The organism is Sulfitobacter maritimus (genome assembly GCF_013346665.1).
Taxonomy (GTDB): domain Bacteria; phylum Pseudomonadota; class Alphaproteobacteria; order Rhodobacterales; family Rhodobacteraceae; genus Sulfitobacter; species Sulfitobacter maritimus.
The window spans coordinates 1-54,211 of sequence record NZ_JABVBB010000034.1 but is presented as its reverse complement, the minus strand read 5'-3'; the positions used below and the strand labels follow the sequence as shown (position 1 = coordinate 54,211).

The window sequence follows — 54,211 nt, the reverse complement described above, 5'->3', positions numbered from 1 at the left end:
GACCCCCTTTACCACAGGCCAGCAGGAATTTGTGAGTTTCCTCGCCCGTTGGCTGGGCAACGAGTTGCAGCATCAGGCCGAGCGGCGCGAGCTGGACGAGCAGCGCGGCCTATTGAGCGCGATGGTCGCAGCGGTGCCTGAAGCCATCGTTATGGCTGACACCAATCGGCAAATTCAACTGGTAAACCCGGCTGTAGAAACGCTTTTCGGTTACAAGCCAGATCAGTTGTTGGGCCGTCAAACCGCGGTGCTGTACGAGTCTTTAAGCCGCTATGAACAGGCGGGCGAAGAGCGGTTTAATCCCGAACGAAGCGATAAAAACGACGATTACTCGACCTATTGTCGACGGCTGGATGGAACGACCTTTGAGGGGTTGGTCGCCTCAGCGCCGGTCCAGACAGAGGACGGCGAGCATCTGGGGTTTTTGGGGGTCATCCGCGATGTCACTGAACAGCGTGAATTTGAGCGCGCTAAGGACCAGTTGATTGCCACCGTCAGTCACGAGATGAAAACGCCGCTGACCTCCCTGCAGGGGGCGTTAAAACTGCTTGAGGTCGGCGCAGACGATTTGCCCGCCCCCAAACGCAACCTTTTGCACGTGGCGCTGCGCAATGCGCGCGCGATCGAACAGATGGTGGCTGATATCCTTGATGTGGAACAGCTGCGCACACAGGATCAAAGCGGATTTGCCGAACAACCGCTCGCGCCGCTGCTGACCCATACCGCCGAGACGCTGGCGCCCTATGCCAAGGACCGCAACGTGACGCTGAAAGTCACCGCCAATGCGCACCCCGGCCCAGCGCTGCGGCTCCACGAAGGTCGCGTACAGCGGTTGGTTTCGAACCTTTTGTCGAACGCGATCAAAGCCTCTACCGAAGGCGGAACTGTCGAGCTTGGTACCCTTTCAGGGGGCAATGGATTTTGGATCAAAGATGAGGGCGCGGGCTTGCCGTCTGACCTGCAACCGATCCTTTTCGAGCGATTTTCACGCGGCTCGAACTACCGGGTCGAAGAGGGGCACGGGCTGGGCATGAGCATCGTCAAAGCCATCGTAGATCAGCATCTTGGCGACATCAGATTTGAGACCGCCGAAGGCAAAGGCACGACGTTCTTTGTCACCTTCCCTGAGCCAGAACCCAGTGCAACCCCCGCCGATATGCGCGCGGCTTCTTGAGACATCCCGTTACGCCGCGCTGCGATCAGAGCGCATCGGCCCACGACCATCGTCCCCTGCCCTTTAAGCAGGTTAAGAGCGCTTGCAAAACCGCGCCAGACCTGTAGACAAGCCCTGCTTCGGTTCAGGCGGTTCGCCGTCTGATGAAAAGGGAATGTGGTGCGGCCATTGGCCAACTCCACGACTGCCCCCGCAACTGTAAGCGGTGAGCGAAGCCGGTAAGAACCACTGTCACGCAATTTCGTGATGGGAAGGACCGGCCAAGCCTCGACCCGCGAGTCAGGAGACCTGCCAAAGCATTCACCCTGTCCGGGCGCGAGGGGCGTCGGGGCTGCGGATCTTCCGCTCGTGGTGTTTTCACCGTCTGCGGGGGTTTTGCCCCGAAATGACACGTTACAGTCTCCGGCCCCGCGATGGGCCGATATCGAGGGTATATCATGCTCCGTTTTCACCTGCTGGCCACTGCGGCCGTGCTCCCTTTCCTTCCTACTGCCAGCCTTGCGCAAGAAACCTTTGATCTAGGCGAAGTCGTTCTGTCGGGCAGCCTCAGCCCGGTTGCCGAAGACCGGACGGGGGCGACCGTTGAAGTGCTTGAAGGCGACGACCTTGCGGGAAGCGACACCTCGGTCATCCAGCGGCTTGACCGCCTGCCCGGCGTGAGCTCCACCGCCAATGGCGGCTTGGGGGCGAATGCCACTTTGCAGGTGCGCGGCTTGCCGGGGCGCTATGTCGTCGTGCGGGTCAATGGGATCGACATGAACGACCCTTCGGGCACCCAAAACTCGTTCAACTTCGGCTCGCTTACGCCTGCGGGCATTGATCGGATCGAAGTGCTGAAAGGCTCGCAATCGGCGCTCTATGGCTCCGAGGCGATCGGCGGCGTGATCGACATCACCACCTACCGCCCGACGGAGTTGGGCTTTTCCGGGCGCGCCAGCAGCGAATACGGCAGCGACAATACCCGCGCTGCGACGTTGAGCTTTGGCTATCTAACCGAACGCGCAGAACTGGCCTATACCTATGGTCGCGTTCTGACCGACGGTTTCTCAGCCCGTGCGGACGATAACGAAGACGACGGTTTTCGCCAGACAACGCAGACCTTCACTGGGCGCTACGACTTGACCGAAGAGTTCACCGTCGGCGTCGCAGTATCCAACCGGAGCGGCGATCTGGAGATCGACCGCTCTTCGACCAACAACAGCGGTGCGACGTCATTCGAAGAGCGCGGCGCGCGGGTTTTTGCAGAACTGCAGACCGGGACGATCGCGCATACCTTCGCCTATTCCTACTTTGACATCGACCGCCGCGACCCCACGGGTTTCACCACCCGGTTTGAAGGCGACCGCAAACGGCTGTCCTATCTGGGCAGTGCCGCACTCGCGGGCGATATGACACTGAACTTTGGTCTAGATCGCACCGAAGAGAGCTTTAACTCCGGCGGCTCTACTGGCGATGAACGTACTCTATCCGCGCAAGCCGAACTGCTGATGGCCCCCATAAATAACGTTGATCTGTCCGCAGCCCTGCGCTATGACGACAACAGCGACTTTGGTGGCAAGGCCACAGGCCGTCTGGCAGCAGTCTGGCGCCCGCAGGACGATCTGGCTTTCCGCGCCGTTCTGGGTACGGGCTTCCGCGCCCCGTCCCTTTATGAACGGTTCAGTTTCTATGGCGATCCTGCCCTGCAACCTGAAGAGAGCCGGAGCTTTGAACTTGGCGTCGAAAAGACTTATGGCGACAATGCCTCGGTCAAGGCGACCGTTTTCTACACGGAGATCGACGACCTGATCCAATATGATGGCGCATCGACCGCCTGTGGCAGCGGCTTTGGTTGCTACAACCAAGTCCCCGGCACTACGAAATCACGCGGCGTCGAACTCTCCGCTACCTACGCGATCAACCCACGCACCGAGGTCTTCGGCAACTACACCTACACCCACGCCTCCACCAGCGGCGAGCGCTTGACCCGCACACCCAAGCACGATCTGCTGCTGGGTGTGGAAACCAACGTGACTGATCGTTTGCAGGCGACGCTGGATATCCGCCATGTCGGCGACGTGGTGCCCAGCATCTATGCGCCTGCGGATCACAAGGTTGGCACCTACACGCTGGTCGGCGCGGGCATGTCCTATGATGTGACCGATACCGCCCAAGCCTATGTGCGTATCGAAAACCTGTTTGACGAGGATTACGAGACCGCAGGCGGGTACAATACCCCCGGTCGGTCTGCGTTCTTTGGTGTTCGTGCGGATTTCTGATCCCCTCGCAACGCGTGTGATGCTGGCCCTGAGGGCTGGCATCACCGCTATTGGCCTGCTTGCCGGGACAGCCCTGCCCGGCCTGACCGAGGACGTCCCGCGCCGGGTTGTCTCAATGAACCTCTGCACCGATCAGCTTGCCATGTTGCTGGCGGACGAGGGTCAACTGATCTCGATCTCCGACCTCGCTCTTGATCCGCGCAGTTCGGCGATGGTGGATGAGGCCGCTGCCTATCCGGTGAACAACGGTCTGGCCGAAGAGATTTACCTCATGCAGCCTGACCTCGTGCTCGCCGGACGCTATAGCGCGCTAGCGACAGTCGATATGCTGCGCCGTTTGAGCATTCGGGTTGAGCAACTCGATCCGGCGACCTCCCTTGACCAAGTAACCGAGCGCATGGCCCGTATGGGCAAACTGCTAGCGCGCGAAGACGTTGCCGCCGATCAGATCGCCCGCTTTGACCAACGCCTCGCCAGTTTTCGCGATGGGATTTCGCCACGCCCCCGGGCCGCGCTTTACTTTGCCAATGGCTATACCTCGGGCGATCAGACGCTTGCAGGCGATATCCTCTCCGCAGCCGGGATGATTAACATTGCCGCCGAACTGGGTCTGGTCTCGGGCGGGGTGATTCCGCTTGAGACTTTGGCGATGGCCGCCCCTGACACCGTTGTCACCGGTCAGCCCTACCCCGGTGCTTCACGGTCCGAAGAAATCCTGTCGCATCCGGTTGTCGGGGCGCTTCAGGCCGGGCGACCTTCCACCTCTATGAACGCGCAGGACTGGCTTTGCGGCACGCCCTATGTGCTCCGCGCGATTGACCAGATGGCCGGGCTGCGCCGTGAGGTGCAGGCCGCGCGCGAACGCCAGCAGGCCCGCAATTGAGCCGCCTCGCACTCGGTCTTAGCGCCCTCGTCGCCGCGCTCTTCGTCACCGCGCTGGCCGTTGGGCCGGCGCCCCTTGGCATCTGGCATGGGCTTCAGGCGCTGATCGCGGGTGGTGACGGGCCCGAAGTGCTGGTGATGCGCGAAATCCGCCTGCCGCGTGCCTTGCTAGGGCTTATGATCGGCGGCGCTCTGGGTCTCGCCGGGGCCGCGATGCAGGGCTATCTGCGCAATCCACTGGCGGATCCGGGTCTGATTGGCGTCTCGGGCTCTGCCGCCTTGGGCGCGGTGCTTGCGCTGCAGACCGGACTGGCCGCGACGGTCGCGCTTGGCCTGCCGCTGGCGGCATTGGGGGGGGCGCTCTTGGGCGTGGGGCTGGTCTTGGCGCTGGCTGGACCGCGCGGTTCATCGCTGACGCTGATCCTTGCAGGAATCGCAATTTCGGCGCTGGCGGCGGCGCTCACCTCGCTGGTGCTGAACCTCTCGCCCAACCCCTTTGCCGCGAATGAGATCGTCTTTTGGATGATGGGGTCACTCGCCGACCGCTCTATGACCCATGTCGCCATTGCCGCGCCGCTGATCCTGCTGGGGGGCGTGATGCTCGGCTCCCTCGGTCGCGGATTGGACGCCTTGACCTTGGGCGAGGACGCGGCAGAGGCGATGGGCGTGAACCTCACCCGCCTGCGGCTGGTGCTGATCTTTGGCACCGCCGCCGTCGTCGGAGCGGCAACGGCAGTGGCAGGGGCCATCGGCTTTGTCGGCCTTGTGGTGCCGCATTTGTTGCGGCCCCTCGTTGGCGCGCGGCCCGGTCGCTTGCTTTGGGCTTCGGCCTTTGGCGGGGCGGCAATGCTGCTGGCGGCAGATATCGCTGTACGGGTAATCCTGCCGGCCCGCGATCTGAAGCTCGGCGTGGTCACCGCACTGGTCGGTGCGCCGCTGTTCTTGCACCTGATCTACCGCACGCGGCAGGAGGGGTTATGACCCTGCTGGCCCTGCAAGATTTCGCCGTCACCCGGCGCGGGCGGGACATCCTGCGAAACGTGAGCCTAAGCGTTGGCACAGGGGAACTGGTTGGCATCATCGGCCCCAATGGCGCGGGGAAAACGACGCTGATGCGTGCGGCACTTGGGTTGATTGACAGCGCAGGACATAGTTCACTTGCCGCTCTTTCTGCACGAGAGCGCGGGCGGGAGGTTGCGTGGATGCCGCAACAGCGCGAGATCGCATGGCCGGTGGATGTGCAAACCCTCGTCACGCTGGGCCGCACACCGCATCTCAGCCCCGGACAGCGGCCCAAGCCCGAAGATCAAGCCGCCGTTGACCGTGCGCTTGACCGCATGGACTTGCTGAGTTTCCGCGACCGCACGGCCACGCGGCTTTCCGGCGGGGAGCAGGCGCGGGTTCTGATCGCCCGTGCCTTGGCGCAGGAAACCCCATTGCTCATGGCCGACGAGCCGATCGCCGGGCTGGACCCTGCGCATCAGATTGCCACGATGAAGATTTTCGGGGCGCTGGCGTCGGAAGGGAAATCAGTGATGGTTTCGCTCCATGATCTGGGGCTTGCCGCGCGGCACTGCACCCGGCTGATCGTGCTCGACCAAGGTGGTTTGGTGGCTGATGGCGCGCCGCAAGAGGTGCTGACCGCGGCAAGGGTGCGCGAGACTTTCGCGATCAACGCCTTTGTGCAAGACACGCCGGACGGCCTTATTTTTCAGCCGCTGGACGTTGTGACGTGACTGCGGTCCAGCTTGCCCAACCTTGGCTGAGCTTTGACCTTGGCCAGCAGATGCAGGTGCTTAGTTGGGCCATCAACCGTCCCGGATTTGTAAGCGCCAACCGCATCGTCTGGCGCGAGGTGCGCAACGCCGACCTGCCCAAAGACCTCGACGTGCAGGCATGGTTCGCCCGCGAGTTGCAGACGCAAGGCGAGACCGCAAGCGTCGCCTTCCTGACCTCCCGCAATGTTTCACGTTTCACGCAAGCGCGACGCGAGGTCGGCCCTATTTCAGCCCATTGCGTGGCAACGGTGGGCCTGTCGAATGCCGAACGTGTGGGCCATCGGATCGACCGGAGTGGGCAGGACTGGGGCACGATCAACGTCGCGGTAAAGCTGGATCATGGGCTGTCACAGACCGGGCTGATCGAAGCGCTGAGCATCGCCACACAGGCCCGCACCGCTGCGGTGATGGACGGTGGCTTTCAACTGCCCTCTGGTCTTGCCACCGGCACCGGGACCGATTGCATCGCTGTCGCGGCCCCCAGAGGGGCTACAGATTACGCGGGCTTGCATACACAGGTGGGCGAAGCCTTGGGCGCTGCGGTCTATGCGGCGACCTACGAGGGGGCGCTGGCATGGCGCGCGGAATACGGTGCAGAGCGCGTGGGACCGCTGGCGCGTTAAGGCATCGCGTTTGAGCGCTCTCCACTAAGCAAGGACCGCCTGCGCAGCTCGCTGAAACCCTTGCACTGCCCAGAAACCACCCCATATTTTTCCTCAAGATCAACCAACGGCGGAAGACCACGATGGGCTATGTAAAGACAGCAATGCTGATGGCGGCGATGACCGCTCTTTTCATGGGCGTCGGCTATCTGATCGGCGGATCAAGCGGCGCGTTGATTGCGCTGGTGGTGGCGGCAGGGATGAACGCCTTTACATGGTGGAATTCTGACAAGATGGTGCTGCGGATGCATGGCGCGCGGCCGGTCTCTCCCAACGACAGCGCTGGCCTTTATGCCATGACTGCCGAACTGGCGCGAAACGCAGGCATTCCCGAACCAAAGGTCTATCTGATCGATACCCCTCAGCCAAATGCCTTTGCCACCGGGCGCAACCCGGCAAACGCCGCGGTTGCCGTGACAGCGGGGCTAATGCGCAGTTTAAGCCGCGAGGAATTGGCAGGTGTGATCGCACATGAACTTGCGCATATCCGGAACCATGACACCGCCATTATGACGGTCACAGCAACGTTTGCCGGGGCGATTTCCATGCTGGCGAACTTCGCACTGTTTTTCGGTGGGTCGCGGGAACGTTTGGGCTTGGTCGGCACGCTGATGATGATGTTCTTGGCGCCCATGGCCGCAGCCTTGGTGCAAATGGCGATCAGCCGGACCCGTGAATATGCCGCAGATAAGGCCGGGGCTGAGATTTGCGGACAACCGCTGTGGCTGGCCTCAGCGCTTCAGAAAATCGCGATGGGGGCGGCGCGGATCGACAACCATGCTGCCGAACGCAACCCGGCCACGGCGCATATGTTTATCATTAACCCGCTACATGCTCACAAACACGACAGCCTGTTTGCCACCCACCCCGCAACCGAGAACCGGATTGCTGCACTCCGAGCAATGACAGTGCCGCACAGAGCTGCTTCGACGCGTAAGCCGACCAGCAACAGCCGTATCCCGAAAACCGGCCGCCGCAAGACGACACCTTGGCGGTAAGCCTGCTGGGAAACGCCCCGCCTACGCTTAATAGCGCGTCGTTAGGCGATGGCCGGGGCGATAAGTCAGCCGCACATAGGTCACCGCGTTCTCACGCCACCAAGTCGAGCGCTCAACGGTAAAGACCGGGTCGCCGACCGTACAGTCTAAGTAGTCGGCCAAGGATTTCTCAGCAGACCGCGCAAAGAGGCTGATCTCCACCTCTGAAAAAGGAATGGCCGATAGCAGCCATTCTGTTGGCGCGATTTCCTCAAAGGACGCACTCGCGGCCTTTGGCAGGGCGGTCAGGTTGATCCAGCGATCCTCATGCTCATAAGGCACACCGTCTGCGTAATGCATACAGATCAAGTGCAGCGCCTTAGCCTCAGCCGGAAGGTCAAGCCGCGCCCGCAGCCAGTCTGGCGCAGGCTGAGAGATGCAGCTGAGCAAAGTATATCGGTAAGCAGCACCTTTTTGGATGATTTCATCTCGCACCACAGGGATGTCAAAGCGCGCCTGACGGATCGGCGTCATCCGCACGCGTGTTCCAGCCTTGCGGCGTCGCTCGATGATCCCCTCTTCGGCCAGTTCGCGCATCGCCCGGTTCACAGTCGCCCGCGCGCAACCGTAAGTCATAGCGAGGTCTACCTCATTCGCCACAAGACTGCCGGGCGGCCATTGGCCGTTCGTAATTTTCGAGAGGATGTCAGCTTTGACGTCTTTATAAGTGACTTTCATCGCACGCATCCTCTGGCGTTCCGGCACCCTGCCCTGTCGACCTTGGCCAAGGATGGCACAACGCGCAGAGGCGGTGCCGCTATACTGGCTTAAATCTAGACATAACACAATGCGCGCAGACATGAGCAGCGCGGCGGCTGCTGTCACGAAGGATCACGAAAGCCGCAGAAAAATGCTAAGCGATCTACTGACAATCACAAATTTTTGGGTAGTGGCGGACCGAGGAGGATTCGAACCCCCGACCCCCTGATTCGTAGTCAGGTACTCTATCCAGCTGAGCTATCGGTCCACTGGGGCGGGGTTTAGTCTTGCGGCGCGGGGGTTGCAAGCCCTCATTTTGCAGGAAAGCAAAATTCTTGAAACTTTTTGCACCGGCTCAGATCGTTCCATCGCCTTTGGGTAGATTAATCTCGAAAACGGTCCCTTCCGGGTCACTCCGACGCAGGCTCAGCGTGCCGCCATGACCACGGATCAATTCTGACGCGATAACCAGCCCAAGCCCTGCCCCCCCCTTGCGGGCGCCACCTTGGAAAGCGGTGAACAAGTGCTCGCGGGCTTTTGGCGGCAAGCCGGGGCCGGTATCGGAAACCGTGATCCGCCAGACGTCGCCCTCCTCACTGGCGAGCACATGGACTTCGCCCGGCACGCCTGTTGCGGCGATGGCCTGCCGCGCGTTGCGGATGAGGTTGGCCAGCACGCGGTAGAGCTGTTCTGGGTCCGCCCGTACCGTCAGCCCGACGGGCACATCCGCGGCGAAACTGATGTCAGTCTCGGGGTCAGCAAAACGCTCGGCGTCAATCACCTCATCCACCAGTTCAGCAAGTCGCACACGGGTCAGAGTTGGGCCGGGCTCTTCGGCTTTGCCAAAAGCCAAGGTAGATTCGCACAGATGCACGGCGCGGGTGATCGAACTAACGAGTTTGGGGGCCATGCGCTTTACAGTGGGATCTTCGGACATTTCGATCCGGTCGGTGAACAATTGCGCGGAGGTTAAGATATTGCGCAAATCATGGCTGATTTTACTGACCGCCCCGCCCAACTGCGCCAAACGCTCTTTTTGCTTTAACGCCTGTGTCAGATCCGTCTGGAGGGTCTTTAGCGCCTCTTCGGCCTCGCGCAGTTCGGTCACGCCAGCGGAAGGCTCGATAATGCGCCGCGCATCTTCGGGGGCGGCGGCATAGCGCTGCATATGCCCGGCCACCCGCTTGATCGGTTTGAGCAAAAGCGCCCGCATGGCAAAGAACAGCAATACCGCTGTAATAACCGAAATCACCGCCGACAGCATCAAGATACGCATACCGTAATCAAGCATCGCCACGCGCATCGGCGCGGTTTCCATTGTGATCTCGATCAGCAACCCCGCCTCGCGCACCGGCGCCCCAATGACCCGGACAACCTCATTTCCGGGAAGAAACAGGCGCAGCATAGCATCACGGATCAGCACCCAAGCGGAGGCCTCGCGCAGGTCATAGGTCTGCGACACAGTGCGTGGCAGCGGTGAGGCCAGCACCAGTTCCCGCGCTTCGTCACGGCGCAGCACGACGTTGAACACTTCAGCGTTGCGCAACAATTCCTCCTCCAACGCCGGGTCGAGCATATCATCCGCCAGCAGCGCGAGTGAGGCGATCTGCGCCCGCTCCAGTCGGGTGAGCATGTATTCTTCGCGAAACCGGGCAATTGAGGGGACAAAGATCAACACCTCGGCCAACATCACAAAGATGGTGGTCAAGATCAGCAGCCGGCCAGAAAGCGAATGGAGCATAGACGTCCTCAGGGCAGCAGGCGTTGCACGCTGCGCACCACCCATTTGACCAGCCTGCTGTCAAACAGACGTGGGCTGAAATAGGCGCCCGCAGCACGTTTATTAATCTCAGATATCGTCGGATAGGGTGCGACCATAGCCGCAATCTGGCTCATCTTCATGTTGTTGACCAGCGCCAGCGACCAGAGCGAGATCAACTCGCCCGCTTGATGTCCGACGATACTGGCCCCCACCGGGCGACCCTTGACGACCATTACTTTGATAAAGCCTTTGGTCTGCCGATCCGCGATGGCGCGGTCGTTGTGATTGTAGTGAAAACGCACGACTTCCAGCTTGTCCCCGTGTTCCTCATGCGCCTGCGCTTCGGTCAGCCCGACCTGCGCTAGCTCCGGCGCGGCATAGGTGACCCATGGGATATGCGCCAGTTTGGTCTTGCTCGGCAGGCCAAAGAGGATCGAGCGGATCACCACCCCGGCGTGATAGCCTGCCACATGGGTAAATTGCAGCCCGCCCGCCACATCGCCAATGGCATAGACGCGGCGGTTGCTGCTGCGCAGGCTGTCGTCAACCTTGATGCCCGATTTGGTCGTCTCAATCCCGGCTTTGTCGAGGTCGAGCCGCTCGGTATTGCTCTTGCGCCCGACCGCAATCAACAGATGTGAGCCTTTGATCTTGCGGCCATCTTGGGTCTCGACTTCAATCGCCCCTGCCTGCCCGCTGATCCGAGCGGCATCGCTGCCCTCCTCAAAGACGACCCCCTCATCACGCAGGGTTTGCAGGACAACTTCGGCCAGTTCCGGGTCATCCTTCCCCAAGGCGCGACTGCCTTCAATCACGGTGACTTTGCAGCCCATGCGCACATGAGCTTGAGCCATTTCGATCCCGATGGGACCACCACCGATGATGATCAAATGCTCCGGCTTATCGCGCAGATCGAAAAGTGTCTCATTGGTCTCAAACGGCACATCATCCAGCCCCGGTATCGGCGGCACCAAGGGCGAAGATCCGGTGGCCAATACAATGCGCCGCGCGGAGATAACCGTATCACCCGCCTGCACCTCATGGTCGGAAATGAAACGCCCATACTCGCGGATCACCCGAACGCCCAAACCTTCAAACCGCTCGACAGAATCAACCGGCGCGATCTGCGCGATGACCTCTGCCACGTGATCTTTGGCCGCCGCATAATCAACAGTGCCTTGCGCGTTTTCGACCCCGTATGGCGCGCTATGCTGCTGGTTATACGCCATCTTCCCGCTTTTAATCAGCGCCTTGGACGGCACACAGCCATAATTAAGGCAATCACCGCCCATCTTATGACCCTCAAGCAGCGTCACATCCGCGCCCATCTGCACCGCCCCCGCGGCCACGGACAGCCCCCCGGAGCCTGCGCCGATAATGAGAACGTCAGTCTTTATGCGGGTGGTCATTTCAGCAAATCCTTCTTGCCCGAAAACGTCTTGATCGCCACGGGCAACAGCGACAAAGCACAAAGGCCCAGAATGGGCAGCAGAATATGAGGCTCGAATATAATCCCAAGGTCGGGCGTCTCTCCTCGGGCGAATACCGCACCTAGCCCGGCCCCTACGGAGGTAAAGACCAACGCCCCCGGCATAATGCCCAAAAAGGTCGAAATAACAAAGCGTAGCAGTGGCACGCCGAGAAAGGCCGGCACCAGATTAGCGACGAAAAACGGCACCACCGGGACCAGCCGGATGAAAAAGAGCATCGACCATTGGTTGTCGTCAATTCCGGCGCTGATCTTGCGCACCAGCCCCTCAGAGGCATCCATGCGCTGTTTCAAGCGCTCGCCCAATCCCCATTGCGCGGCAAGAAAAATCACCGCCGCCCCCAATGTCGCAGCGCAGACATTATATAAGACGCCCGGAAAGACGCCGAACAAGAACCCCCCGGTCAGCGTGGCGATGGTCGCGCCCGGAAGTGAAAAGGCCACGATCACAACATAGGCGACGACAAACCCAAGCACAGTTAGCAGATAGTTCTGGTCGCGAAAGGCGATGAGTGCCTCGCGATTCTCACGTAGCGCGTCAAAGCTCAGGTAATCGCGCAGCGTGAAGGCGCCGATGGCAGCCACGATTAAGATCACCCCCAAGGGCAAGAATCGCATCGCGGTGGACTTCGGCGGGTCATTTTGGCTCATTCGGGCACTTCCATTGGGCCCCTATGGACCGGGCGGGTTAGGTGCTAAGATGGCGTGAAAGGCTTGTCACCGATAGCCTCTTCACGCGTGGTTGATAGGACTTGTCCGCAAAGGGTCGGTTTTGGGTAGTAGCGGGGGCAAACTGAAACATTCCCCGCGTCGGATAGGCATTTTGTTGCAAAGCACCATTTTTCACCGCCAGGGGGTTTGACTTGGCGGCGTCATCGCTTTAGAGGACGGGCTTGACTTGACGCTGGCCGCGGTGGAACCCTCAAGTGATTCCGTGCCCAGCCAGCTTTAGATGGAGACGGAGCGATGAAACGCACCTTTCAACCCTCGAACCTCGTGCGCAAGCGGCGCCATGGTTTCCGCGCGCGCATGGCCACCAAAGCCGGCCGTAAGATCATCAATGCGCGCCGCGCACAAGGCCGGAAATCGCTGAGCGCGTAAGCGCCTTCGATATCTGGAATCAGATTATGACACCGCCGGAGGCACCCCAGGATGGCACATATGCCACAACGGGGAATACTGTTCCGGCGGCTTCATTGCGCGTGGACGTTTTAACCAAGCGGGCCGATTTTCAACGGGCCAGCCGCGCCAAACGGGTAGCAACGCCCGGTTTCATCCTGCAAATGCGCCCCCGCCGTGCGGAAGAGTCAAGCAACGCGCCCATTCGCGTGGGCTTCACCTGCTCTAAAAAGGTTGGCAATGCCGTGGCCCGCAACCGGGCCAAGCGCCGCCTGCGCGAGATCGCGCGGAAGACGCTGCCCTATCAGGGCCGCGCGGGGATGGACTATGTCTTTATCGGGCGCCGTGAGGCCACTGCCGCCCTGCCCTTTGATCACCTGCTTGCTGATCTCAAGCGTGCGCTTGATACCCTGCATGGGGTCAAGAAATGACGCCCTTCGCTGCCTTTCTGGCGCTGCCGGTTCGCGGCTATCGGCTGATCTTTAGCCCTTGGGTTGGCCATAACTGCCGCTACCAGCCCACATGCAGCGCCTATGCGCTTGAAGCCTTGCAAAAGCACGGTGGTCTGCGCGGCGGCTGGCTTGCTGCCCGGCGGATCGCACGCTGCCATCCTTGGGGGCGCAGTGGCATCGACAATGTGCCAGATTAACGGCCTGTCTTGCGAGGCTGAGGCAAATTGCCTTAGGTGACACCACCCATGATGACGAAAGGCCGATGATGCTGGACGAACCCAACGAGATCCATCCCCTCTTTGCCGGCGCACCGCAAAGCACTGAGTTCAAGAAGCTGCGCAAGCGCATCGTTCGGATGACCCGAGAGGCGATTGAACAATACGGCATGATCGAACCTACCGCCCAGAGCGCATCCAAACCGCGTTGGCTGGTGTGCCTCTCTGGCGGTAAGGACAGCTACACGCTTCTGGCGGTGCTGCATGAATTGCAATGGCGTGGCCTGCTGCCCGTCGATCTGCTGGCCTGCAACCTTGATCAGGGGCAACCGGGGTTTCCCGCGACAGTATTGCCGGAGTTCTTGGAAAAGATGGGCGTTCCGCACCGGATCGAATACCAAGACACCTATTCCATCGTGATGGACAAGATCCCCGCCGGACGCACCTTCTGCGCCCTATGCAGCCGCCTGCGCCGCGGCAACCTTTACCGGATCGCACGCGAAGAAGGCTGCTCTGCCGTGGTGCTGGGCCACCACCGAGACGACATACTTGAAACCTTTTTTATGAACCTGTTTCATGGCGGGCGACTGGCCACCATGCCACCCAAACTGGTGAACGAAGAAGGCGATTTGTTCCTCTACCGCCCCCTCGCCCATGTGGCAGAAGCCGACTGCGAGCGCTTTGCCACAGCGATGAACTACCCCATCATTCCCTGCGATCTTTGTGGGTCACAGGACGGGCTGCAACGCCAGCAGGTCAAAGCCATCCTTGATGGATGGGAAGCCAACAGTCCGGGCCGCCGCCAAGTGATGTTCCGCGCCTTGATGAATGCCCGGCCGTCGCATCTGCTGGATCCCAAGATCTTCGACTTCGAAGGACTAATGCGGAACGTTGAGAGCACAAACACGGAACAATTTTAAGCAAAATTCTTCCAAGATTTGTCAGCGCGTTAACCCCCACCACACCTCAGACGCGATACCTCTCTGCGCAGCGGCGCATTGCTGCGCGCAGATAAGGGGAAGATCGCAATGGCGTTTCAACAGCGTTCGGGGCTGACTCATATGCGGCGTTCTTTGGCGGCAGCGCTGACTGGCCCTCCGGCGCTGGCCTTTCTCCCCGCCCTAACGCTCGCGGCCTTTTGGTTCGGCGGGGAAACCGCTTTGATCTTTGCCGCTGCACTGCTTCCCGTCTTTTACCTTATGAGCAATCGCTTTGGCCGTGGACTTACGCTGCCGCGCGATGCGGTCAGCGGGTTGTTCCAACGCGGCGCTTTCGAGGAATTGACCGAACAGATTTATCAGCGCGCCAAGCTGAAAGGGCGCCACTCCGCCGCCTTTTTTACAGCGATTGAGGATCTTGAAGACCTCGCCGACCGTCACGGACAGGCCGCGGCGGACATAATCGTGCAGCGTACAGGCGAACGGCTGGTCACCGCATTGCGCGGCGATGATAACGTCGGTCAAATGGGGGATGCCCGCTTTGCCATATGCGTGGCCCCGGTCCGCCAACTGGATCTTGAGCTTTGCATCCAACTTGCCGGACGTCTGCAAGCGGCGATGGAAGAGCCGGTGTCGATCGACGGTGTCACGATCTATCTCACCGCGTCAGTCGGGTTTTGTCTCAACACCCGCGCGCCGGGGGACGATGGTGCCGCCTGGCTGCGCGCCGCCGCCACTGCCCTACGCGCCGCCCAGCGGCGCGGCCCCTCCTCTATCCGCGCCTTTTCCGACCAAATGCGCCGTGACACGGAAAACCGCGCCGAATTGCGTGAGGAAGTCGTGCAAGCGCTCGACAACGGTCAAATACAACCGTGGTTTCAGCCGCAAATCTCTACAGATACAGGCCAAATCACGGGGTTTGAGGCCTTGGCCCGCTGGAATCACCCCGTACGCGGCATGATCTCCCCTGCAGAGTTTCTACCTATCATCGAAAACGTGGGCCTGCTTGAACGGCTGGCAGAAGTGATGATGTACCACGCGTTTGCAGCGCTTAAAGCTTGGGATGGGTCCGGTGTTGAAGTGCCACAGATCGGCGTGAATTTCGCCGGTTGCGAGTTAAACAACCCACGTCTCATCGATAAAATCACATGGGAGTTGGACCGCTTTGACCTCACACCCGACCGGCTAGCGGTTGAGGTGTTGGAAACCGTCGTCGCTTCTGCTCCGGATGACGTCATTACGCGCAATATAAACGCTTTGGGGAAGTTAGGCTGTCGGATTGACCTAGATGACTTCGGTACCGGTCACGCCTCTATCGCTTCTATCCGCCGATTTTCCGTCAGCCGGATCAAGATTGACCGATCTTTTGTGATGAAGGCCGACCGCGATCCCGATCAGCAGCGAATGATCAGTGCGATCCTGACCATGGCGGAAAGGCTCGGCATTGAAACCTTGGCCGAAGGGGTCGAGACTGTGGGCGAACATGTGCTGCTCGCGCAGCTTGGCTGTGATCACGTGCAGGGGTTTGGCATCGCCCGGCCTATGCCTTTTGAACAGACTTTGGACTGGATTTCGCGTCATAATGCCAAACTGCAGAATGTCCCTCGCATTCTCGATGGTCGCGCGACGTAACCGCTTGCCTGCCAACTGCAGACGGTGATGCCGTCAACATTTCGAACAGTCCCGATCCTGCCTCTGCGCGAACCCGGCCGCGGAGCGCCGAACCCCAAGCCTATAGGGTCCGTTTCTGCGTTTCCACGCTCGGACACAAACCCGATTCCGCTTGACCTTTGGCCCCTTACTCTGTTGAACCCCCCCTGATATTCCAAGACATCAGGTGGCAACCCCATGGACGACCAGAACAAGAATCTCATCCTTGCCACGGCGCTCAGCTTTGCCGTCATCCTTGTGTGGTTCCTCCTGTTCCCGCCCCCTGAAGCCGACCCTGCGCTTGAGCCAGGCACCGAAGTAAGCCAGGTCGAAGGCGGTACTGTCGTCCCGGCCACACCGTCAGATGCCGCTGCCCCTGACACCGAAACAGGTGAAGGCGCCGCCCCCGCTGGCCGCCGCGCGGCTTTGGCCGACGCGCCCCGCGTTGCAATCTCTACCGACCGTCTGAGCGGCTCGATTTCGCTCATGGGCGGGCGGATCGACGATCTGAAACTGAACGACTACCAAACCACCCTCGACGAAAACGCCGAAGTGGTCACGCTGCTCTCCCCCGAAGGGTCGAGCGACGCTTACTACGCGCTGCACGGTTGGGCCGCAGGCTCCGGCCTCGCGCCCGATGCGGTGCCGGGTGTCGATACGATGTGGACCCTCAGCGAGGGCGAGACATTGGGCGTTGACAGCCCTGTGACCCTGACTTGGGACAATGGCGCCGGACAGGTCTTTACCCGCACAATTTCTGTCGATGACGAATATATGTTCGACATCACCCAAAGCGTCTCTAACAACGGCGAAGCCCCGGTGAACCTCGCCCCCTTCGGCATGATCGCACAGCACGGTCTGCCGGAAGACCTCAAGAGCTTCTTCATCTTGCATGAGGGCGCGGTCTCTATGGCGAATGGCGAGTTGGCCGAGATCGACTGGGACGACATTGCCGATGCGGATGTGAACAGCACTTGGGGCCGCCCCGCCGTGGTGACCGAAGGCGTCACCGAAGGCTGGATCGGCTTCACCGATCACTACTGGCAGGCGGTCCTGATCCCCGAAGCGGGCGAGACCTTTGAGCAAGCGCTCACCTATGACCCCCGCGCCGACACCTACCGCGCCTTTACCCGCCAGCCCACCCGCTCGGTCGCGGCAGGCGAAAGCGTCAGCACGTCGAGCAAATTCTTCGCGGGCGCGAAGGAATGGGAAACGCTGCAAGATTACCAATCCGCTGGTGTCGCCAAATTCATCGACAGCATCGACTGGGGCTGGTTCTTTTTCCTGACCAAGCCGATCTTCTGGCTGCTGCACAACCTCAACCAGTTGATCGGCAACATGGGTGTCGCGATCATCGGCCTCACGCTGCTGATCAAGGCGCTGCTCTTCCCGCTGGCCTATAAATCCTACGTCTCCATGGCGCGGATGAAAGAGCTTCAGCCCGAAATGGAAAAGCTGAAGAAAGAGGCAGGCGACGACCGTCAGAAGATGCAGCAGGGCATGATGGAGCTCTATAAGAAGAACAAGGTGAACCCAGCTGCGGGCTGTCTGCCAATCCTGCTGCAAATCCCGATCTTCTTCTCGCTCTACAAGGTGATCTTTGTCACCATCGAGTTGCGCCACGCGCCCTTCTTTGGCCCGTTCCAAGACCTTAGTGCGCCGGACCCCACCTCGATCCTGAACCTCTGGGGCCTGCTGCCCTATGCGGCACCTGAGCCCGGCTCGATGCTGGCGCTGATCTTTATCGGTATTCTGCCGCTGCTTTTGGGTATCTCCATGTTCTTGCAGCAGAAACTGAACCCGGCGCCCACCGATCCGACGCAGCAGATGATTTTTGCTTGGATGCCTTGGGTCTTCATGTTCATGCTGGGCGGTTTTGCTTCCGGTCTGGTGGTTTACTGGATCGCGAACAACACGATCACCTTTACTCAGCAGTATCTGATCATGCGCAGCCAAGGGTATAAGCCGGATCTTTGGGGCAATATCGCGGGCGGCTTTAAGCGCACGCCCAAAACCACTGCCGCCAATGCGGACGCGAAGCCCAAGTCCGGCAAGTCGAAGAAGTGATGCAGATCACTGCGCTCAACCGGCATCCGCTCAAGGCCCATGGCCGCGAGACGGTTGAGCGCGTAACCCTGCGGGCCGGGCAATCCATGCCCTATGACCGGCTCTGGGCCGTGGCCCATGACGCCAGCAAGGCCGCGCCCGGAGACTGGGCGCGTTGTTTGAATTTCACGCGGGGGGCATCCTCCCCGCAGTTACAGGCAATCACAGCCCAGCTGGATGAGGCGACCGAGTTGCTCACTCTGCGCCATCCCGACCAAGGCGAGATTACCTTTCACCCGGATCGCGACAAGGCGCAGTTCCTTGACTGGGTGCGCCCGCTGGTGGCCGAAGGTCGGGCGGCACCGGTGGACATTCTGCGTCTTGATGGCCGGGGTTACACCGACAGTGCAGAGCCGACACTTTCGCTCAACAGTGTCAGCAGCCACCGATCGGTTGAAGAACTTTCCGGTTCGCCGCTCCAGACCGCCCGCTGGCGTGGCAACATCTGGTTTGACGGCGCCGCGCCTTGGGCTGAGTTCGAGTGGATTGGCCGCGAAGTAAAAATTGGCGATGCCCGGCTGCATGTGTCCAAGCGCATCACCCGCTGCCTTGCCACCACCGTCAATACCGACACCGGCGCGCGCGACGTGGATACGCTCGCCGCACTTGACCAATTGAGCCACCGTGACTTCGGTGTTACCCTCACCGTCACCAGAGGCGGAGAGATCGCCGTGGGCGACGAACTGGAGCTGATCTGATGCAAGTGAACTACACCACCGCCGAAGAGCCGGACGCGCCGAGCGCGGAAAAGGGCCGGATGCTATTTGCGGGTGAGACAACATTCGTTAAAGGCGTGGTGGCGATGGACGGGCTGCCACCCCCTGACCGGATGGAGGTTTGCTTTGCCGGTCGCTCTAACGTCGGTAAATCGACGCTGATCAACGCGCTGACGGGGATGAAGGCGCTGGCGCGGGCCTCAAACACGCCGGGCCGTACGCAGGAGATTAACTTCTTCACGGCGGGCGAGGAACACTACCTCGTTGACCTGCCCGGCTATGGCTATGCCAACGCCCCCCTGCCCGTTGTTGAAAAATGGCAACGCTTGCTGAAGCAATATCTGTCTGGCCGTCAAACCCTGCGCCGCGCCTTTGTGCTGATCGACGCGCGTCATGGGGTGAAGAAGGTTGATGATGAGATCATGTCCCTGCTCGACAGTTCTGCCGTGACCTTTCAAGTCGTGCTGACCAAAGCCGACAAGGTCAAAGAGGCCGAGCGCGAAAAAATCCTGACGCAGGTGAAAGACGCGCTGAGCAAACACCCCGCCGCTTATCCAGAGATCGTCGTGACGTCTTCGGAAAAGGGCTGGGGCATCCCTACCCTGCGTGCAATCATCGCCACGCTGGAATAACTCCCCCCGCCGTTATCGGCGTCCCATGGGTCAACAGATGAGAACGCAAGACATGAATCGCGACTGGATCGCCACCGCCCGCACCCTGAGCCAAGCCCTGCCCTTCCTGCAACGCTATGCCGATGCCACCGTGGTTATCAAGCTGGGCGGTCATGCGATGGGCAGCGATGAGGCGATGGATGAATTTGCCCGCGATGTCGTGCTGATGCGGCAGGTGGGTGTGAATCCAGTGATTGTCCATGGCGGCGGGCCGATGATTAACAACATGCTGGCCCGGCTGAACATCGAGTCCGAATTCGTGAATGGCAAACGCGTCACCGATGCCGCGACCATGGAAGTGGTCGAGATGGTGCTGTCGGGGCTCGTCAATGCACGGATCGTGCAGGCGATTTCCGAACAGGGGGGGCGTGCTGTTGGCGTCTCGGGCAAAGACAGCGGCTTGATCGTTTGCGAGCCCGAAGATCCCGCCCTTGGCTTGGTTGGCAGACCCGCAGAGGTTAATCCGAGCATTCTCCGCGACTTTGCCGAAAAGGACATCATCCCCGTCATCGCGCCCCTTGGCATGGGCCTCAGCGGCGAGACCTATAACATCAACGGTGACACCGCCGCAGGCGCCATCGCGGGCGCGCTGAAGGCCGATCGTTTGTTGCTGCTCACGGACGTGGCTGGCGTGAAAGACGGTTCGGGCGAGGTGGTGACTGACCTGACTGCAAGCCAGATCAACGAAATGATCGCTGATGGCACCATCGCAGGTGGGATGATCCCCAAGGTTCAAACCGCGTTGAAAGCGCTCGAAGGCGGCGTGCGTGCGGCGGTGATTCTCGACGGACGTGCGCCAAATGCCTGCCTGTTGGAGCTTTTCACGGAACACGGCGCGGGCAGCATCATTCGCAACGGCTGAGGCAAAGCGCTTGCCCCCTGCCCCTGCTTCGCGCCTATGATGGGCCGAGCAGTGAAAGGAATGACATGCGCCGCCTGATCCTAATGCGACACGCGAAATCGGACTGGTCCCAAGGCACCAGCGATCACGACCGCCCGTTAAACCGCCGCGGGCGTGGGGCCGCCGAAGCGCTCGGCAACTGGCTCCAAACCAAGAGATTGGTACCGGATGCGGTGCTATGTTCAACCGCCGCCCGAACGCGGGAAACCTGCCTGCTGCTAGACCTGCCTAAGAGCAGCGCGGTTGCGCATCTGCGCGACCTTTATCTCGCCGAACCCGATGCGATCATAGCCACGCTGCGCCGACGGGCTGAGGGAAACACCGTGCTGCTTGTCGCGCATAACCCCGGCATTGCCACCGCTGCAGCGGTGCTGTTGCAGCAAGAACCCCAAGAGGACGCATTTCGCCGCTATCCTTCGGGTGCGACCACGGTGATCGATTTCGATATCGACAGTTGGGCCGACCTTGCCCGCGGCACCGGTACGCTGCACGCCTTCACCGTGCCCAAACAGCTGGTGTGAAACGCAAACGCCCCGACCGATTGGCCGGGGCGTTTGGTTCGCAGTGCTGCCGTCGCGCGGGTCAGTGGCCCAGAATCTGGCTCAGGAACAACTGTGTGCGCGGGCTTTGTGGGTTGTTAAAGAAGGCTTCCGGCTCATTCTGTTCAACGATTTGGCCTTCATCCATAAAGATCACCCGGTTCGCGACCTGACGGGCAAAGCCCATCTCGTGGGTCACGCAGAGCATGGTCATGCCTTCTTCGGCAAGCTCGATCATCGTGTCGAGCACTTCCTTGATCATTTCAGGATCGAGCGCCGATGTCGGCTCATCGAACAGCATGATACGCGGGCGCATACAAAGCGAACGGGCAATCGCCACACGCTGCTGTTGACCGCCCGAAAGCTGGCCGGGGTACTTGTTGGCCTGATCGGGGATCTTCACCTTTTCAAGGAAATGCATCGCCGTTTCTTCGGCTTCCTTCTTGGGCGTCTTGCGCACCCAGATCGGGGCCAGCGTGCAGTTCTCAAGGATCGTCAGATGCGGGAAGAGGTTAAAGTGCTGAAAGCACATGCCGACCTCTGAGCGGATCTTGTCGATGTTCTTGAGGTCCGAACTGAGCAGCGTGCCGTCAACTTCGATGCTGCCCTTCTGATGCTCTTCCAATGCATTGATGCAGCGGATCAGCGTCGATTTGCCGGAGCCCGAAGGCCCGCAGATCACGATGCGCTCGCCGCGATGCACCGTCAGGTCGATGTCGCGCAGCACGTGGAACGCGCCGTACCATTTGTTCATGTTGTTAATACGGATCGCGACTTCGTCGGATACCTGCATTTGTGCGGTCTCAGCCATGTGAGAACCCTCCCTTAACGATGGTCAGTCGCAAGACGGCGTTCCAGCCACTGCGAATATTGTGAAATGCCGTAGCAGACGATGAAGAACAGCACGGAAGCAAAGAGGAAAAGCTCCCAGTAGACGCCGTTCCAGTCGGTCGAGGCGAGGATCGGGCCGCGGATCATGCCGATGATGTCGAACAGCGAGATCACCGAAACCAGCGTGGTGTCCTTGAACAGGCCCACCGCGATGTTGACGATGCCCGGGATCGAAATCTTCAGCGCCTGCGGCAAGATGATCAGCCGCATCGCCTGCGGATAGTCGAGGCCAAGGCTGTCGGCCGCCTCATACTGCCCCTTTGGCAGCGCGGCGAGACCGCCCCGGATCACCTCGGCGATATAGGCGGAGGAGAACATGGTGATCATGATCACCACGCGGATGAAGAGATCAACGCCAGAGCCGGGTGGGAAGAAATAGGCCAGCATCACATTCGCCACAAAAAGCAGGGTGATGAGCGGCACGCCTCGAACGAATTCAATGAACACGACGCAGATGCCTTTGACAATCGGCAGGTGCGACTGACGGCCGAGCGCCAATGCGATCCCGATGGGCAGCGACAGGGACACACAGGTAATGCCCAGCATCATGTTGAGCATGAAGCCCCCCAGATCCCGGCTTGGCACCGCTTCGAGCAGCGGCCGCGCGGGACGCAGTGCGTCGCCGATAATTCCGCCGACATACCAGACAATCGCAGCCGCGACGATGCCGCCCGCCAACGCCTTGGCGAAGCTGTTATGCACCAAACGGGCATAGACCATATAGCCAACGATAACGCCCAGCAGGGCAAAGACCGGCCCCCAGATTGGCCCGCCCCAAATCAGCCAGAAGGCGAGGAAGGGGTAGATGCCGGTAAAGATCAGCAGCTTGCGCGGCAGGTCAATAAAGAGCACTGGCGCCACCGCAAGGAACAACAGGACCAAGGCCAATGTCGGGCGCCAATATTGATCGCTCGGGTATTTAAAGCCAAAGAGCAACTGGTGCCAACGCTCGGAAATGACCGAAAAACAAGCGCCAGTCGCACCGTCCAATATCTCACGACACTCCGACAGGCTGCTGGCGTTCCACACGCCATTGAGCAACCACGGCAAAGACCCGGAGAGCAGCAAATACAAGAAGTAGAGCGCGACAATGGTTAAGATCGCGTTAGCCCAAGTGGGAAAAAGATTGTCTTTCACCCATTTGAACGGCCCGCCGACCTTTTCAGGCGGTGCCGCAGGGGGCAACGAGGATTCACGCACGAAGGCAATGGATTCAGCATGTGTATCGGACATGGCTCAGCGCTCCTTCAGCTTCGTTGCGTTGTTGTAGACGTTCATCACCATCGAAATTCCCAGTGAGATAACAAGGTAGAACAGCATCAAGAGCACCACACATTCAATCGCGCGGCCCGTCTGGTTCAGGGTGATCCCACCCAGCGTCGCGGTGATGTCGGCATAGCCCACAAGGATCGCCAGCGAGGAGTTCTTGGTAATGTTCAAATAGTTGGAGATCAGGGGCGGGATGATCACGCGCAGCGCTTGCGGCAGCACCACAAGGTTCATGATCCTACCAGAGCGCAAACCAAGCGCGGCGGCAGCTTCGGTCTGGCCCTTGCTGACGGCCTGAATGCCCGCGCGCACGTTTTCTGCGATGAAAGCGCCCGTGTAGATCGACAGGGCAAACCACAGCGCGATCAGCGGCGCGCCGATTTGAATACCGCCTCGGAAGTTGAACCCCTTAAGCGCCGGATAATCCAGCCCAATGGGCATCCCAAGGAAAAAGAACATGACGATCGTCGGCACCAACAGGATCACCACCGAAGGCCAGAGCATCGGCAGCAGACGACCTGTATCGTAAAGCAATTTGGTAGCGTAGCGACGGTAAGCAAAGACCCCGATCACAGAGGCCACGAATGTCGCAACCACAATGGTCGAGCCCGGCCCCCAGATCGGCCCCGGAATATAAACGCCCCGGTTGGTAAAGGCGAAGGAGCCGAGCATCATTGACGACGCCGGATCGTCGCCTCGAAAGGCGCTCGGCGCGGGCATGGCGGCGGTCATGATCGTATAGATGATCAAGATCCAGATCAGCACCGGGATGTTACGAAAGATCTCGACGTAACCGGCCATCAGCTTGCGCACCAACCAGTTGTTGGACAGACGCAGCACCCCGGCAATCACGCCAAAGATGGTTGCCGTGATACAGGCGAGGAAAGACACCAGAAGCGTGTTGATGATCCCGACCCAAGCGGCCTGAAGGTTGGACGATTGGCTGGTATAGGGAATGAGGGTTTGGTTAATGTCATACCCGGCAGGGTTGTTTAGGAACTGAAACGAGATGTTCAGCCCGGCAGCGCGCAGGTTGGCAGCAAGGTTCGATCCCAGATACCAAATCGCCGCGATCAGCAGCACCAGCGCAATCACCTGAAAGGTGATCGACCGATAGCGGGTATCGCTCAACAGCATAGATGGCCGGAACGACTCCTTTGGAGGGTCGGTGAGTGTCGTCATGTATGTATCCCTGTGTTCCGGCGTTTTTATTATGAGCACCTTAACAGTGCCTTTAGCCGAATCGTTTTTGGTCTTTGATCGTTTTTCGATCGTGGGTTTTTATTGTCGTCTGAGGGGGTTGTTGAAACGTTATATTGCGGCAGAGGCACAAGGGGCGCAGGAATTCCTGCGCCCCTTGGCTTGGTATCTTAGCGGAAGGGCGGTGCGTAAAGCAGACCACCGTCTGTCCACTGAGCGTTCAGACCACGGGCCAGACCGATGGGGGTTTCCTCACCAATGTTCTTGGCAAAGATCTCACCATAGTTGCCTTCGGCCATGATGGCGCGCTTGGCCCATTCGGCGTCGAGACCGATCATCTCACCCAGCGTGCCTTCGGTGCCCATCAGACGGGCGACTTCGGGGTTGTTGGTGTTGCCGGCCATCTCTTCGATATTGGCGGAGGTGATGCCCAGCTCTTCGGCTGCGATCAGAGCGTTCAGCACCCAGCGGGTGATGTCGCCCCAGTCGTTGTCGCCGTGGCGGACCAGCGGGCCGAGCGGCTCTTTCGAGATGATCTCGGGCAGCAGCACATGCTCGTCCGGGTTCTCAAAGGTTGCGCGTGTCGCCGCCAGACCGGAAGCGTCTGTGGTGTAAGTGTCGCAGGCACCGGCAAGGTACTGCTGCTGGCCTTCGGCGTTGGTTTCAACCGGAACGGGCTCATACTCAATGCCGTTCTTACGGAAGAAGTCCGCGAGGTTCAGCTCGGTCGTTGTGCCGGTCTGGATGCAGACAGTCGCGCCGTCGAGGTCTTTGGCCGAGGAAACGCCAAGCGCTTTCGGGACCATGAAGCCCTGACCGTCATAGTAGTTGATGCCGATGAAATCGAATTTCAGGTCGGTGTCACGGCTGAATGTCCATGTGGTGTTGCGCGCAAGGAAATCGATCTCGCCCGATGCCAGCGCGGTAAAGCGGGTCTTGCCGGTTGTCGGCACGAATTCCACGGCGTTCTTGTCGCCCAGCACAGCGGCGGCAACGGCACGGCAAACGGCGACGTCAAAGCCTTCCCATTCGCCATTGGCGTTCGGTGCGGCAAAGCCTGCCAGACCGGTTGTCACGCCACAGTTCAGCTTGCCGCGTGCCTTGACATCATCAAGCGTCGCGGCGCCAGCAGCGCCGGCAGCAAGACCAGCAACGGTCAGCGCGCCAAAAATTACGGTTTTTTTCATTTTTACCTCTTCCTGATAGTCCGCCACGTTCACTGGCGGTTAATCCGGCATCTTCCGACGCCGGAGACGATCATGTGCCGAGTTGCCCCAGCTCAATGAAAAGCAGTGTGGGCGGATTCAGCTTTCGAGGTCAAGTGCGCGTTAAGCAAAAGTGGAGCGCTAACATTGCTAGCCCTCCGGTTGAAACTTTCGTACTTCAGTCCGCGCGGTTGAGCACGATCATTTCGCAGGCGTGCAGAAACGCTTGTCGTTTGATCTCCGCTTCAGCTTCCGCCACATCATCGCGGCCCCATTGTTCGGCCTGCCAGGTTTCGTCCAACCGTGACAAAGCCCAAATGGTATCAGGGTCATAGGCCTGCTCTAGCGCCGCGAAGCCCAGAACGAGCGAGCCCGTCAGACTGACAAGATCATGAAAGGCAGCGAGCTCGAATGAGTCAAGCGCTGCGGTTCGGCGGTGCAGTTCTTCCAAAGCATCGGGCGCTTGCGGCGCGTGCATAATGCCCTGACGGGTCTCCAGCTTGACGCCAAGGCACCCTTCGGCCCAATCCAATATCGGGTCCCATTGTGCCGATTGCCGCGCCACCAACCCCTCTGGACTGTCCGCGCGGTAGCACAGCAAATCACTATCGCCATAGGCCGCGAGCATGTCGACGACCTCTTCCTTTTGCACCGCGACCTTATCGATCGCAGCATTCGCCGTTTTGGTGACCGGCATGCTGCGCGGATCGATCTGCTTGTCTTGCGCCTGCCATTCGGCTGCCACTGCTTCGGCCATGGCGCGGGTTGGCAGGGTCAGGGGTCGTTTGGCCGGGGTTTTCACACGGCGGCCATCCAACTCAACGGTATAGCCCCCATCGACCTCAACCACAGCCGCTTCTTTCCAAAAGCGTTTCGCCTTCCAATCGCTCATGCGGGGATGCTCCAAATCTGTTCCAGCAACGGCGGCAGCGCGGCGTAGCTTTTAACTACATGCGTGGCTGCTGTCAGCTTGTCCGCGCTGTGATAGCCCCAAGCGACACCGATCCCGGTCACGCCTGCCGCTGCTGCCATGTCCATGTCAAAGGAAGTGTCGCCAATCATAACCGTGGCTTCTGCCGCGACGCCTGCATCGGCCATCGCTTGATAGATCATTGACGGGTGCGGCTTCGAAGGGTGAAAATCTGCCACCTGTTGCGTGATGAACAGCCCTTCCAGCCCATGGCCGGCAATCAGCTTGTCCAGCCCGCGTTTCGACTTGCCCGTTGCCACACCGAGCAGGATTTCCGGCTCCGCATGCAACTGACGCAAGACCTCCAACGCGCCCGGATAAAGCGGCGAGGACTCTGCCACACCTGCCTCCGCCCGCAGCGCCATATAGGCGTCTTTATAGGCTTCAACCATCCGCAGATGATCCCCTGTCGAACGGGTCGGTGCCAAGACTGTCATCGCAACATCCAGCGAAAGGCCAACGATAGACAAAATCTCTGCCCGCGACGGCAAAGGTGCATCAACCGCCGCAAAGGCCGCGCTCATCGCGGCCACGATATCGCCCTGACTGTCGACCAGCGTGCCGTCGACGTCAAAGATTACCAAACGCAGTGGCTTGCTCATTGCAGCGACTCAAAGGGGTCTTCATCGGCCAGATCTTCGGTCCAGCCAAAGGTGTCCCAGCTATGCGCCATATGGTCGGGCAGTTCAGCGGTGATGGTGACCGTCTTGCGGGTATGGGGATGCTCAAAACGCATCATCCGCGCATGCAGGTGCAGCTTTTTCGAGATGATCCCGCCCAGTTGCGCACCCCAGCCGTCGCCGAGGTTTTCCTGCCCGGACCCACCGTATTTGCCATCGCCCACAATCGGATGCCCGATCTCGGCCATATGCGCGCGAAGCTGGTGCGTGCGGCCGGTGATCGGCTCCATCGCCACCCAAGACGCCCGCGAGCCAACGCGGTAGAGCGTGGCGTAAAGCGTGTGCGCCCGTTTTGCACCGGGCGTGTCGTCCATGTCGCGCGGATGCACGGCGATCATCTTCTCGCCCTCGCCGCTGCGCCCATGACCGCCGGCTTTGACGAGGCCATATTTGATCTCGCCCAAGTACGGCGTCGGCACGCCAGCCACGATGGCCCAGTAAATCTTGCGCGTCTCACGGTGCCGCATCGCCGCTGTCAGCGCCTTGGCCGCCAAACGGGTCCGTGCCAGCAGCAGCACGCCAGAGGTATCCCGGTCCAACCGATGCACCAAACGCGGCTTTTCCTCGGCGTCAAAGATGAGCGCTTCGGACAGCGCATCAACATGGCGATCCGCCTGCCCCGAGCCACCCTGCACCGCCAAACCCGGCGGCTTGTTCAGCGCAATCACATGATCGTCGCGGTAGATCACACAGTTGCGGATCATCTTGGCGTCGGCATCGGTGATCCGCGTCCGCTTGGGCGGTGGCGGGGGTGCGCTATCGGGCAGCGGCGGCACGCGGACCTCTTGGCCAGCCTCCAGCCGCGTATTGGCCTTCACCCGACCGCCATCGACGCGGATTTCGCCCTTGCGGCACATCTTTTCGATAAGCCCCTGATTGATCTGCGGAAACATCCGCTTAAACCAACGGTCAAGCCGCTGGTCGCCATCGCCTTCGGCGACGGTAATGGTTTGTACGCGGCTCATGCCAACACCTCTCGGGCCAACCAGAGGCCCAGCAAACAGGCGGCCAACGACAAGATCACCGAGGCCCCCACATATGAAAATGCGACCCCTGCCCGGCCCGCTTCGACCAGCCGCAGGGTATCGAGTGAAAACGCCGAAAAGGTCGTGAAACCGCCCAGCAGGCCGGTCATAAGAAAGGGCAGCAGCAGCGATGTCTTTTCCGCCAGCACCCAGACCACGCCAATCGCCAGCGAGCCGGTGGCATTGACAGCCAAGGTACCAAACGGAAAGCCGACCGTGAGACCGACAAGGTACCGCAGGCTCGCGCCCAGAGCGCCGCCGAGGGCCACCATGATCAGTGTTTTCATCATCGACACCCCATCGCGCGGGCGCGGCCCGGAGTCAAGTTTTCCGCTTGGCCCGCAGCCCGGCGAAGTAATCCTGTCGCTTTTTCAACTCGCGCTCAAAGCCGCGCTCAACCGGCTCGTAAAGACTAGGCCGCGCCATCGCGTCGGGAAAGTAGTTCTGCCCCGAGAATCCATCCTCAGCGTCATGGTCGTAGGCGTACCCGCTGCCATAACCTTGGTCCTTCATCAGCTTGGTCGGCGCGTTCAGAATATGTTTCGGCGGCGGCTCCGATCCGGTGCTGCGGGCCAGTTTGCGCGCGCCTTTATAGGCTTTGTAAACCGCGTTCGACTTGGGCGCGAGGCAGATGTAGGTCAGCGCCTGCGCGATCGCGAGTTCCCCTTCGGGGCTGCCGAGGCGTTCATAGGTCTCCCACGCCTGCAAGCAAAAGGCCTGCGCCTGCGGATCGGCAAGGCCCACGTCCTCCACCGCCATGCGGGTGATGCGCCGCATCAGATAGCGCGGGTCTTCGCCGCCCTCCAGCATCCGGCCCAGCCAGTAAAGCGCCGCATCCGGGTCCGAGCCGCGCATGGATTTGTGCAGCGCCGAGATCAGGTTGTAATGCGAATCGCCGCCCTTGTCGTATTGCGCCGCCCGGCGCATCAGACGCTTGGACAGCCCCACCTTGTCGAGCAGATCATCGCCCTTCCACGCGGTCACCTGTTCGATCAGATTGAGCAGCGCCCGCCCGTCACCATCGGCCATTTCCAGCAGTGCTTCGCGGGCATCGGGTTGCAGCGGCAGCGGCTTGCCCAACTCTTGCTCGGCCCGCTGCGCCAAGCGCTCCAGATCGTCAAGCGGCAGGCGTTCCAGCACCAGCACCTGCGCACGGCTTAACACAGCGGCATTTAACTCAAAACTGGGGTTTTCGGTCGTGGCGCCGACCAAGAGAATCGTGCCATCCTCCATATGCGGCAGGAAGCCGTCCTGTTGCGCCTTGTTGAAGCGGTGAATCTCGTCAACGAACAGCAGCGTCCCCTGCCCCTGTCGCCTGCGCAGTTTCGCCGCCTCAAAAACCTTGCGCAGTTCCGGCACGCCGGAGAATATCGCGCTGATCTGTACGAAGTGCAGGTCCGTCTCATCCGCCAGCAGCCGCGCAATGGTTGTTTTGCCAACCCCGGGCGGCCCCCAGAAGATCAGCGACGACAGCGCGCCAGAGGCTAACATTACCGTCAAAGGCGCATCCGGCCCAAGCACTTGGTCCTGCCCGATCACCTCCGACAAGGCCCGCGGGCGCAGCCGGTCCGCCAGTGGGCGGTGCCCGCTCTCTGCCACTACCTCGCCGTCGCCGAATAGATCCGCCACGCTACCCCCTAAACCGCAGGGCGACACGCCGGTCGCCGCGCTGAATAACCATCTGAATGTGCCGCACCTCGCCCGACAAAAGAGCGACCAAGATGCGGGTCTCGGTCACATCTACCCCATTCACGGATAGGATCACATCACCGTCCCGCAACCCCACGCGCGGCCCAAAGCGCCCGGCATCCATCACCACAACGCCACGGCTTTCCAGCGGCAGATTAAGCTCGGAAATCACAGCCGGATTGATCCGCGCAGCCCGCAGACCAGGCAACAGGCTCCGCGCACCCAGCGTGATCTCGGCGCGGTCAGGCTCATCCGGCGCGGCGATCAGCGCCACGGTCATCTCCCGTGGTTCCCCGTCGCGCATCACCCCAATCCGAGCCGAATGGCCCAGCCCGGCAACCGACATACGGTAAATCATCTCAGACGGGGTATTCACCGCCTGACCGTCCACGCTGACAATCACATCGCCGACCTGCAACCCCGCAGCATTAAACGGGCTCGCGGCATGCAGCCCGGACACGATAATCCCGCCGGGCCGATCCAACCCCAACGGCCCTGCCATATCGGCATCCACTGGCTGACCGGCAAGCCCCGCCCAAGGCCGTTGGAAAACCGCCTCCCCCGCCCGCGCCTGCGCGACAAAGGCCGCAACCAGATCAGCGGGAATGGCAAAGCCGATGCCGTTGCTGCCGCCCGACCGTGTCAAGATCGAGGTGTTCACGCCAATCAGCCGCCCCTGCATGTCGATCAACGCGCCGCCGGAATTGCCGGGATTGATCGGCGCATCGGTCTGGATGAAATAGCCCTGCCCACCATTATTCGCCGCGCCCGACCGTGCCAGCCCCGAGACGATGCCGCTCGAGACGGTCTGGCCCACGCCAAAGGGGTTGCCGATGGCCAAGGTAAGTTCGCCGACCTCAACCGCATCGCTGTCGCGCAGCTCAAGAAACGGTAGGTCTTCTGCCCCCTCTAGCTTGAGAATTGCCAGATCGCTGTCAGCATCGCCCAAAAGGACATGGGCGCTGAACTCACGCCGGTCGTTCAAGACGACGCGTATATCGGTCGCCGTACCGACCACATGATAGTTTGATACAACAATGCCATCCGCAGAAAGAATAACCCCTGAACCCAGTGAGTTTTGCACCCGAGGACGTTCGGAGAAAGGGTCTCGGAAAAACCGTTCAAAAAACGGATCACGCTGAAGCGGTGTGCGCTGCGGCTCGGTCATGATGCGGGCGTAGATGTTGACCACGGCGGGCGTGGCCTGCTTGACCAGCGGCACGAAACTGAGCTGCATCTGCGCGGCGGAACTCGGCACCTGCTGCGCAGCCAAAGGGGCGGCAAGCAGCATTAGGATCATCACGAAATATCTCATACCCTCAGATATGCGCAGCCGTCCAGACGGGTGCAACTCCCATTTGGAAGAAGCCCGAAATATCCCTGCTCCAACGAAAAAGCCCCGCCAAGTGGCAGGGCTTTCATTCTCGCAATCTGCGAAATCTTATTCTGCGGCGTCTTCTTCGGCCACCCGCGCTTTGTCTGCGGCGCCTTTAGCGTCGCGGTCGCGGTCGACGAATTCGATGATCGCCATCGGCGCCATGTCACCATAGCGGAAGCCAGCTTTCAGAACGCGCACGTAACCACCCTGGCGGTCCTTGTAGCGCGGGCCCAGGATGTCGAAGAGTTTCGCGACATACTGGTCTTCTTTCAGCTTGCTTGCGGCCTGACGGCGGGCGTGCAGGTCGCCGCGTTTGGCCAGCGTGATCATCTTTTCGATGATCGGCTTCAGTTCCTTGGCTTTCGGCAAGGTTGTTTTGATTTGCTCATGCTCGATGAGCGAGCCTGCCATGTTCGAGAACAGCGCCTTGCGGTGTTCATGTGTACGGTTCAGGCGGCGGTATCCACGTGCGTGACGCATAGTCTTACTCCAATCGTGAGGCCCTCTACGGGCGGTTTTGCTTTGTCTGGCCCGCGATGCGTGTCACGGGCTCTCCTTGGGGCTTGAGCCCGGTCTTCACGGCACCCGATTTCTTTAAAAGAAATCGGCCCCGGAAACTTTGAAAGTTTCCGGGCACCGTATCTTAAAACGAATCCTCGAACTTCTTGGCGAGGTCTTCGATGTTTTCTGGCGGCCAGTCTTCGACGTCCATGCCAAGGTGCAGGCCCATGCCCGACAGCACTTCCTTGATCTCGTTCAAGGACTTGCGGCCAAAGTTCGGCGTGCGCAGCATCTCTGCTTCGGTCTTCTGGATCAGATCGCCGATATAGACGATGTTGTCGTTCTTCAGGCAGTTTGCCGAACGCACCGACAGTTCCAGCTCATCGACCTTCTTGAGCAGCAGCGGGTTGAACTCAAGACCATCGTCGTCGTCCTGACGGGACGCCGATTCCGGCTCGTCGAAGTTGACGAAGATGCCCAGCTGGTCCTGCAGGATGCGCGCGGCGAAGGCCACGGCGTCATCCGGCGTGATGGAGCCATCTGTTTCCACTTTCATGGTCAGCTTGTCATAGTCCAGCACCTGGCCCTCACGGGTGGGCTGCACGTCATAGGAGACCTTCTTGACCGGCGAATAAATCGCGTCGATCGGGATCAGGCCGATGGGGGCGTCCTCGGGCTTGTTCTTGTCGGCAGAGACATAGCCCTTGCCAGTGTTGACGGTCAGCTCCATGTAGACATCTGCACCATCGTCGAGGTGGCAGATCACATGCTCGCGGTTCAGAATCTCGATACCGGCGGATTCGGAGATGTCACCAGCAGTCACGACGCCCGGACCTTTGGCAGAGATCGACAGGCGCTTGGGGCCTTCGACTTCCATGCGCAGGCTGACGCCCTTGAGGTTCAGGATGATGTCGGTCACGTCTTCGCGCACACCGGCAACGGAGGAGAACTCGTGCAGTACGTTGTCGATCTGCACGGATGTGATCGCCGCACCTTGCAGCGAGGACATCAGCACGCGGCGCAGCGCGTTGCCGAGCGTCAGACCAAAGCCGCGCTCCAGCGGTTCGGCCATGACGGTCGCCTGACGGGCCGGGTCATTGCCCGGCTTGACGTCAAGCTGTTGCGGCTTGATCAATTCAGCCCAATTCTTGTGGATCATGCGTCCCTCCATCCTTGTTTGTGCCTCATGTCCAAATGACACAAACGCTCGAGGTTTCTGAAAAGCGGTATGGGGCCGCACGCAAGGCGCGACCCCATGTAAAACAGTCCCGGCTTAAACGCGGCGGCGTTTGGGCGGGCGGCAGCCGTTGTGGGCCATCGGGGTCACATCACGGATCGAGGTGATGTTGAAACCGGCAGCCGCCAGAGCGCGCAGTGCGGATTCACGACCCGAACCGGGGCCTTGCACTTCGACTTCCAGCGTCTTGACGCCGTGATCCTGAGCTTTGCGGCCTGCATCTTCTGCGGCCATTTGAGCAGCGTAAGGAGTCGATTTACGCGACCCTTTGAAGCCCATGGTGCCAGCGGAGGACCAGGAAATTGCGTTGCCTTGAACATCCGAGATCAGGATCTTGGTGTTGTTGAAGCTCGAGTTCACATGCGCCACACCTGCGGCGATGTTCTTGGAGACCTTACGCTTGGTGCGTGTCTTATCGCGTGCCATTGATCGAACCCTCCCTTATTTCTTCTTGCCAGCAATGGCCTTCGCGGGGCCTTTGCGGGTGCGTGCGTTAGTATGGGTACGCTGACCGCGAACCGGCAGGTTACGACGGTGGCGCAGGCCACGGTAGCAGCCGAGATCCATCAGGCGCTTGATGTTCATCTGCGTGTCACGACGCAGGTCGCCTTCGACGGTGTAGTTGGCGTCGATGTGCTCACGCACGGCCAGAACTTCGGCGTCGGACAGCTCGTTGACCCGGCGGGTCTCGTCGATGCCGACGGCTTCGCAGATGGCCTTGGCGGAGGAGTTGCCAATACCGGTGATATAGGTGAGGGCGATGGGAACCCGCTTTGCAGTCGGGATGTTTACGCCGGCAATACGTGCCACGTTAGCTATTCCTTTTCGTTGCGGGTCCGTCGTTCCAGACCCTTTTTTCACAACACAAGCCCGAGGCGATAAGGCCATCGGGCTGAGGCTGATCAGGTGATCTTGCAGCGTTGGGCGGAGCCTTGCCACAATTTGATTCTCTTGCGAGATAGGGGTGACTATGAGGTTTTGCGAAGGTCGTCAAGCCGCCGCGCAAAACTCAAGGACAGACGGCCGCAAGACGCGCCCCCTGCCCCTCTCATTCGTTGGTTACTTATCGAGGATATTCGCGATCGCGCCGCGTACTTCTTCGATCTTGCCCAGACCATTTACACCGCGCAGCATATCTTTGGCATAGTAATAGCCAATCAGCGGCGAGGTCTGTTTGTAATAGGCCATCAGACGCGTCTTGAGGCTTTCTTCATTGTCGTCCGCCCGACGCTTAAATTCGGTGCCCCCGCAGTTGGTGCATTTGCCATCTTCGGGAATCGGCTTGGTCAGGTCGTTGTAGACCTCACCGCAGTTTGCGCAGGTGGAGCGGGCGGTGATGCGGGCAACGAGCGCTTCGTCGTCGACCTTCATCTCGATCACGGCATCAAGGGTCTGACCTTCATCGGCCATCAACTCTGCCAGCGCATCAGCCTGCGCCAAGGTGCGGGGGAAGCCGTCAAAGATAAAACCACCATGCTCGGCCTTGTCTGTGAGCTTTTCGCGGATCAGACCGATCACGATCTCATCCGTCACCAAGGCACCGCGATCCATGACATCAGCCACGATCTTGCCCATCTCCGTGCCGCTGTCTTTTGCTTCACGCAGCATGTCGCCCGTAGAGAGCTGTACCATGTTGCGTGTTTCGACCAAATGACGTGCTTGTGTGCCTTTGCCTGCGCCCGGAGGCCCGAGTAGAATAATGTTCATCGACGTACGGGGCTCCGTTTCTTGCGTGTACCTTTACCTTTGCCTGCACCCTTACCGCGCAATTGCGATTTTTCAAGCAGACCTTCGTATTGATGCGCGAGCAAGTGGCTCTGCACCTGCTGGATGGTGTCCATCGTCACCGACACGACGATCAGCACTGATGTACCGCCGAAGTAGAAGGGAATGGCGAACTGGCCGCGCAGGATTTCCGGCAGAACACAGACGGCCGCGAGGTAGGCCGAGCCCAGCACGAGAACGCGGTTCACGACATACTCGAGATACTCAGCGGTGCGCTTACCGGGACGGATGCCGGGGACAAAGCCGTTCTGGTTCTTCAGGTTGTCGGCCACATCATCCGGTTTGAAGCTAACGTTGAACGTATAGAAATACGCGAAGAAAACGATCATCGCCACGAAGAACAGCAAGTACAGCGGCTGACCGGGGCCAAAGTTCGCCAAGAGCCATGACATGACCGGGCTGGTGGAGTTGCCCGAGAAGGTGCTGACGGTGACCGGGAGCAGCAGCAAGGACGAAGCAAAGATCGCCGGGATCACGCCTGCGGGGTTCACCTTGACCGGCAGGTGCGACGTGCCGCCGTCATACATCTTCATGCCGACCTGACGGCGGGGGTATTGAATGTGAATCTTTCGCAGAGCGCGTTCCATGAAGACCACGAACATGATCGTCGCAATCACCATGACCAGCACACCCACGATGACCGCAGGGCTGATTGCACCGGACCGACCCGAAGCAAAGAACTGTGCAATTGCTGCGGGAACCTCGGCGATGATGCCGACGAAAATGATGAGCGAGATGCCGTTGCCGATGCCGCGTGCAGTGATCTGCTCACCCAGCCACATCAGGAACATGGTGCCGCCCACAAGCGTGATCATACAGGCCGCGATAAAGCCAAAGCCCATCTGGCCATCAGCGACAATGTCACCGGCCTGAAGGCTGACCGCAAGGCCGTAAGACTGCAATGTCGCGAGCGCCACGGTGCCATAGCGCGTGTACTGGTTGATCTTTTTGCGGCCCTGTTCGCCCTCTTTCTTCAACTGTTCCAGCGCCGGAACCATGGAGGTCAGCAGCTGAACGATGATCGAGGCCGAGATATAGGGCATGATGCCCAGAGCAAAGATCCCCATGCGGCCAAGCGCACCGCCGGTAAACATCGAGACCATGCCGCCGATGCCTTGGCCCGCGCTTTCCATAAAGTCGCGCAAGGCGCCACCGTCGATGCCGGGCACCGGGATGAAGGTGCCAAGGCGGTAAACGATGAGCAGCCCGAGTGTGAACAGGATCCGATTGCGCAGGTCAGTTGCCTTGCCCAATGCGGCCCAGCTCGTGTTTGCGGCCATGTTTTCGACGGCAGATACCATGAGGGGTCTCTTCTTTTGTTGCGAAAACGCCGCCCAGAGCCGTTTTCCGGCGGGCGGCGTTCGGGAAAACTTGAGGTTATGTAAGCGGCTGGCGCGCCGCTCACAAGCCTTAAGGCCGCTTTACTCGGCTGCCTCAGCAGCCTTCGGAGCCGCCACGGTCACCTTGCCGCCTGCCTTCTCGACCGCTTCGATCGCGGACTTGGAAGCGCCAGCGACGTTCAGGTCGATTTTGGAGGTGATGTCACCTTTGGCCAGAACGCGGATACCGTCCAGCTCACGACGCACCAGACCCGAAGCCACGAGCGCCGCACCGTCAATGGTGTTGCCAGCGTCCAGCTTCTTGGCGTCAATGAATTTCTGGATCAGGCCCAGGTTCACAACAGCGAAAGACTTGCGGTTCGGCTTGTTGAAGCCACGCTTGGGCAGACGCTGATAGATCGGCATCTGGCCGCCTTCAAAGCCCTTGATCGCCACGCCAGAACGGGACTTCTGACCTTTGATACCACGGCCACCCATTTTACCCTTGCCAGAGCCGGGGCCACGGCCAACACGCATACGCTTCTTGGCTGCGCCTTCGTTGTCGGAAAGTTCGTGCAGTTTCATGTCGCTTCTCCTTCTGCCGGAAATGGCCCCCAGCGACGGGAGTGGCCAAACGCGGCGTTTCGATTCCATTGCGACCCATCACGGGCCACCGGGGGCGTATAAGGGATGGCGGAAGGCGTGACAAGGGGGTGGCGGCACGTGGTAGGCTGCGCGGGGGTTCTTGCCGCCCCGGAGGGCGATCGTCTGCCCGTGGGATGGCGATCCCACCAGTGGTCCATGCCACTTTATGGTGTAGCGATGACGCGCTCTTGCAGAGTTGCATCGAACCTCGACAAATCGCCCCCCGTGGGGCGGGCAGGCGATGGGCCGGCGCCTTCGGCTTGTTTCCGGACCGGCTGTGCTTCAAAACGCCGCACCCTGCCCCACAACGCAAAACGCCCCGCAGTGTCCTGCGAGGCGTCTTTGTAGAGCGGTCATCGCCCTACCGCTGAACCTTAGGTTCAGCCTTTCTCTTCGACGATCTCGACCATGTGCGAGATCTTGTTGATCATGCCGCGAACGGAAGGTGTATCTTCCACTTCACGGGTACGACCCATTTTGTTCAGACCCAGGCCAACCAAAGTTGCCTTTTGCTTGGCGGGGCGGCGGATCGGCGAGCCGACCTGCTTGATTACGATTGTCTTGGCCATGCTTATGCCTCCTCAGCCACTTGTGCGGAGGACGCTACGTTGTCATCACGCTTGGGCAGAATGTCAGCCACTTTCTTGCCGCGACGCTGCGCGACGGAACGGGGCGATTGCTCTTTTCTCAGACCGTCCAAAGTGGCGCGGATCATGTTGTAGGGGTTCTGCGACCCGACCGACTTGGACACAACGTCCTTCACACCAAGCATCTCGAACACGGCGCGCATCGGACCACCGGCGATGATACCGGTACCTTCAGGCGCTGTACGCATGATGACTTTGCCGGCGCCGTGGCGGCCGTGCATGTCATGGTGCAGCGTACGACCTTCGCGCAGTTGCACGCGGATCATCTGACGCTTGGCTTGCTCAGTCGCCTTGCGGATGGCCTCGGGTACTTCTTTCGCTTTACCCTTACCAAAGCCGACGCGGCCTTTCTGATCGCCCACGACCACAAGTGCGGCAAAGCCGAAACGCTTACCACCCTTAACGGTCTTGGACACGCGGTTGATCGCGACCAGACGGTCAGCGAATTCCGGGGTCTCGTCGCGCTGGTTGCGGCGGTTGCCCCCACGGTTGTCATCTCTTGCCATCTGGCATCTTCCTTTTTCTATGGCCTCAGCGGCCCTTAGGATCAATCCTAGTGAGCTTGCGGCCCCCGGATCATCGAGAGGGCCAGCGTGGCCCTCTTCGCAGGAAAGGTGCATGCATGGCACACACCCTACGTCGTGATGGTGGGTGCGTGGTTGCCCACGCACCGCACAATCAGATTTTCAGACCGCCTTCGCGAGCCGCTTCGGCCAAAGCTTTCACTTTGCCGTGGAACAGGAAACCGCCACGGTCGAAGTAAGCTTCTTCCACGCCGGCTTTCTTGGCACGTTCGGCAATCGCTGCGCCGACCTTGGTCGCCGCTTCGATGTTGTTTTTGCCAACCACGCCCAGATCCTTCTCCATGGTGGAGGCGGAAGCCAGTGTCACGCCGTTCACATCGTCGATCAGCTGAGCCGAGATGTTTTTGGACGAACGGTGCACCGACAGGCGCATGCGCCCGGCGTTCACTTTGCGGAGTTTGTTCCGAACGCGCATGCGGCGTTTCAGGAACAGCTGTCTTTTGGTGTTTGCCATCTTTCCGTTCCTTACTTCTTCTTGCCTTCTTTGCGGAACACGAACTCACCCTTGTAGCGGATGCCTTTGCCCTTATAGGGCTCGGGCTTGCGCCAAGCGCGGATGTTCGCAGCGACCTGACCAACAAGCTGTTCGTCAATGCCTTCCACAACGATTTCGGTCTGCTTCGGTGCTGTCACGGTGACGCCCTCGGGGGCCACATAGTCAACATCGTGGCTGAGGCCGAGGTTCAGTTTCAGCGTGTTGCCATTGATGGCCGCACGATAACCAACACCTTGGATCTCAAGCTCTTTCTTAAAGCCTGTCGAGACGCCGGTCACCAGGTTTTCAATCATGGTGCGGGACATGCCCCACTGCTGACGGGCGCGCTTGGACTTGCCACGCGGTGTCACAGTGATTGCATCGTCTTCGACCGTCAGCGTTACATCGTCAGTCGCGCGGAAGCTGCGGGTACCCTTGGGACCTTTCACTTCGATCGTCTGACCGCTTACCTCTGCCGAAACGCCCGAAGGAATGGCGACAGGTTTCTTACCAATACGAGACATGGTCTACTCCTTAGAATACGGTGCAGAGCACTTCGCCGCCAACATTGGCAGAACGTGCAGACGCGTCCGACATCACACCCTTGGAGGTGGAGACAATCGACACACCGAGGCCCTGACGGACAACAGGAATGTCATTGACGGCCATGTAAACGCGACGACCGGGTTTGGAGACCCGCTTCAATTCGCGAATGACAGGCTCGCCCTCGTAGTACTTCAGGCTGATTTCAAGCGCGGGGTGGCCATCGGCGCCCGTCACTTTTTCGTAGCCGCGGATGTAGCCTTCGTCGGCCAGCACGTCCAACACCCATGCACGCAGCTTGGAAGCCGGTGTCACAACTGTGGATTTGCCGCGCAGCGAAGAGTTACGGATGCGTGTCAGCATATCTGCGATAGGATCATTCATCTGATGCGCTCCTTACCAGCTCGACTTGACCATGCCGGGGATCTGGCCCGAAGAGCCCAAGTCCCGCAGCGCGATCCGCGACATTTTCAGTTTACGATAGTAAGCGTGCGGACGGCCCGTCAGCTGGCAACGGTTGTGCAGACGCACAGCAGAGCTGTTGCGCGGCAGTTTCGCCAGTTTCAGGGAAGCGCGGAAACGCTCTTCCATCGGTTTGCTTTCGTCGCTCACGATCTCTTTCAGAGCCGCGCGCTTCTCAGCGTACTTCTTCACCAGTGCTTCGCGCTTCTTCTCGCGCTCGATCATGGATTTTTTAGCCATTTTTAATCCTTCCCGCGCTTATGAATTGAAGGGCATGTTGAAAGCTTTCAACAGCGCCTTGGCTTCAGCGTCGGTTTTCGCCGTGGTGGCGATCACGATGTCCATACCCCAAGTCTCGTCAACTTTGTCGAAGTCGATTTCGGGGAACACGATATGCTCTTTCAAGCCCATGGCGTAGTTGCCACGGCCGTCAAAGCTCTTGCCCGGAATGCCGCGGAAGTCGCGGATACGGGGCATTGCGATCGTGATCAGACGGTCAAGGAATTCGTACATGCGGTCACCGCGCAGGGTCACTTTCGCACCCAGCGGCATTTCTTCACGCACGCGGAAACCAGCGATGGATTTCTTGGCAACGGTTGTCAGCGCCTTCTGGCCTGCAATCGTGGTCAAGTCTTCCTGAGCCGACTTGGCTTTCTTGCTGTCGCGCACGGCTTCGGCACCACAGCCAATGTTCAGAACGATCTTATCCAGCTTAGGGATCATCATGTCGTTCTTGTAGCCGAACTCCTCTTTCAGGGCGGCGCGGATCTTCTCGCGGTACTCGACCTGAAGGCGGGGTGTGTAGGTTGCGGTATCAAGCATCGATCACGTCCCCCGTGGTCTTGGCAAAGCGCACTTTCTTGTCGCCTTCAATTTTGAAACCCACGCGGGTGGCTTTGCCATTGGCATCCACCAGTGCGAGGTTGCTCAGGTCAATCGGCATCGCCTTGGGGATGCGGCCGCCCTGAGATGTCTGTGTCTGGCGCGTGGCGCGGATGGCGATTTTCACGCCGTCAACGATGGCCTTGTTCGACTTAGGGTCAACGGACGAGATGGTGCCCGTCTTGCCCTTGTCCTTGCCGGACAGCACGATGACCTTGTCACCTTTGCGAAGTTTAGCAGCCATGATTACAGCACCTCCGGAGCGAGCGAGATGATTTTCATGAAGTTCTTCGCACGCAGCTCACGAACAACCGGCCCGAAGATACGGGTGCCGACAGGCTCGTTGTTGTTATTCAGGATAACAGCAGCGTTGCGATCGAAGCGAATGGCGGTGCCATCTTCACGACGAACTTCTTTGGCGGTGCGAACGACGACGGCCTTGCGGACGTCACCCTTTTTCACACGACCGCGAGGGATGGCTTCTTTAACCGACACGACAATGATGTCGCCGACGGAAGCGTATTTACGCTTGGAACCACCCAGGACCTTGATGCACTGAACACGGCGCGCGCCACTGTTGTCAGCAACATCCAGGTTGGTCTGCATCTGGATCATTTGGTTTCTCCCGACCTTCTGGGGGGCGATGCGGCCCTAATCCCAGGGTTTCGTTAAAGGGGCTTAGGCTTCGGCTTTGTCCGAAGTCAAAACTTCCCAACGTTTGGTTTTCGACTTGGGGGCACATTCGATGATGCGCACAGTGTCGCCCACCTTGAACGTGTTGTTCTCATCGTGAGCCCGGTACTTCTTGGACTTACGGATGGTCTTTTTCAGAACCGGATGCGTAAAGCGACGCTCTACGGATACGGAAACTGTTTGTGCGTTGGCGTCCGATGTCACGGTGCCTGTAAGGATACGCTTGGGCATGTTTCAGGCTCCTATTATTCGGCTGCCGCAGCAGCGGCTTTCTGGTTCAGCACGGTGTGGACACGGGCCACGTCACGCTTAACAGTCTTCAGACGTGCGGGGTTTTCGAGCTGGCCGGTGGCCTGCTGGAAGCGCAAGTTAAAAGATTCTTTTTTCAGGTTCACAAGTTCGTCGCGGAGCTGGTCCGGCGTCTTGTCGTGCAGTTCGCTGGCTTTCACGGCCTCTTCCTTTCAACATCACCAGTAGGCCCCTGTCAGGGTGACCATGATTCTGGTGGAGTTCATGATGAAAGGTGCCAATACGCGCTGAGGTCACACAAGGCAACCCCCGTTGGCCGGCATCCGCGCTTTTGGCGCAAATAGGCTGGCGATAAGGGTATGTTCGGCGTATGACGGGCCCATGTCAAACATCAAATCGCTTTTCGCCACCCGCCTCTATCACGCCGCCCTGTCGGACCACGGCAAACCCATCGACACCGATGAACTGGCCGCCTCCTGCTTCTCGATCGCTGAGGATGACGAGGCCGGTCAGGATTGGTGCGAGGAGAACGGCTATGCGGGCTACACGTCTTATGCCTCGCTCGATGACCTGCCCTACCGCTTCCCGATCTTCAAGGATCTGGTCGCAGTGCTCGACAAACATGTCGCCGCCTTCGCCAAAGATCTCGGATTCGATCTCGGCGACCGCAAGCTGGTGTTGGACTCGCTGTGGCTGAACATCCTGCCTGAAGGCGGCATTCACACCTCGCATATCCATCCCCATTCGGTGATCTCCGGCACGACCTATGTGACCATGCCCGAAGGCGCCAGCGCGATCCGCTTTGAAGACCCGCGCCTCCCGATGATGATGGCGGCCCCCGGTCGGGTGAAGGAGGCGCGTGAGGAGTTACGGCCCTTTATCTACGTGGCGCCTGAGGCTGGGGATGTTCTGCTGTGGGAAAGCTGGCTGCGGCATGAGGTGCCGATGAATATGATCGAGGAAGATCGGGTATCGGTGAGTTTCAACTACAACTGGGCATAATATCTTGAGGCTGCGATTGGGGTAAGGTGCCGTTGAGGGCACTAGCCTAGCATTATTCAATGTTTGTCACGAGGGCCATTGCCTGCCCGCAGGTCGGCGATCCGCCGCGGCTTGCCTCTTTATAGGTCAACCTTGATGTGTGCTCCCAATGTCGCGTCAGGCCTCACAAAATCGCCTACCCGCCGCATCAAAGCTGCGTTTATAATTTAGGGTTCGCCTCCGGCAAGACGCGGGCAAACGATGGCCCGGCGTCGGCGGCCTGATCCTGGGACTGTTCCTACTTCTTCGCCTTCTTTGCCGCCTCTTCCTGAGCTTTGACCGCCGCTTTCTCTTCTTTCGTCAGCTTATTGCCCCACTGATTGTTACTCAGTCCCAAATCGGAGGGCATCGGCTTGGTCTTACCCTTCTTCACCTCGCCACCCTTATCGAGAAAAGCGCGGATCAAGTCTGCGTCGGTATTGGGCTTCGGGACGTGCTTCATAGGACTGGGCCTTTCCTGCCGCGAGATAAGAACCCGCTAGCGCCTGTCGAACATGATAGCCAGCGCATGTGCCATGGCGCGTCTTGTCGGGTGCAGGTTTTTGCTAGAGGCTCATATACTCGCATCACTTATTATAGAATTCCCGCATATGTTTACCCCCCTTGTTTTACTCATCGGCTCCTTCGTTTTCACCATTGCAGCATCGATGTTCCCCAACCTACAGGACTTTATGCTACTCGGCGTCCCCTGCGTTATCGCCAGTGCAGTCCTCCTCCTGCGGGCTTTGCGCCGCTCTAAACAGGACCGGAAGAAGTTTATCATCGTTGATGGCTCCAACGTCATGCATTGGAAGACCGGCGCGCCCGATATCCGCGCGGTGCGCGAAGTTGTCGATGAACTGCGGCTGCGCGGCTATGCGCCGGGCGTCGTCTTCGACGCGAACGCAGGCTACCTGCTTGCTGGTCGCTACCAGCATGACAAAGCCTTTGGCTGTCAGCTTGATCTCCCGGTGGATCAGGTGATGGTCGTGCCAAAAGGCAACCCGGCCGATCCATACATCTTACAGTCGGCACGCGATTATGGGGGGCCGATCGTCAGTCGGGATCAGTTCCGCGATTGGGTCGAGGCGCATCCGGAAATCCGCGAACCGGGGCATCTGGTCAAAGGCGGCTACCGCAATGGCAAGCTGTGGCTCGACATTAAGACTGAAGCTATGACCTGACAAAGCAAAACCCCCACCGATCACTCGGCGGGGGTTCTTTTCATTTCGCAATCACCCCTTTCGGGGCGACGGGCTTACCAGTCCTCGCGGACCACGACCCGGGTCTTGATCGGCAGCTTCATGGCTGCCAGACGCAGGGCTTCGCGTGCCACGTCTTCGCCGACACCGTCGATCTCGAACATGATGCGGCCCGGCTTGACCTTGGCTGCCCAGAAGTCGACGGAACCTTTACCCTTACCCATACGAACTTCGACGGGCTTGGAGGTGACCGGTACGTCCGGGAAGATGCGGATCCAGACACGGCCCTGACGCTTCATGTGACGCGTCATGGCGCGGCGTGCCGCTTCGATTTGACGGGCTGTAACCCGCTCCGGCTGCAGTGCCTTCAGGCCGTAGGTGCCAAAGTTCAGGTCAGACCCGCCCTTTGCCAGACCCTTGATCGAGCCCTTAAACTGCTTGCGGAATTTAGTACGCTTTGGTTGAAGCATTTCTCATTCCCCCTTAGCGACGACCGCCGGCACCGCGAGGTGCTGGGCCGTCTTGGAGTTCCTGTGCCTTACGGTCACGCGCGGCGGGGTCGTGTTCCATGATCTCGCCTTTAAAGATCCATGTCTTGATCCCGATGATGCCGTAAGCGGTGGCCGCTTCGACATGTGCGTAATCGATGTCGGCACGCAATGTGTGCAGCGGCACGCGACCCTCACGGTACCATTCGGTACGCGCGATTTCGGCCCCACCAAGACGACCCGCGAGGTTCACGCGGATGCCCAGTGCGCCCATGCGCATGGCGTTCTGCACGGCACGTTTCATGGCGCGGCGGAAAGACACCCGGCGCTCCAGCTGCTGTGCAATGCTCTCACCAACCAGATGTGCGTCCAGCTCGGGCTTGCGGATCTCAACGATGTTGAGGTGCAGTTCCGACTTGGTCATCTTGGCGATCTTCTGGCGCAGCGTCTCGATGTCCGCGCCTTTCTTGCCGATGATGACACCGGGGCGTGCAGTGTGGATCGTGACGCGGCACTTCTTGTGCGGACGCTCGATGATCACACGGGCAACACCGGCCTGGTGGCACTCTTTCTTGATGAAGTCGCGGATTGCGAGGTCTTCGAGCAGAAGATCACCGTAATCCTTGGTGTCGGCGTACCAGCGGCTATCCCAGGTGCGGTTCACCTGAAGACGCATACCGATCGGATTGACTTTGTTACCCATCAGGCTTGCTCCTCAACTTGACGCACTTTGATCGTGATCTCGGCAAACGGCTTGATGATCTTGCCGAACCGACCACGGGCCCGCGGGCGACCGCGCTTCATGGTCAGGTTCTTACCGACATAGGCCTCGGCCACGATGAGTTCATCGACGTCCAGGTTGTGGTTGTTCTCGGCGTTGGCAATCGCGGACTGAAGGCATTTCTTCACGTCCTGCGCGACCCGCTTCTTGGAGAAGGTGAGGTCGGTCAACGCTTTGTCCACGGACTTGCCACGGATCAGAGCTGCAACCAGGTTCAGTTTCTGCGGGCTGGTGCGAAGCATGCGCAGTTTTGCCATTGCTTCGTTGTCTGCCACGCGGCGGGGATTCTTATCCTTGCTCATGGCTTATTTCCGCTTCGCTTTTTTGTCGGCGGCATGACCGTAGTAGGTCCGAGTCGGGGAGTACTCACCGAACTTCTGACCGATCATGTCTTCGCTGACGTTAACAGGGATGTGCTTATGACCGTTGTACACGCCAAACGTCAGGCCCACGAACTGGGGCAGGATCGTGCTGCGGCGCGACCAGATCTTGATCACTTCGTTACGGCCGCCCTCGCGGGAAGCCTCTGCCTTTTTGAGGACATAAGAGTCAACAAAAGGACCTTTCCATACTGAACGAGCCATTGATTAACGCCCCTTCTTCTTGGCGTGACGCGAGCGGATGATAAGCTTGCTGGACGCTTTGTTCTTGTTGCGGGTCTTGGCACCCTTCGTCGGCTTGCCCCAAGGGGTAACCGGGTGACGACCACCAGAGGTCCGGCCTTCACCACCACCGTGCGGGTGGTCGATCGGGTTCATCACCACACCACGCACAGAAGGACGGATGCCCTTGTGACGCATGCGGCCCGCTTTACCGTAGTTCTGGTTCGAGTTGTCGGGGTTGGACACGGCACCGACGGTGGCCATGCATTCCTGGCGCACGAGACGCAGCTCGCCCGAGCTCAGACGGATCTGAGCGTAGCCACCGTCACGACCCACGAACTGGGCGTAGGTGCCGGCGGCACGTGCGATCTGACCGCCCTTGCCGGGCTTCATCTCGATGTTGTGGACGATCGTACCGATCGGCATGCCCGAGAAAGGCATCGCGTTACCGGGCTTGATGTCCACTTTGGCGCCGGCGATGATCTTGTCGCCGATGGCCAGACGCTGGGGGGCCAGGATGTAGGCCTGCTCGCCGTCTTCGTACTGGATCAGTGCGATGAAAGCGGTCCGGTTGGGGTCATATTCGATCCGCGCGACAACAGCGGACATGTCCAGCTTGTTACGCTTGAAATCAACGATACGGTAGAGGCGCTTTGCACCACCACCTGTACGACGCATTGTGATTCGTCCGGTGTTGTTCCGACCGCCAGATTTGGTCAAACCCTGAGTAAGGGCTTTGACCGGGCGGCCTTTCCACAGCTCCGAACGGTCGATCAGTACCAGTCCACGCTGGCCTGGCGTCGTCGGTTTGTACGACTTGAGTGCCATGTTCTCTGTCTTCCGTTTGCTTGGCACGCCCGCATCAAGACGAAGGCGCGTTGGTTGTAGGGCCCCGAAGGTCCCCTGTAGGAGTGGCGGCGGGCGGTAATTTCTCGCGAAATTGACATCCCAACCACCGGGATCGTTCAAATAGCCAAACCCCGCACGAATCCGGGGTCTGAGCCGATGGGGTCTGATAGGGGGGAAGCTGCGGGGGGTCAAGCGGTAAGGGAGAGATGTTTTGCCCCCTGTGCCGAAGCCTGCCAACTCCTCTGCCCTCCCTGCCCTATCAGCCAGTGCAAAGAAAAAGGGCGCATCGCAACCGATACGCCCCTTTCCGCAATTATCACATCAGCGCCTTACGGCACCCGACCGGCTTATGCCAGTGCGAGGTTCGTCGCGCTCTCGCGGCCATCACGGCCGGATTCGATGTCGAAGGTCACTTTCTGGTTGTCGTCCAGACCTGTCAGGCCGGCGCGCTCAACGGCAGAGATGTGCACGAACACATCGCTGTTGCCGCCCTCGGGCGCGATAAAACCAAAACCTTTAGTTGCGTTGAACCATTTGACGGTGCCATTGGCCATCGTCGTACTCCTAAATAAAACTGCCCGCGGAATGCGGCAGATCGGCTAAGTCAGTGAAAGATCGTCAGACTGAGCCGTAAGGAGCAGAATAATCGATAGTGTAGTAACGTCGCAGGCTCTGTATCGCTACAGCGGGCGCACAAAGCAAGACAATTGATTGGTGTATAGCAACTTGGTGGCGGTTTCCCGCCGCCGGGTGGCAACGCATCCTGTCAATAACGAAAAGAAGGCGCCGAAGCGCCTTCTCTCATTTACTCACAAGAAACTTGTTTTGAGTTTAGTCGAGGCCGATGCTTTCGGCCAGACGCATACCAGGATCAAGGATCTGCACTTCGGCTTCGTTGAACTCTGGCATGCTCTCCAGACGCTCTTCGGTGACACCGGGTACGATCACTTCGTCTTCACGCATGATCAGTTTCTCAACTGGGATGGCAACTTCGTTTTCGCCCATACCAAGGAAACCACCAACACCGATGATTGCAACAACGGTGTCGCCACGCACGCCGATGAAGTCGATCTCGCCTACGTCTTCACCGTTCTCGGTGGCAACGCTGCGACCGGTCAGTTCTTCGGCGGTCAGGTTAAAGATCGGCAGGCGCTGAACGTTTTCCTGATAGCGGGCACGGTCTTCTTCGGCCATATTGCCTTGCTCGTCAGCGTTAAAGTCTTCCATCAGCACACGAGCTTGCTCTTGCTCTACGTTGACTTCAGCTTCTTCAGACCCTTCGATCTGAACCTCGGGCGCGTCAGCTTCCTCAACCACCACATTCGCATCTTCGCTCTGCTCAACGTTAACGTTGGCTTCTTCCTGCTGGACGTTCACCTTCGCATCATTGGATTCAGCGACGTTCACATCTGCTTCCGCCTGCTCAACAGTGACCCGCGGCTCGGCTTCTTCGATGGTGATTTTGGGCTCAGGGCGCACGAACTTCACGACGGGCTCTGGCTGCTCCAGATCGACAATCGGCTCACCTGTGTCAACGTCTACCTGCGGCTTCGGCACTTGAACAGTTACAACAGGCTCGGGGATACGCACAGTCACCTGTGGCTGCGCCTGCTCAACGGTGATGATAGGGGCTTGCTGTTGTACGCGTACAGTCGGCTCTGGCACCTGCACGGTGACTTCGGGCTGCGCTTGCTCAACAGTCACAACAGGCGCTTCCTGCGAAACGTTTACATCAGGCTCCGGCACCTTCACGTCGACGTTGGCGTCTTCCTGCTCGACGACAACTTGACCGCCCGCGACATTGGCAGTGGTCGCCGCATCAGAGTCAACTTCAACCTCTGCATTCGCGTCGGCAGCGCTGTTTTCCATTTCAGCGTCTGCTTCAGCGTTCCGCTCAATTGTCTGCTCAACGTCTTCGGTCGCGTCCTGTGCCAGTACTGGTGCCGCGGCGAAAAGAGCGACAGCAGATACGCCAGCCATAAGTGCTTTAGAATTGATCATAAGGTTTCTCCCATAAGTGAACTTGTGAAGCGGTCGCCCGCCCCTTCTTCCATGGGGGAACAACAGGCAAATTCCCGCTCTGTTCCAAAGAAAAACTACCTATTTTCTCGGAACTTTTGTGCGGCTCGCTGCATGGCGGTTTAGGCTCCACCGCACGAACGCATAAACCGCGAAATTGTCCCATCCTCCAAACGACAACAGCCCCCGCAAAAACGGGGGCTGCAACATCGCTACGGCTTTGAAGTTATTCTCAGACTGCTTGCCGCGCCTGCGCGAAGGACAAAAGCCTTTTGGTATTCTCATCCCAAAGATGCAGCCGCGCGTTGGCAAGGCTTTCGCGAATGGTCATGCGATTGCCCTCGGCCAAAGGCGCATGATCACGCAGCACCTCAGGCAAACGATAGAAGGGAATACGGCTGTAGAGGTGATGCACATGGTGGATGCCGATATTCGCGCTGAGCCACTGCAAAGGCCGCGGTAGGATATAGTGCGAAGAGCCGTGGAAGGCGGCGTCATGCAGATCCCAGTTCTGGTTCTCTTCCCAATGGGTCGTCTCAAACTGGTGCTGAACGTAAAACAGCCACATCCCTGCCGTTGCCGCCAGAAGGGTGCTGGGCACGAAAATCAGCAGGATCGGCATGATGCCACCAAAGTAAAAGATCACCGCCAGCGCCACCAAGATCGAGGCGTTCGTCCCCATGGCGCTCAGCCAATACCGCGCCTTGGCCATCAGCCCGATCGGCAACCGGTTCTGCAAGAAGAACAGATAGCTCGGCCCCAAACCAAACAACACGATGGGATTGCGGTAAAGCCGGTAGTGCAGCCGCCCAAGCGGCCCCATGGCACGGTATTCTGCCACGGTGAGCGTATGAACATCGCCAATGCCGCGCCGCCCGAGGTTGCCAGCCGAGGAATGGTGGATCGAATGTGTGCGGCGCCAGACGTCATATGGCGTCAGCGTCAAAACCCCCAGAATACGCCCCACCCAATCGCTGGTCCGGCGACTGTTAAAGAAGGCCGCATGGCCGCAATCGTGCTGGATCGCGAAAAGCCGCAGCAGGAAACCCGCGTTGACGATGGATATGCCAAGCGCCAGCCAGCCGCTGACCGAAAGCGCCCACCAAGCCAGCGCCCAGAGCAAAAGGAAGGGGCCAAGCGTGACCGCCAGTTCAAAACTGCTGCGCCAAGTGTTCGGCTCGCGGTAACGGGCCAGCACTCGGACCCAGTCGCGCGCGTTCGACACGTCCGAAGGCGCGTCAGGGGATACATTTTTGTGGGACATCTATCTGCTTTTTATCGTTGTCTGTAGCCTTGTAGAGGAATGTACGCAGCAAGCAACTTATCCCTTGAGTATTAAAGACGGGTTTTCGCCCATGCGGCTATAAATAGCCGGTATATGACCGACGGGGATAATTGATCTGACCGGCTGCCGGACTTAAGCTTGCACATGCCCTTGCCCAACCCGCCCTTCCAGAGTGATGCCGTTGAACGCACATTCGCGGCCTTCCCGACCAGGGTGCGCCCCGGCTTACTGGAAATCCGCCAACTGATTTTCGAGGTGGCAGAGGCCGAAAACGTGGGCCCCATCGAAGAGACCCTGAAATGGGGCCAACCAGCCTATCTCACCTCAGAAAGCAAATCTGGCACCCCCCTGCGACTGGGGCCGTCAAAAGTAGGTGGCTATGCTCTGTTCGTGCACTGCCAAACAACCCTGATTTCAGACGCGCGTGCGGTTTTTGCTGATGCATTCACCTATGAGGGCAACCGCGCCGTGCTCTTCGATGCGCAGACTCAAATCGCCAAAACCCCCTTGCCGCTCCTGATCGCTCAGGCGCTGACCTACCACCGCCGAAACAAAAAAGGCCCCCGCTAAGCGGAGGCCCTTCTTAAATCTTTTACAGAAACTTACAGCCCGGTGGAGACGTCGATTGTGTTGCCCTCTTCGAGCGTCACATAAGCCTTTTTCACGTCCTTACGGCGGCCCATCTGGCCCCGGAAACGCTTGACCTTGCCTTTGGTGATGGACGTGTTCACGGCCTTCACCTTGACGTTAAAGAGCGCCTCAACGGCCTCTTTGATCATGGGCTTGTTGCTTTCAATCGCCACTTCGAAAACGACAGCGTTCTGTTCGGACGCCATGGTTGCTTTCTCGGTGATGATCGGCTTGCGAATCACGTCGTAGTGTTCATGCTTGGCGCTCATTTCAGGCGTGCCTCCAATGCTTCGATCCCCGCTTTGGTGATCACCAGAGTGTCACGCTTGAGGATGTCATAGACGTTTGCGCCCATCGACGGCAGGATATCCAAACCTTCGATGTTGCGTGCGGCCTGTGCGAAGTTCTCGTTGACCGAAGCGCCATCGATGACCAGCGCGCGCTTCCAACCCAGGTTAGACACCTGCTTGGCCAATGCGGCTGTTTTGCCTTCGGACGTTGCTTCGTCGATGATGACCAAAGAACCGGCTTTTGCTTTGGCGGACAGCGCGTGACGCAGGCCCAGCTTGCGGAACTTCTTGGTCAGCTCGTGGCCGTGGCTACGCGGGGTGGGACCTTTGTAGATACCACCCTTACGGAAGATCGGCGCGTTCCGGTCACCGTGGCGTGCGCCGCCGGTGCCTTTTTGGCGATAGATCTTCTTGGTCGAGTAGCTGGTCTCGGACCGTGTCTTGACCTTGTGCGTACCCTGCTGCGCGTTGTTACGCTGCCAGCGCACGACGCGGTGCAGGATGTCGGCACGCGGCTCCAGGCCGAACAGGGCTTCGTCCAGGTCTACGGACCCGGCGTTGCCACCGTCGAGTTTGATGACATCGAGTTTCATGCGTCACCTTCTTTCTTGTCAGCGTCGGCATCGGAATTGTCGGCATCCGAACCTTCAGCTGCGATTTCAGCTTCTGCGGCTTTCAGCGCTTCGGCTTCCTGTGCGGCTTGCTCTTCGGCCAAACGCTTGGCTTCGGCTTCGGCCTCTGCTGCGGCTGCGGCGGCGGCCTCTTCGGCGGCTTTGGCGGCTTCTTCAGCGGCAGATTTCAGAGCGGCGGGCAGAATCGCGTCTTCGGGGAACGGCTTTTTGACCGCATCCTTGACGGTGACCCAGCCACCTTTGGAGCCAGGAACGGCGCCTTTCACCATGATCAGGCCACGCGCGCTGTCGGTCTTGACGACTTCGAGGTTCTGCGTGGTAACACGGGCAGCGCCCATGTGACCGGCCATTTTCTTACCTTTGAAAACCTTGCCGGGATCCTGACACTGGCCTGTGGAGCCGTGCGAACGGTGGCTGATGGAGACACCGTGTGTCGCCCGCAGACCGCCGAAGTTGTGACGCTTCATCGCACCGGCAAAACCTTTACCGATCGAAGTGCCTGCCACGTCAACATACTGACCTGCAAAGTAATGGTCAGCGGTGATTTCCTCACCCACGTTGATCATCGCATCCGCGTCGACGCGGAACTCAGCAACCTTGCGCTTGGGTTCCACTTTCGCGGCAGCGAAGTGGCCACGCATGGCTTGGCTTGTACGTTTGGCTTTCGCCGTACCGGCACCGAGCTGAACGGCAGTGTAGCCGTCACGGTCTGCGGTGCGCTGTGCGACAACCTGAAGCTTGTCCAACTGGAGAACGGTCACAGGGATCTGCTTGCCGTCTTCCATGAACAGCCGGGTCATGCCGACTTTTTTTGCAATAACGCCTGAGCGCAACATATGATTACCCTCCCAGCTTTACGATTGCAGCTTGATCTCGACGTCCACGCCAGCGGCGAGGTCGAGCTTCATCAGCGCGTCCACGGTCTGGGGGGTCGGATCAATGATATCCAGCAGACGCTTATGCGTGCGGATTTCGAACTGGTCACGGGATTTCTTGTCAACGTGGGGACCACGCAGAACGGTGAATTTCTCGATCTTGTTCGGCAGCGGAATGGGTCCGCGGACCGAAGCGCCTGTGCGCTTGGCGGTGCTAACGATTTCCTGTGTAGAAGAATCGAGCACCCGGTAGTCAAACGCCTTCAGGCGAATGCGGATGTTCTGGCTTGGAGCGGCCATATGCATATCCCTTGTTTTGGGATTTCAACGGATTGGAGGAAGCAGGCTCATCCGGCCCCCTCATCACGCCTTGGTATCAAATCAAACGGGGCGCGTCTGACGCACCCCGGTGATGGGCGTCCTATAGGGGGAATCAGAGCGGGGAGCAAGAGGGTTCTAAAAACCCTCGTGTTTTTAGAACCAGTGCGCAAGGTCATGCCGCTTGCGGCGTGACAGCGCACCCCGCCTGCGTTCAACCACAACCCGTTGGAAAACCAATGCGCGAAGCCATACCGCTCGCGGCGTGCCAGCGTACTCGGTCTGCGTTCATCCACCAACCGCTCCAGTTTGGAAAACCAGTGCACAAAGTCATTGCGTGCGCAGCGTGACAGCGCACCCCGCCCGCGTTCGATCATAACCCGCTCAGTTTTCGAAGCCAGTACAAGGTCATGCCGCTTGCGGCGTGACAGCGCGTGCCCGTTCGCTCACAACCCACCGATTTCTTAGAACCAATGCGCAAAGCCATACCGCTCCCGACGTAGCAATGCACCCCGCCTACATTCAATCACCACCGAACAATACGGCTACTTCCCTGTCTCCTGCGGGCTCCGCAGAACCCCCGTTCCCCACAAAGCAAAAGGCCGCAGCAAACGCTGCGGCCTTTCGTTTTTCCAAGACGGCCCCAAGGGCCGACCGTTCCGATTACTCGGTGATCTTCGACACAACACCCGCGCCAACAGTCCGGCCACCTTCGCGGATCGCGAAACGCAGGCCGTTTTCCATGGCGATCGGTGCGATCAGCTCAACGCCGAAGGACACGTTGTCGCCGGGCATGACCATCTCGGTGCCTTCTGCCAGCTGAACGGTGCCGGTCACGTCAGTTGTACGGAAGTAGAACTGCGGACGGTAGTTCGCGAAGAACGGCGTGTGACGGCCACCTTCCTCTTTGGTGAGGATGTAGGCTTCGGCTTCGAACTTGGTGTGCGGTGTCACGGAGCCGGGCTTGCAGAGAACCTGACCACGCTCAACGCCGTCACGCTCAACGCCGCGCAGCAGGGCGCCGATGTTGTCGCCAGCTTCACCACGGTCCAGCAGCTTGCGGAACATTTCCACACCGGTGCAGGTGGTTTTCTTGGTGTCGCGGATGCCGACGATTTCAATTTCGTCACCAACGTTGATCACGCCACGCTCAACACGGCCTGTCACAACGGTACCGCGACCGGAGATCGAGAACACGTCTTCGACGGGCATCAGGAAGGGCTGGTCCACGGCGCGCTCAGGCGTCGGGATGTACTCGTCCACAGCAGCCATCAGCTTCTTGATCGCTTCTTCGCCGATCTCGGGCTTGTTGCCTTCCATCGCCGCCAGAGCGGAACCTGCAACAACAGGGATGTCGTCGCCGGGGTAGTCGTAGGAGGACAGCAGCTCGCGGATTTCCATTTCCACCAGCTCAAGCAGCTCTTCGTCGTCGACTTGGTCAACTTTGTTCATGAAGACGACCATGGCAGGGATGCCAACCTGACGGCCGAGCAGGATGTGCTCGCGGGTCTGGGGCATCGGGCCGTCGGCCGCGTTCACAACCAGGATCGCGCCGTCCATCTGCGCGGCACCGGTGATCATGTTCTTCACATAGTCAGCGTGGCCAGGGCAGTCGACGTGAGCGTAGTGACGGTTCTCGGTCTCATACTCGACGTGCGCGGTCGAGATGGTGATGCCGCGGGCCTTCTCTTCGGGCGCGCCGTCGATCTGGTCATACGCTTGGAAGTCACCGAAATACTTGGTGATCGCCGCGGTCAGCGTGGTTTTACCGTGGTCAACGTGGCCGATTGTGCCGATGTTGACGTGTGGCTTGTTACGTTCAAACTTTGCCTTTGCCATGGTG

66 protein-coding genes, 1 tRNA gene and 1 riboswitch (1 of these 68 cut by a window edge) are annotated in these 54,211 nt (G+C 59.5%); of the genes, 20 read left to right on the top strand and 47 right to left on the bottom strand.

What is annotated here, in order from left to right; genetic code table 11:
* From HTT03_RS10315 to htpX, 7 genes are all read left to right on the top strand, one after another.
* Positions 1–1,174, top strand: partial view of an ATP-binding protein gene (locus tag HTT03_RS10315; RefSeq protein WP_174859706.1) — the 3' portion only. Its footprint begins 422 nt before the window's first position; the window shows 1,174 of its 1,596 coding nt (coding positions 423–1,596); its start codon lies off the left edge, out of view; it ends in the stop codon at positions 1,172–1,174.
* A 103-nt stretch (positions 1,175–1,277) separates the two neighbouring features.
* Positions 1,278–1,484: riboswitch (cobalamin riboswitch) on the top strand.
* Positions 1,485–1,611: 127 nt separating this feature from the next.
* Positions 1,612–3,432 (top strand): TonB-dependent receptor plug domain-containing protein, encoded by a 1,821-nt coding sequence (locus tag HTT03_RS10310; protein ID WP_174859705.1) that lies wholly within the window; start codon positions 1,612–1,614, stop codon positions 3,430–3,432.
* Between the two features lie 19 nt (positions 3,433–3,451).
* Positions 3,452–4,315: an ABC transporter substrate-binding protein gene (locus HTT03_RS10305; protein ID WP_174859704.1), complete on the top strand. Its 864-nt coding sequence runs from the start codon at positions 3,452–3,454 to the stop codon at positions 4,313–4,315.
* Complete coding sequence (locus tag HTT03_RS10300; RefSeq protein ID WP_174859703.1) at positions 4,312–5,295, top strand: FecCD family ABC transporter permease; 984 nt, start codon at positions 4,312–4,314, stop codon at positions 5,293–5,295. The genes HTT03_RS10305 and HTT03_RS10300 overlap by 4 nt, the downstream gene beginning before the upstream one ends.
* Positions 5,292–6,050 carry an ABC transporter ATP-binding protein gene (locus HTT03_RS10295; RefSeq protein WP_174859702.1) on the top strand — a complete coding sequence of 253 codons (759 nt, stop codon included), beginning with the start codon at positions 5,292–5,294 and terminating at the stop codon, positions 6,048–6,050. Before HTT03_RS10300 ends, HTT03_RS10295 begins: the two co-directional genes overlap by 4 nt.
* Positions 6,047–6,715, top strand: a complete 669-nt coding sequence (locus tag HTT03_RS10290; protein ID WP_343035786.1) for an adenosylcobinamide amidohydrolase — start codon at positions 6,047–6,049, stop codon at positions 6,713–6,715. Before HTT03_RS10295 ends, HTT03_RS10290 begins: the two co-directional genes overlap by 4 nt.
* A gap of 122 nt (positions 6,716–6,837) precedes the next feature.
* Positions 6,838–7,752, top strand: coding sequence for a zinc metalloprotease HtpX (htpX, locus tag HTT03_RS10285; RefSeq protein ID WP_174859701.1), 915 nt, complete (start codon positions 6,838–6,840; stop codon positions 7,750–7,752).
* A 27-nt stretch (positions 7,753–7,779) separates the two neighbouring features.
* Here htpX and HTT03_RS10280 read toward each other — a convergent pair whose 3' ends face one another.
* The 5 genes from HTT03_RS10280 to HTT03_RS10260 all read right to left on the bottom strand — a co-directional run bounded on the left by HTT03_RS10280 (position 7,780) and on the right by HTT03_RS10260 (position 12,392).
* The gene (locus tag HTT03_RS10280) at positions 7,780–8,469 is read right to left on the bottom strand and encodes a histidine utilization transcriptional repressor HutC (protein ID WP_174859700.1); all 690 of its coding nucleotides are present in this window, start codon (positions 8,467–8,469) and stop codon (positions 7,780–7,782) included.
* Positions 8,470–8,681: 212 nt separating this feature from the next.
* A tRNA-Arg gene (locus HTT03_RS10275) sits at positions 8,682–8,758 on the bottom strand.
* A gap of 87 nt (positions 8,759–8,845) precedes the next feature.
* Positions 8,846–10,231, bottom strand: a complete 1,386-nt coding sequence (locus HTT03_RS10270) for a sensor histidine kinase (RefSeq protein ID WP_174859699.1) — start codon at positions 10,229–10,231, stop codon at positions 8,846–8,848.
* A gap of 8 nt (positions 10,232–10,239) precedes the next feature.
* A complete protein-coding gene (locus tag HTT03_RS10265; RefSeq protein WP_174859698.1) occupies positions 10,240–11,661 on the bottom strand; it encodes a dihydrolipoyl dehydrogenase family protein in 1,422 nt (473 codons plus the stop codon).
* Entirely contained in the window at positions 11,658–12,392 is a 735-nt protein-coding gene (locus HTT03_RS10260) for a TVP38/TMEM64 family protein (RefSeq protein ID WP_174859697.1), read from the bottom strand. Before HTT03_RS10260 ends, HTT03_RS10265 begins: the two co-directional genes overlap by 4 nt.
* Positions 12,393–12,707: 315 nt before the next feature.
* On the opposite strand from HTT03_RS10260, the gene rpmH reads away from it, so the two are divergent.
* The 10 genes from rpmH to HTT03_RS10210 all read left to right on the top strand — a co-directional run bounded on the left by rpmH (position 12,708) and on the right by HTT03_RS10210 (position 21,030).
* A complete protein-coding gene (rpmH, locus tag HTT03_RS10255) occupies positions 12,708–12,842 on the top strand; it encodes a 50S ribosomal protein L34 (protein ID WP_007118882.1) in 135 nt (44 codons plus the stop codon).
* A gap of 26 nt (positions 12,843–12,868) precedes the next feature.
* On the top strand, positions 12,869–13,291 hold the full coding sequence (gene rnpA / locus HTT03_RS10250; RefSeq protein WP_174859696.1) for a ribonuclease P protein component: 423 nt from the start codon (positions 12,869–12,871) through the stop codon (positions 13,289–13,291).
* Positions 13,288–13,509 (top strand): membrane protein insertion efficiency factor YidD, encoded by a 222-nt coding sequence (gene yidD, locus HTT03_RS10245; RefSeq protein WP_174859695.1) that lies wholly within the window; start codon positions 13,288–13,290, stop codon positions 13,507–13,509. The genes rnpA and yidD overlap by 4 nt, the downstream gene beginning before the upstream one ends.
* A 68-nt stretch (positions 13,510–13,577) precedes the next feature.
* On the top strand, positions 13,578–14,447 hold the full coding sequence (ttcA, locus tag HTT03_RS10240; RefSeq protein ID WP_174860317.1) for a tRNA 2-thiocytidine(32) synthetase TtcA: 870 nt from the start codon (positions 13,578–13,580) through the stop codon (positions 14,445–14,447).
* Between the two features lie 108 nt (positions 14,448–14,555).
* Complete coding sequence (locus HTT03_RS10235; protein WP_174859694.1) at positions 14,556–16,097, top strand: putative bifunctional diguanylate cyclase/phosphodiesterase; 1,542 nt, start codon at positions 14,556–14,558, stop codon at positions 16,095–16,097.
* 216 nt (positions 16,098–16,313) lie between these two features.
* Positions 16,314–18,182, top strand: a complete 1,869-nt coding sequence (gene yidC, locus HTT03_RS10230) for a membrane protein insertase YidC (RefSeq protein WP_174859693.1) — start codon at positions 16,314–16,316, stop codon at positions 18,180–18,182.
* Positions 18,182–18,919 (top strand): MOSC domain-containing protein, encoded by a 738-nt coding sequence (locus HTT03_RS10225; RefSeq protein ID WP_174860316.1) that lies wholly within the window; start codon positions 18,182–18,184, stop codon positions 18,917–18,919. The genes yidC and HTT03_RS10225 overlap by 1 nt, the downstream gene beginning before the upstream one ends.
* Entirely contained in the window at positions 18,919–19,569 is a 651-nt protein-coding gene (yihA, locus tag HTT03_RS10220) for a ribosome biogenesis GTP-binding protein YihA/YsxC (protein WP_174859692.1), read from the top strand. Before HTT03_RS10225 ends, yihA begins: the two co-directional genes overlap by 1 nt.
* Before the next feature lie 37 nt (positions 19,570–19,606).
* On the top strand, positions 19,607–20,470 hold the full coding sequence (argB, locus tag HTT03_RS10215) for an acetylglutamate kinase (RefSeq protein WP_174859691.1): 864 nt from the start codon (positions 19,607–19,609) through the stop codon (positions 20,468–20,470).
* Between the two features lie 65 nt (positions 20,471–20,535).
* A complete protein-coding gene (locus HTT03_RS10210) occupies positions 20,536–21,030 on the top strand; it encodes a SixA phosphatase family protein (protein WP_174859690.1) in 495 nt (164 codons plus the stop codon).
* 61 nt (positions 21,031–21,091) lie between these two features.
* Here HTT03_RS10210 and HTT03_RS10205 read toward each other — a convergent pair whose 3' ends face one another.
* The 28 genes from HTT03_RS10205 to rpmC form a co-directional block, all read right to left on the bottom strand.
* Entirely contained in the window at positions 21,092–21,859 is a 768-nt protein-coding gene (locus HTT03_RS10205; RefSeq protein ID WP_174859689.1) for an amino acid ABC transporter ATP-binding protein, read from the bottom strand.
* A 14-nt stretch (positions 21,860–21,873) separates the two neighbouring features.
* Entirely contained in the window at positions 21,874–23,172 is a 1,299-nt protein-coding gene (locus HTT03_RS10200; protein ID WP_174859688.1) for an amino acid ABC transporter permease, read from the bottom strand.
* A 3-nt stretch (positions 23,173–23,175) separates the two neighbouring features.
* A complete protein-coding gene (locus HTT03_RS10195) occupies positions 23,176–24,390 on the bottom strand; it encodes an amino acid ABC transporter permease (protein ID WP_174859687.1) in 1,215 nt (404 codons plus the stop codon).
* Between the two features lie 188 nt (positions 24,391–24,578).
* Positions 24,579–25,595 carry an amino acid ABC transporter substrate-binding protein gene (locus HTT03_RS10190; protein ID WP_174859686.1) on the bottom strand — a complete coding sequence of 339 codons (1,017 nt, stop codon included), beginning with the start codon at positions 25,593–25,595 and terminating at the stop codon, positions 24,579–24,581.
* A gap of 196 nt (positions 25,596–25,791) precedes the next feature.
* On the bottom strand, positions 25,792–26,505 hold the full coding sequence (locus tag HTT03_RS10185) for an ATP12 family chaperone protein (RefSeq protein WP_174859685.1): 714 nt from the start codon (positions 26,503–26,505) through the stop codon (positions 25,792–25,794).
* Positions 26,502–27,185 (bottom strand): HAD-IA family hydrolase, encoded by a 684-nt coding sequence (locus tag HTT03_RS10180; RefSeq protein ID WP_174859684.1) that lies wholly within the window; start codon positions 27,183–27,185, stop codon positions 26,502–26,504. Before HTT03_RS10180 ends, HTT03_RS10185 begins: the two co-directional genes overlap by 4 nt.
* Positions 27,182–28,228, bottom strand: coding sequence for an RluA family pseudouridine synthase (locus HTT03_RS10175; protein WP_174859683.1), 1,047 nt, complete (start codon positions 28,226–28,228; stop codon positions 27,182–27,184). The genes HTT03_RS10180 and HTT03_RS10175 overlap by 4 nt, the downstream gene beginning before the upstream one ends.
* On the bottom strand, positions 28,225–28,578 hold the full coding sequence (locus tag HTT03_RS10170) for a fluoride efflux transporter FluC (protein ID WP_174859682.1): 354 nt from the start codon (positions 28,576–28,578) through the stop codon (positions 28,225–28,227). The genes HTT03_RS10175 and HTT03_RS10170 overlap by 4 nt, the downstream gene beginning before the upstream one ends.
* Positions 28,579–28,609: 31 nt before the next feature.
* Complete coding sequence (locus tag HTT03_RS10165) at positions 28,610–29,917, bottom strand: AAA family ATPase (protein WP_174859681.1); 1,308 nt, start codon at positions 29,915–29,917, stop codon at positions 28,610–28,612.
* A 1-nt stretch (position 29,918) separates the two neighbouring features.
* Complete coding sequence (locus HTT03_RS10160) at positions 29,919–31,292, bottom strand: trypsin-like peptidase domain-containing protein (protein ID WP_174859680.1); 1,374 nt, start codon at positions 31,290–31,292, stop codon at positions 29,919–29,921.
* 126 nt (positions 31,293–31,418) lie between these two features.
* A complete protein-coding gene (rplQ, locus tag HTT03_RS10155; RefSeq protein ID WP_174859679.1) occupies positions 31,419–31,835 on the bottom strand; it encodes a 50S ribosomal protein L17 in 417 nt (138 codons plus the stop codon).
* 163 nt (positions 31,836–31,998) lie between these two features.
* Entirely contained in the window at positions 31,999–33,015 is a 1,017-nt protein-coding gene (locus HTT03_RS10150; RefSeq protein ID WP_007118862.1) for a DNA-directed RNA polymerase subunit alpha, read from the bottom strand.
* Positions 33,016–33,129: 114 nt separating this feature from the next.
* On the bottom strand, positions 33,130–33,519 hold the full coding sequence (gene rpsK / locus HTT03_RS10145; RefSeq protein WP_067263152.1) for a 30S ribosomal protein S11: 390 nt from the start codon (positions 33,517–33,519) through the stop codon (positions 33,130–33,132).
* Between the two features lie 15 nt (positions 33,520–33,534).
* Positions 33,535–33,903 carry a 30S ribosomal protein S13 gene (gene rpsM / locus HTT03_RS10140; RefSeq protein WP_174859678.1) on the bottom strand — a complete coding sequence of 123 codons (369 nt, stop codon included), beginning with the start codon at positions 33,901–33,903 and terminating at the stop codon, positions 33,535–33,537.
* A gap of 249 nt (positions 33,904–34,152) precedes the next feature.
* Complete coding sequence (locus HTT03_RS10135) at positions 34,153–34,800, bottom strand: adenylate kinase (protein WP_174859677.1); 648 nt, start codon at positions 34,798–34,800, stop codon at positions 34,153–34,155.
* Entirely contained in the window at positions 34,797–36,179 is a 1,383-nt protein-coding gene (secY, locus tag HTT03_RS10130) for a preprotein translocase subunit SecY (RefSeq protein ID WP_174859676.1), read from the bottom strand. The genes HTT03_RS10135 and secY overlap by 4 nt, the downstream gene beginning before the upstream one ends.
* Positions 36,180–36,299: 120 nt before the next feature.
* Positions 36,300–36,782: a 50S ribosomal protein L15 gene (gene rplO, locus HTT03_RS10125; RefSeq protein WP_174859675.1), complete on the bottom strand. Its 483-nt coding sequence runs from the start codon at positions 36,780–36,782 to the stop codon at positions 36,300–36,302.
* A gap of 440 nt (positions 36,783–37,222) precedes the next feature.
* Entirely contained in the window at positions 37,223–37,411 is a 189-nt protein-coding gene (rpmD, locus tag HTT03_RS10120; RefSeq protein ID WP_174859674.1) for a 50S ribosomal protein L30, read from the bottom strand.
* Positions 37,412–37,413: 2 nt separating this feature from the next.
* Positions 37,414–37,995, bottom strand: a complete 582-nt coding sequence (gene rpsE, locus HTT03_RS10115) for a 30S ribosomal protein S5 (protein ID WP_174859673.1) — start codon at positions 37,993–37,995, stop codon at positions 37,414–37,416.
* A gap of 172 nt (positions 37,996–38,167) precedes the next feature.
* Positions 38,168–38,527: a 50S ribosomal protein L18 gene (gene rplR / locus HTT03_RS10110; protein WP_174859672.1), complete on the bottom strand. Its 360-nt coding sequence runs from the start codon at positions 38,525–38,527 to the stop codon at positions 38,168–38,170.
* Positions 38,528–38,538: 11 nt separating this feature from the next.
* Entirely contained in the window at positions 38,539–39,072 is a 534-nt protein-coding gene (rplF, locus tag HTT03_RS10105) for a 50S ribosomal protein L6 (RefSeq protein ID WP_174859671.1), read from the bottom strand.
* A 10-nt stretch (positions 39,073–39,082) separates the two neighbouring features.
* Positions 39,083–39,475, bottom strand: a complete 393-nt coding sequence (rpsH, locus tag HTT03_RS10100) for a 30S ribosomal protein S8 (RefSeq protein WP_174859670.1) — start codon at positions 39,473–39,475, stop codon at positions 39,083–39,085.
* Between the two features lie 12 nt (positions 39,476–39,487).
* Positions 39,488–39,793: a 30S ribosomal protein S14 gene (gene rpsN, locus HTT03_RS10095; RefSeq protein ID WP_174859669.1), complete on the bottom strand. Its 306-nt coding sequence runs from the start codon at positions 39,791–39,793 to the stop codon at positions 39,488–39,490.
* Positions 39,794–39,811: 18 nt separating this feature from the next.
* Complete coding sequence (rplE, locus tag HTT03_RS10090; RefSeq protein WP_174859668.1) at positions 39,812–40,375, bottom strand: 50S ribosomal protein L5; 564 nt, start codon at positions 40,373–40,375, stop codon at positions 39,812–39,814.
* Positions 40,368–40,679 carry a 50S ribosomal protein L24 gene (rplX, locus tag HTT03_RS10085; protein ID WP_067267981.1) on the bottom strand — a complete coding sequence of 104 codons (312 nt, stop codon included), beginning with the start codon at positions 40,677–40,679 and terminating at the stop codon, positions 40,368–40,370. Before rplX ends, rplE begins: the two co-directional genes overlap by 8 nt.
* 2 nt (positions 40,680–40,681) lie before the next feature.
* The gene (gene rplN, locus HTT03_RS10080; RefSeq protein WP_005621870.1) at positions 40,682–41,050 is read right to left on the bottom strand and encodes a 50S ribosomal protein L14; all 369 of its coding nucleotides are present in this window, start codon (positions 41,048–41,050) and stop codon (positions 40,682–40,684) included.
* 63 nt (positions 41,051–41,113) lie between these two features.
* Positions 41,114–41,359: a 30S ribosomal protein S17 gene (gene rpsQ, locus HTT03_RS10075; RefSeq protein ID WP_067267977.1), complete on the bottom strand. Its 246-nt coding sequence runs from the start codon at positions 41,357–41,359 to the stop codon at positions 41,114–41,116.
* 14 nt (positions 41,360–41,373) lie between these two features.
* A complete protein-coding gene (rpmC, locus tag HTT03_RS10070) occupies positions 41,374–41,577 on the bottom strand; it encodes a 50S ribosomal protein L29 (RefSeq protein WP_007118846.1) in 204 nt (67 codons plus the stop codon).
* Between the two features lie 181 nt (positions 41,578–41,758).
* Here rpmC and HTT03_RS10065 point away from each other — a divergent pair, with 181 nt between their 5' ends.
* A complete protein-coding gene (locus HTT03_RS10065) occupies positions 41,759–42,379 on the top strand; it encodes a TIGR02466 family protein (RefSeq protein ID WP_174859667.1) in 621 nt (206 codons plus the stop codon).
* A gap of 277 nt (positions 42,380–42,656) precedes the next feature.
* On the opposite strand, the gene HTT03_RS10060 is transcribed toward HTT03_RS10065, so the two are convergent.
* Positions 42,657–42,860, bottom strand: a complete 204-nt coding sequence (locus tag HTT03_RS10060; protein ID WP_174859666.1) for a hypothetical protein — start codon at positions 42,858–42,860, stop codon at positions 42,657–42,659.
* 148 nt (positions 42,861–43,008) lie between these two features.
* Here HTT03_RS10060 and HTT03_RS10055 point away from each other — a divergent pair, with 148 nt between their 5' ends.
* Complete coding sequence (locus tag HTT03_RS10055; RefSeq protein ID WP_174859665.1) at positions 43,009–43,581, top strand: NYN domain-containing protein; 573 nt, start codon at positions 43,009–43,011, stop codon at positions 43,579–43,581.
* 74 nt (positions 43,582–43,655) lie between these two features.
* On the opposite strand, the gene rplP is transcribed toward HTT03_RS10055, so the two are convergent.
* From rplP to HTT03_RS10015, 8 genes are all read right to left on the bottom strand, one after another.
* Positions 43,656–44,069 (bottom strand): 50S ribosomal protein L16, encoded by a 414-nt coding sequence (rplP, locus tag HTT03_RS10050; protein ID WP_007118841.1) that lies wholly within the window; start codon positions 44,067–44,069, stop codon positions 43,656–43,658.
* Positions 44,070–44,082: 13 nt separating this feature from the next.
* Positions 44,083–44,790 (bottom strand): 30S ribosomal protein S3, encoded by a 708-nt coding sequence (gene rpsC, locus HTT03_RS10045; RefSeq protein WP_174859664.1) that lies wholly within the window; start codon positions 44,788–44,790, stop codon positions 44,083–44,085.
* On the bottom strand, positions 44,790–45,170 hold the full coding sequence (gene rplV / locus HTT03_RS10040; protein WP_067267968.1) for a 50S ribosomal protein L22: 381 nt from the start codon (positions 45,168–45,170) through the stop codon (positions 44,790–44,792). Before rplV ends, rpsC begins: the two co-directional genes overlap by 1 nt.
* A 3-nt stretch (positions 45,171–45,173) precedes the next feature.
* Positions 45,174–45,452: a 30S ribosomal protein S19 gene (rpsS, locus tag HTT03_RS10035; protein ID WP_007118838.1), complete on the bottom strand. Its 279-nt coding sequence runs from the start codon at positions 45,450–45,452 to the stop codon at positions 45,174–45,176.
* A 3-nt stretch (positions 45,453–45,455) separates the two neighbouring features.
* The gene (rplB, locus tag HTT03_RS10030; protein ID WP_067267965.1) at positions 45,456–46,298 is read right to left on the bottom strand and encodes a 50S ribosomal protein L2; all 843 of its coding nucleotides are present in this window, start codon (positions 46,296–46,298) and stop codon (positions 45,456–45,458) included.
* Positions 46,299–46,666: 368 nt separating this feature from the next.
* Positions 46,667–46,873 (bottom strand): cold-shock protein, encoded by a 207-nt coding sequence (locus HTT03_RS10025; RefSeq protein WP_174859663.1) that lies wholly within the window; start codon positions 46,871–46,873, stop codon positions 46,667–46,669.
* 277 nt (positions 46,874–47,150) lie between these two features.
* A complete protein-coding gene (locus HTT03_RS10020) occupies positions 47,151–48,320 on the bottom strand; it encodes a PRC-barrel domain-containing protein (RefSeq protein WP_174859662.1) in 1,170 nt (389 codons plus the stop codon).
* Between the two features lie 250 nt (positions 48,321–48,570).
* Positions 48,571–49,602 (bottom strand): fatty acid desaturase family protein, encoded by a 1,032-nt coding sequence (locus HTT03_RS10015; protein ID WP_174859661.1) that lies wholly within the window; start codon positions 49,600–49,602, stop codon positions 48,571–48,573.
* A 165-nt stretch (positions 49,603–49,767) separates the two neighbouring features.
* On the opposite strand from HTT03_RS10015, the gene HTT03_RS10010 reads away from it, so the two are divergent.
* Positions 49,768–50,193: a DUF1801 domain-containing protein gene (locus HTT03_RS10010; protein WP_174859660.1), complete on the top strand. Its 426-nt coding sequence runs from the start codon at positions 49,768–49,770 to the stop codon at positions 50,191–50,193.
* Positions 50,194–50,225: 32 nt separating this feature from the next.
* Here the strand turns inward: HTT03_RS10010 and HTT03_RS10005 are convergent, their stop codons facing one another.
* From HTT03_RS10005 to tuf, 5 genes are all read right to left on the bottom strand, one after another.
* Entirely contained in the window at positions 50,226–50,522 is a 297-nt protein-coding gene (locus HTT03_RS10005) for a 50S ribosomal protein L23 (RefSeq protein WP_007118833.1), read from the bottom strand.
* Positions 50,519–51,136 (bottom strand): 50S ribosomal protein L4, encoded by a 618-nt coding sequence (gene rplD, locus HTT03_RS10000; RefSeq protein ID WP_174859659.1) that lies wholly within the window; start codon positions 51,134–51,136, stop codon positions 50,519–50,521. Before rplD ends, HTT03_RS10005 begins: the two co-directional genes overlap by 4 nt.
* Positions 51,133–52,011 carry a 50S ribosomal protein L3 gene (rplC, locus tag HTT03_RS09995; protein WP_174859658.1) on the bottom strand — a complete coding sequence of 293 codons (879 nt, stop codon included), beginning with the start codon at positions 52,009–52,011 and terminating at the stop codon, positions 51,133–51,135. The genes rplD and rplC overlap by 4 nt, the downstream gene beginning before the upstream one ends.
* Before the next feature lie 18 nt (positions 52,012–52,029).
* Positions 52,030–52,350, bottom strand: a complete 321-nt coding sequence (gene rpsJ, locus HTT03_RS09990) for a 30S ribosomal protein S10 (protein ID WP_093927152.1) — start codon at positions 52,348–52,350, stop codon at positions 52,030–52,032.
* A 681-nt stretch (positions 52,351–53,031) separates the two neighbouring features.
* Entirely contained in the window at positions 53,032–54,207 is a 1,176-nt protein-coding gene (tuf, locus tag HTT03_RS09985; protein WP_174859657.1) for an elongation factor Tu, read from the bottom strand.
* Positions 54,208–54,211 lie beyond the last annotated feature (4 nt).

Bases quoted from the DNA above. Each gene is read 5' to 3' on its own strand.
- HTT03_RS10310 (WP_174859705.1), top strand. From the start codon at position 1,612: ATGCTCCGTTTTCACCTGCTGGCCACTGCGGCCGTGCTCCCTTTCCTT.
- HTT03_RS10305 (WP_174859704.1), top strand. From the start codon at position 3,452: ATGCTGGCCCTGAGGGCTGGCATCACCGCTATTGGCCTGCTTGCCGGG.
- HTT03_RS10295 (WP_174859702.1), top strand. From the start codon at position 5,292: ATGACCCTGCTGGCCCTGCAAGATTTCGCCGTCACCCGGCGCGGGCGG.
- htpX (WP_174859701.1), top strand. From the start codon at position 6,838: ATGGGCTATGTAAAGACAGCAATGCTGATGGCGGCGATGACCGCTCTT.
- HTT03_RS10280 (WP_174859700.1), bottom strand. From the start codon at position 8,469: ATGAAAGTCACTTATAAAGACGTCAAAGCTGACATCCTCTCGAAAATT.
- HTT03_RS10270 (WP_174859699.1), bottom strand. From the start codon at position 10,231: ATGCTCCATTCGCTTTCTGGCCGGCTGCTGATCTTGACCACCATCTTT.
- HTT03_RS10265 (WP_174859698.1), bottom strand. From the start codon at position 11,661: ATGACCACCCGCATAAAGACTGACGTTCTCATTATCGGCGCAGGCTCC.
- HTT03_RS10260 (WP_174859697.1), bottom strand. From the start codon at position 12,392: ATGAGCCAAAATGACCCGCCGAAGTCCACCGCGATGCGATTCTTGCCC.
- rpmH (WP_007118882.1), top strand. From the start codon at position 12,708: ATGAAACGCACCTTTCAACCCTCGAACCTCGTGCGCAAGCGGCGCCAT.
- rnpA (WP_174859696.1), top strand. From the start codon at position 12,869: ATGACACCGCCGGAGGCACCCCAGGATGGCACATATGCCACAACGGGG.
- yidD (WP_174859695.1), top strand. From the start codon at position 13,288: ATGACGCCCTTCGCTGCCTTTCTGGCGCTGCCGGTTCGCGGCTATCGG.
- ttcA (WP_174860317.1), top strand. From the start codon at position 13,578: ATGCTGGACGAACCCAACGAGATCCATCCCCTCTTTGCCGGCGCACCG.
- HTT03_RS10235 (WP_174859694.1), top strand. From the start codon at position 14,556: ATGGCGTTTCAACAGCGTTCGGGGCTGACTCATATGCGGCGTTCTTTG.
- yidC (WP_174859693.1), top strand. From the start codon at position 16,314: ATGGACGACCAGAACAAGAATCTCATCCTTGCCACGGCGCTCAGCTTT.
- HTT03_RS10225 (WP_174860316.1), top strand. From the start codon at position 18,182: ATGCAGATCACTGCGCTCAACCGGCATCCGCTCAAGGCCCATGGCCGC.
- yihA (WP_174859692.1), top strand. From the start codon at position 18,919: ATGCAAGTGAACTACACCACCGCCGAAGAGCCGGACGCGCCGAGCGCG.
- argB (WP_174859691.1), top strand. From the start codon at position 19,607: ATGAGAACGCAAGACATGAATCGCGACTGGATCGCCACCGCCCGCACC.
- HTT03_RS10210 (WP_174859690.1), top strand. From the start codon at position 20,536: ATGCGCCGCCTGATCCTAATGCGACACGCGAAATCGGACTGGTCCCAA.
- HTT03_RS10205 (WP_174859689.1), bottom strand. From the start codon at position 21,859: ATGGCTGAGACCGCACAAATGCAGGTATCCGACGAAGTCGCGATCCGT.
- HTT03_RS10200 (WP_174859688.1), bottom strand. From the start codon at position 23,172: ATGTCCGATACACATGCTGAATCCATTGCCTTCGTGCGTGAATCCTCG.
- HTT03_RS10195 (WP_174859687.1), bottom strand. From the start codon at position 24,390: ATGACGACACTCACCGACCCTCCAAAGGAGTCGTTCCGGCCATCTATG.
- HTT03_RS10190 (WP_174859686.1), bottom strand. From the start codon at position 25,595: ATGAAAAAAACCGTAATTTTTGGCGCGCTGACCGTTGCTGGTCTTGCT.
- HTT03_RS10185 (WP_174859685.1), bottom strand. From the start codon at position 26,505: ATGAGCGATTGGAAGGCGAAACGCTTTTGGAAAGAAGCGGCTGTGGTT.
- HTT03_RS10180 (WP_174859684.1), bottom strand. From the start codon at position 27,185: ATGAGCAAGCCACTGCGTTTGGTAATCTTTGACGTCGACGGCACGCTG.
- HTT03_RS10175 (WP_174859683.1), bottom strand. From the start codon at position 28,228: ATGAGCCGCGTACAAACCATTACCGTCGCCGAAGGCGATGGCGACCAG.
- HTT03_RS10170 (WP_174859682.1), bottom strand. From the start codon at position 28,578: ATGATGAAAACACTGATCATGGTGGCCCTCGGCGGCGCTCTGGGCGCG.
- HTT03_RS10160 (WP_174859680.1), bottom strand. From the start codon at position 31,292: ATGAGATATTTCGTGATGATCCTAATGCTGCTTGCCGCCCCTTTGGCT.
- rplQ (WP_174859679.1), bottom strand. From the start codon at position 31,835: ATGCGTCACGCACGTGGATACCGCCGCCTGAACCGTACACATGAACAC.
- HTT03_RS10150 (WP_007118862.1), bottom strand. From the start codon at position 33,015: ATGATCCACAAGAATTGGGCTGAATTGATCAAGCCGCAACAGCTTGAC.
- rpsK (WP_067263152.1), bottom strand. From the start codon at position 33,519: ATGGCACGCGATAAGACACGCACCAAGCGTAAGGTCTCCAAGAACATC.
- HTT03_RS10135 (WP_174859677.1), bottom strand. From the start codon at position 34,800: ATGAACATTATTCTACTCGGGCCTCCGGGCGCAGGCAAAGGCACACAA.
- secY (WP_174859676.1), bottom strand. From the start codon at position 36,179: ATGGTATCTGCCGTCGAAAACATGGCCGCAAACACGAGCTGGGCCGCA.
- rplO (WP_174859675.1), bottom strand. From the start codon at position 36,782: ATGAAACTGCACGAACTTTCCGACAACGAAGGCGCAGCCAAGAAGCGT.
- rpmD (WP_174859674.1), bottom strand. From the start codon at position 37,411: ATGGCCAAGACAATCGTAATCAAGCAGGTCGGCTCGCCGATCCGCCGC.
- rpsE (WP_174859673.1), bottom strand. From the start codon at position 37,995: ATGGCAAGAGATGACAACCGTGGGGGCAACCGCCGCAACCAGCGCGAC.
- rplR (WP_174859672.1), bottom strand. From the start codon at position 38,527: ATGGCAAACACCAAAAGACAGCTGTTCCTGAAACGCCGCATGCGCGTT.
- rplF (WP_174859671.1), bottom strand. From the start codon at position 39,072: ATGTCTCGTATTGGTAAGAAACCTGTCGCCATTCCTTCGGGCGTTTCG.
- rpsH (WP_174859670.1), bottom strand. From the start codon at position 39,475: ATGAATGATCCTATCGCAGATATGCTGACACGCATCCGTAACTCTTCG.
- rpsN (WP_174859669.1), bottom strand. From the start codon at position 39,793: ATGGCTAAAAAATCCATGATCGAGCGCGAGAAGAAGCGCGAAGCACTG.
- rplE (WP_174859668.1), bottom strand. From the start codon at position 40,375: ATGCTTGATACCGCAACCTACACACCCCGCCTTCAGGTCGAGTACCGC.
- rplX (WP_067267981.1), bottom strand. From the start codon at position 40,679: ATGGCTGCTAAACTTCGCAAAGGTGACAAGGTCATCGTGCTGTCCGGC.
- rplN (WP_005621870.1), bottom strand. From the start codon at position 41,050: ATGATCCAGATGCAGACCAACCTGGATGTTGCTGACAACAGTGGCGCG.
- rpsQ (WP_067267977.1), bottom strand. From the start codon at position 41,359: ATGCCCAAGCGTATCCTTACAGGCACCGTGACATCGGACGCCAACGCA.
- HTT03_RS10065 (WP_174859667.1), top strand. From the start codon at position 41,759: ATGTCAAACATCAAATCGCTTTTCGCCACCCGCCTCTATCACGCCGCC.
- HTT03_RS10060 (WP_174859666.1), bottom strand. From the start codon at position 42,860: ATGAAGCACGTCCCGAAGCCCAATACCGACGCAGACTTGATCCGCGCT.
- HTT03_RS10055 (WP_174859665.1), top strand. From the start codon at position 43,009: ATGTTTACCCCCCTTGTTTTACTCATCGGCTCCTTCGTTTTCACCATT.
- rplP (WP_007118841.1), bottom strand. From the start codon at position 44,069: ATGCTTCAACCAAAGCGTACTAAATTCCGCAAGCAGTTTAAGGGCTCG.
- rpsC (WP_174859664.1), bottom strand. From the start codon at position 44,790: ATGGGTAACAAAGTCAATCCGATCGGTATGCGTCTTCAGGTGAACCGC.
- rplV (WP_067267968.1), bottom strand. From the start codon at position 45,170: ATGAGCAAGGATAAGAATCCCCGCCGCGTGGCAGACAACGAAGCAATG.
- rpsS (WP_007118838.1), bottom strand. From the start codon at position 45,452: ATGGCTCGTTCAGTATGGAAAGGTCCTTTTGTTGACTCTTATGTCCTC.
- rplB (WP_067267965.1), bottom strand. From the start codon at position 46,298: ATGGCACTCAAGTCGTACAAACCGACGACGCCAGGCCAGCGTGGACTG.
- HTT03_RS10025 (WP_174859663.1), bottom strand. From the start codon at position 46,873: ATGGCCAATGGCACCGTCAAATGGTTCAACGCAACTAAAGGTTTTGGT.
- HTT03_RS10020 (WP_174859662.1), bottom strand. From the start codon at position 48,320: ATGATCAATTCTAAAGCACTTATGGCTGGCGTATCTGCTGTCGCTCTT.
- HTT03_RS10015 (WP_174859661.1), bottom strand. From the start codon at position 49,602: ATGTCCCACAAAAATGTATCCCCTGACGCGCCTTCGGACGTGTCGAAC.
- HTT03_RS10010 (WP_174859660.1), top strand. From the start codon at position 49,768: ATGCCCTTGCCCAACCCGCCCTTCCAGAGTGATGCCGTTGAACGCACA.
- HTT03_RS10005 (WP_007118833.1), bottom strand. From the start codon at position 50,522: ATGAGCGCCAAGCATGAACACTACGACGTGATTCGCAAGCCGATCATC.
- rplD (WP_174859659.1), bottom strand. From the start codon at position 51,136: ATGAAACTCGATGTCATCAAACTCGACGGTGGCAACGCCGGGTCCGTA.
- rplC (WP_174859658.1), bottom strand. From the start codon at position 52,011: ATGTTGCGCTCAGGCGTTATTGCAAAAAAAGTCGGCATGACCCGGCTG.
- rpsJ (WP_093927152.1), bottom strand. From the start codon at position 52,350: ATGGCCGCTCCAAGCCAGAACATCCGCATTCGCCTGAAGGCGTTTGAC.
- tuf (WP_174859657.1), bottom strand. From the start codon at position 54,207: ATGGCAAAGGCAAAGTTTGAACGTAACAAGCCACACGTCAACATCGGC.